Origin of the sequence: Microbacterium phycohabitans (assembly GCF_032464935.1) — a bacterium.
In the GTDB taxonomy this organism is placed as follows: Bacteria; Actinomycetota; Actinomycetes; order Actinomycetales; family Microbacteriaceae; genus Microbacterium; species Microbacterium phycohabitans.
Window position 1 is genome coordinate 285675 of the sequence record NZ_JAWDIT010000003.1, and the last position, 57671, is coordinate 343345.

Sequence of the window (57671 nt, forward strand, 5' to 3'; positions counted from 1 at the left end):
AGCTCCCCCAGGGTCGTCGTCCGTACGACGGGGACGGTGAAGACGCCCACCCACCAGGCGCCGCCGGCGAGCGCTTGCAGTGCGAAGTACGCACGCGCGACGGTCGCGGCCGGGAACCCGCGTGGCAGGGAGACGCGGCCGTCGGCGATCACGTGCGTGCTCGTCAGTGCACGCGGGGCTGGGCGTTCTTGCCGTCGGCCGTGATCTGAGGGTGGTGCTTGGTGAGCTGGATGACGCCCCAGGTGGCGATCGCGCCGGCGATGACGAAGCCAATCAGCGCCCAGGCGGGCGCCGTCGACGCCTCTCCGAGCACGAGCAGGCCGATAAGCACCGCGATGATCGGGTCGATCACGGTCAGGCCCGCGATGACGAGATCGGGCGGGCCCACCGAGTAGGCGGTCTGCACGAAGTACGCGCCCACGGCCACCGCGGCCAGCAGCGCGACCAGGCACAGCAGCGTCAACCACTCGAAGTTGCCGGCCTGCGCGCGGCTGATGACGACCTTCGCCAGCGTCGCGACGAAGCCGTAGATGACGCCCGCGGCCATGATGTAGAACAGCGCCTGCGCGCGACGGCGCACGAGCACCCAGAAGACGCCGAACACGATCACGACCACGAGCAGGATGCCGAGGATGATCAACAGCTCGCGCTCGGTGATGACGTGCTCGGTCGCGAAGAAGGCCGCGATCGTGACGAAGATGAAGATGCCGCCGACGCACAGCGCGATCGCGAGGAGCGACTGCCTCGTCGGCTTGTGGCGCGACACGCGGGCGTTGAGGACCGTGGTGATCACGAGCGCGATCGCGCCGAGGGGCTGCACGAGGATCAGCGGCGCCACCGAGAGCGCGGAGAGCTGGCAGACGATCGCCAGGCCCAGCATCAGCGTCCCCGCCACCCACGACGGCCGCGTCAGGAGCGAGGTGAGCTGACGACGCGAGAGACCGCCGGTGGTCTTGCCCGACAGGCGCTCGACCTTCTGCACGCCGCGGTGCTGGTACTGCGCCCCGAACGACATGAAGACCGCGCCCAGCAGGGCCAGCGGGATACCGAGGAGGATCCGCGGGTCGCGGAAGACACCGACGAGTTGGTCGATTCCGTCGCTGAGAGTGGCATCGAGCGGGATCACCCCTCGACGATAGCCGCCCGCCCCCTGGATAGGCTGGTGACGTGGCCGTACTCCCGATCCGCATCATGGGTGATCCCGTGCTGCACGCACCCGCCGCCCGCGTCGACGAGATCACCGATGAGGTGCGCCAGCTCGTCGCCGACATGTTCGAGACGATGGATGCCGCCCCCGGCGTCGGGCTCGCCGCGCCCCAGGTGGGCGTGGGCCTGCGCATCTTCACCTACACGTACGAGGACGACGAGGGTCAACCGTGGCGCGGCGTCGTCATCAACCCGGAGCTGTGGATCCACCCGCTCGAGCCCGGCTACCCCGACCCCGACGACGAGAGCGAGGGGTGCCTGTCGTTCCCCGGCGAACGCTTCCCACTGCGTCGGTCCGAGGCCGCGCTGCTCACGGGCACCGATCTCGACGGTCATGCCGTGCGGATCGAGGTGACGGGCTGGCGCGCGCGCATCCTGCAGCACGAGTTCGACCACCTCGACGGCATCCTGTACGTCGACCGTCTCGACGACGAAGACGCGCGCGTGGTCGCCAAGATCGCGAAGAAGCGCAAGTGGGGCAAGCCGGGCGCCTCGTGGATGCCGGGCGTCGACGACATCGACGCGTGACGGCCCCGACCGCGGGGCGCGGTGCGCGGGGTCGGCGGTGACCGGACTCCTCCGGGCCGCCGGACGGCCGCGCCGCGGGCGGGGGTGCTCCCGCGCCGATGCCGAGCCGGGCGTGCGTGCGGCCCCCGAGACGGTCAGTACAGACCGCGAGCCGCCAGTTCGCCGCGCAGGATCGGGGTGAGGCGCTCGGCGAAGGCCGGCGTCACGTGGATGTCGTCGTAACGCAGTGGGGTATCACCGGCGAAGGCCGGACAGACGTCCTGCCAACAGGTGAAGGGCAGGGCGCTGACCGCCGCGTCACCGGTCAGCGCGGCCTGCGCCTCGCTCGCGGCCTCCATGGCGTTCCAGACGTCGTCGACGGCGGAGAGGCACGCTCCGGGGCCGGTGACCGGCGAGTAGCAGCGGCCCAGGTCGGCGCCGTGCGGTGGCGGTGAGAGGTACACGGTCCTGCCCGGCGGCGCCCATCCCGCGACTTCCCGGGCGGTGGCGGATGCCAGCTCCGCGGCGTCGAGATCGCGCCCGTCGACCGTCCGCGCGAGCGTGAACGCGTTCGACACTACGAGCAGGTCGGCGGGGTCGGACGCCACCATCGCCGCCACGTCGCTCTTGCGCGCCGTGCAACCGGCCGTGACCGACGGGTCGCGGCTCTCGATCAGGACGTCGGTGAAGCGGCATCCGTACATCCCGACCGTGGTGACGCGCCAGGCGCCGCCGCTCTCGTCGGCGAGACGCGCGAACGCGGGCGCATACGCCATCGCGCTGGAGTCGCCCACCAGATAGAGATGGTGCGCGGCGCCGGCGTCGCCCCACGTGCAACCGCCCGAATCGGGGACGCGGTCGGGGGTGAAGCAGTCGTGCGCCCTGTTCGCGGACGACGAGTCGCGCAGGGATTCGTCCAGCGACGGGTGCAGCGTGGGCCAGGTGCTCGCCGTCGTCGCCGCGGCGAGGTCGCTCTGCAGGGCGGCGAGGGCGTCACCGGCCGCGGCGTCGACCTCGGCCGCGGCGGGAGCGGCGACGGGCACGTCCGGGAGCGTGGGAGCGCCGTACGCCGCGAACACCGCGAGCACGGTCGCCCCGGCCCCGATGACGAGAGTGGCGAGGGCCGCTCCCGCGCGGGGGGCGAAGCGTGCGCGCCATGACGACCAGGGTTCGGCCTCAGGCGGGGCGTCGACCGGGGCCGTAGCTGACGGACGCGCGGTCGACGGGTGCGGCGCTGTCGGTGCCGGGGACGCGAGCTGTGTCGCAACACCGTGCCGCGGCGCGGCCGGGACTTCCGCCGACGCGGGAGGGGCTGCGGGGGCGACCGCCGCGTGGGCGGCCGGTCGCGCGCCCGGGTAGTACCTCTGACCGGGGACCCATCCGGCGGGGCGCGAGGAGAGAGCGCCGGCACGGGCGGCCAGCCCGGCGGGGGCGGACGGCGAGGAGGGAGCGGACGGACGGCTCACGGGAACGCTCGGCGCGGCCGTGATCGACGGGCGGCGCGCGGGAGCGGCCGCGGGGGCCGTTGGTTCGGCGACCCGTCGCTCCCGCGGCCACGGCAGACGGTGGAGCGGCTGCTCGACGCCGAGGAAGGTCGCGACGGCGAGCACGACCATCACGAGCGCGGTGATGCCCAGGGCCGCCGGCCCCGGCGTCAGGACGACGCTCGCGAAGACGATGACCGGCAGGTGCCAGAGATACAGCGAGTAGGACATGTCGCCGACGGCGACCGACGCGGGGTTCGTCAGCACGAAGAGGTGGCGGTGCCGTGGATCTCCCGCCACCCCGCCGGCGATCACCAACGCCGCCCCGACCACGGGCAGCACCGCCCAGGGAGCGGGAAAGGGACCCGCAGGATCCACCACGAAGAACGCCGTGACGATGATGCCCACGCCGACCCAGGCGGCCGCACCGCCGATCACCGTCGGGATCCGCGACAGCAGCCCTGCGCCCGTCGCGAGCACCGCCCCCACGGCGAGCTCTCCCCCGCGTGTGAGGGTGGAGAAGTACGCCAGAGACGGGTCGACGGGGGTCAGCATCACCGCAGCGGCCCCGGATGCCACGACCACCGCGAGTGCGAGGAGAGCGACCGTCACACGCGCACCCCGTCCGCGCCGTGCCGCTGCGGGGAGGAGGGCCACCGCCAGCAGCAAGAGGAGCGGCCAGGCGAGGGAGTACTGTTCTTCGACCGACAGCGACCAGAAGTGCTGCAACGGCGAGACGTCGCCGGTGGCGAAGTAGTCACGACCCTCGAGACCGAAGCGCCAGTTCGACACCAGTCCCGCGGCCGCCAGCGCGTCGCCGACGGTGCGATCGGCGCGGGGGGCGGAGAACAGCGCGAAGGCGATCGCCACGACCGTGCCCAGGACGAGCGCGGACGCGGGAACCAGGCGCTTGATCCGCCGGCCGAAGAACGCCGCGAGCCGCACCGTCCCCTCGGCGCGCAGATCGTCGAGGAGGATGCCCGTGAGGAGGAACCCCGAGAGGACGAAGAACACATCGACGCCGACGAATCCTCCTCGGGGCCAGCCCGTGAGATGGGTGGCGATGACGGCGAGCACGGCCATCGCCCGCAGCCCCTGCAGGTCGCGGCGCACGCGCGAGACACCAACGGTCACGGGGATCCCTTCCGACCGATGCAGACGGCCGGAGCGAGCTTAGTGGAAGCGCTCCCATATCCGTGGCGTCGCGCAACGGATGCGCAGCACCTCAGCCGCTCGCGCGCAAGCCCCGAGAACGGCGACATCGCAGTGCTTCGATGAGCGCATGTGGCAGATCGCGGGGCTCCCCGCCCACCCGTTGCTCGTTCACGCCGTCGTCGTGCTCATCCCCCTCGCGGCCCTCATGGTGGTCGTCGGAAGCGTGTGGCCGGCGGCCCGCCGGCGGCTCGGCATCCTGACTCCGCTCGTCGCGCTCGTCGCACTCGTCTTCGTACCGCTGGCGAAGGAGGCGGGAGAGGCGCTGGAGCGCCAGGTGCCGGCCTCGGCCGTGCTCGAGCGACACACCGAGCTGGGCGATCAGCTGCTTCCGTGGGCGATCGGGCTCTTCGTCGTCGCCGTCGGTCAGTGGCTAAGGTTCCGGTTGCGGGCACGGCGCGCCGGCGAGCCCACGCGCTCGGCGCGTCCCGGCGCGAGGGTGGCGACGATCGCCATCGCCGTGGTGGCCGTCGTCGTGTCCGGCGCGACCACGTACTCCGTCGTGCAGGTCGGCGACAGCGGCGCGCGAGCGGTGTGGTCGAGCGACGGCGGCGACGCAAACTGAACGAGCCGCCATTATGGGCGTCCCCCTCGTCGCCCGCTACCCCCGACGCGGCAGCGGCGAAGGGCCGTAGCGTTCGAACCGGTGGATGTCGCCCGACGCCGCCCGCTGCATGCCCTCGCGGCACCCCGTGTGAAGGAACCGATGAGCCACGCTCCCGACCTGACGATGCCCCACGCCGGTGACATCCTCGGCGGACGTTACGTGCTCGCCGAGCGCATCGGCGCGGGGGGCATGGGGCGGGTCTTCCGGGCGCGCGACGAGGTTCTGCGTCGTGACGTCGCCGTGAAGATCTTCTTCGCCGACCGCACCGACGAGGCCGAGTCGCTGCGGCGGATGGCGGAAGCACGGGCCCTGGCCGCCCTCGACCATCCGTCGCTCGTGACGCTCTACGACGCCCGCCTCGACACCGGCGATCACGTGTACCTGGTGATGGAGCTCATCGACGGGCCCTCCCTCCAGCGGCGCATCGAGCGGGGAGCTCTCGCACCCGCGGACGTCGCCGGAATCGTGGCCGACCTCGCCGCAGCCCTCGCCGTCGTGCACGAAGCCGGGATCGTGCATCGTGACATCAAGCCCTCGAACGTCCTCCTCCGGCCCGTGCGCGGAACGGACCGCGGTATGGAAGCCGTCTTGGCCGACTTCGGTGTCGCCCACCTCGTGGATGCCACGCGGCTGACGACCCCCGGAACGGTCATCGGCACCGCGGCCTACCTCGCGCCCGAGCAGGTGCGCGGCGAACCGCCGCAGCCGGCCTCGGACGTGTACGCGCTCGGCCTGCTGGCAATCGAGGCGCTCACGCGCCTGCATCCGTTCGGCGGCGGTTCGGTGCAGGAGACGCTTCTCGCGCGGCTCGCGCGTCAGCCGGACGTCCCGGCATCGCTCGGGTACGCGTGGAGATCACTGCTGTCGGCGATGACGGCGCACGATCCCGCCGCCCGGCCGTCGGCCACCGCCGTGGCCGAGCAGGCCGTCGAGCTGGCGGCGGGCCGTGAGACGGTCGCGGTCGACACGGGGCCGGTGACCGTGGTGGACGACGCCGCGTGGATCGATCTCGGGCTGCCGGCTGCCGCGATCGCCGCCGGTGTCTCCACGGAGCGACCGTCTGAGCCGACGGCGGCCCTGCTGTCACCGGCGACGGCTGGCGATGCGACGTCGAGCGGCTCCCGAGCGACGCCGGACGCAGCGCCCGCGTCCCCGACGCGTCGACGCCGCTGGGCATGGGCCGGTGTCGGGACGGCCGCGGCCGTGGTCCTCGGCGGGCATCTCGTGGCGTTCTCGTTCACGGGCTCGGGCAGCGTTCCCGCCAGCGGGAGCGTTCCGTCTCCGACGCCGTCGCTCGTCGCAGAGACCTCTGCCCCGGCGCCCTCGGAGACGCCCGTCGACATCCCCGTCGAGTCGGCGGTCGACACTACAACCGATGTCTCTTCCGGACAGGCTCCGGCTGCCCCGGTCTCGGTCGACCAGACGCCGGTGGACCAGACCCCCGTCGAGGTCGTCCCCCTCGAGCCCGCCCCCGTCGAGCCGTCCGCATCCGGTTCCGGACCCGCAGCGGAACCGGGGGTCGGCCCGGGAGCGGATGCCGGCAGTGGACCGGCATCGGGCCGCGGTAACGGCCCCGCGAACGGCGCGGGAAACGGAGTGGGCAACGGCGCGGGAAACGGCGGAGCGAACGGCAAGGCCAACGGAAACGGGAAGGGCGGCCCCGGCGCGCCCTGAGTCGACGTCGGCGTGATCGCGTCCGCTGGTCTCTCCACGGAACCGTTGGCGGATTCACGATCGCTGCCCCTGGCGCGGCCACGCGTCGACGCGGGACACCCGCCGCCCCGGATCACGCCTTCTCGAGGGCCGGAGCGCAACCCCTCGCGGGCGGCCGTGCAGACCGCTTGACTGCCGGGCGGGGGGAACCATGTCGCCGAGGAGAGCCGCGATCGTCGTCGCGATCGTTTCGATGCCGGTCCTGGCGGCATCCGTCGCCTTCCTCCCCACCGGCGGCGGAGTGAGTCTGTTGTCGGCCCTGGGGATCGCGGTCGGTCTCACCGGCGCCGGTCTCGCGATGCTCTGGGCGACCCGTTCGTCGTGGGAGCCGGAAGCCGCACCTTCCCCCCGCGCCCCCGACCGGAGTGCGGCGCACCGCCGAGCGCGCCGTCTCCTGCGGGTGCAGGGGTGGGTCGGGGTCGTCGGGGGCCTCGGCATCGTGATGCTCTCGCTCGGAGTGAGCGACGCCGAACGCGCCACGGTGCGCCTGGGAGCTCTGGGCGTGGGCCTGCTGATCCTCGGCATCGTGAGCATCGTCCTCGCCCGCACGACCGGTCGAGAACGGAGAGAAGAGGATGCCGCTTCCGACGACGAGCCGCTCCCGGCGGGGTGGGTGCTCGTTTCGCGTCGCGACCGCGGTGCGCTGGTGATCTTCCTGGTGCCCGGCCTCGTGGCCGGGGTGTGGGGCGCCTGGCAGGTCGTCCCTCTGATGATCCTGACCGCCCGCGACGCCCCGCCGGGGATCGTCGTCCTCCTCGGCCTCAGCGCGATCGCGGTCGTCGCGGGGCTCGCCGTGTGGGCGCTGCGTCAGATCCCCGACGTCTGGATCGACGCAGAAACGGCGCGGGTGCGAGTCGGATCGCGGGTCGTCGCGGGAAGCGCGTTGACGTCGGCCCGGGTGACCGCCACCGCGATGATCACCGGCGGGACACGATCGCTGTTCCTCATCCTCGAGGGGCCGGAGAAGCTGCGTGTCCCCCTGTTGCTGCGCCGCCGCGGCGAGCTCGCGATGAATCCCGCTCAACGACGCGCGACTCTCGCGCTGATCGACGCGGCGGCCATCGAGCTGCCCCGCGCGAAGGAGGATCCGCGGGGGAATTTCTCGCGGACGCTGTACCCGACGCACCTCGATGCCGGACAGGCGCGCGAGCTCGTCGCCCACCCGCCGCGTTCGGATGAGGACCTGCCGATCACCGTCGGGTGAAACGACGAAGGCCCGACGCGGACGTCGGGCCTTCTGCGGGCTCCCCGGCTTGGACTCGAACCAAGAACCTATCGGTTAACAGCCGATTGCTCTGCCAATTGAGCTACCGAGGATCATGCTCACCTCGCGGCGGGCAACCCCACGATACTAACAGCACACGGGGGTGGCGGAAAAATCAGCGGGCCGAAATCCGTCGCTCGGGCGTGCCGTCCGGCGTCCACTGCAGGGTCTTGTCGCCGTGCCCCAGGGCGACCGCGTGACCGGCGTGCAGCACGAGCACGTCGGCGTCCAGATCGCGCGGGGCGTCGGCGTCGTTCGTGACGATCAGCGACGCCATCCCCCGCTCGTCGCGACGGCGGATGATCGAGGCGCGCGCCGCGGCACGCACCTCGACGTCGAGGTTGGCGTACAGGTCGTCGGCGACGAACAGTCGCGGCTCCAGCACGAGAGCACGCGCGAGGGCGACCCGCTGACGCATGCCGGCGCTGAGCTCGTACGGGTACTTCGGCGCGGTGCCCAGCGGCAGTTCCATCTCGTCGAGCAGCGTCGCCACGCGCACGGCCAGAGCCCGCGTGTTGACCCGGCGGTCGCGGCTCGTGATCGGTTCGGCGATGACGTCCTGCACGGTGAGACGGGAGGGCAGTCCGGCACCGGCCCCCTGAGGCAGGTAGCCGGTGTGGAAGGTCCACTCCCGACGGGCACGGCCCGGACGCCGCGCCGAGATGCCGTGAACGCGCGCGTCTCCCCCGACGACCGCGAGGCCGTCGTCGGGGTGACCGGCCAGCAGCGACACGAGGGAGGTCTTGCCCGCCCCCGTCGCTCCGCGGACGACGAGCGTGCGCCCGGCGGGCAGGGTGAGGGTGATGCCGTCGATCACGCGCACGCCGCTGCGCGCGAGCGAGAGGTCGTCGGTGCGGAGGGCGACGTCGGTGTCGAGTGACCGGGGCATGCTCCCATCCTCGCCGAGGATCGCGTCCCCTGTCGCGGGGCTTCCTCCCGACACGCCGGTGCGGTAGCCCCGGTGGGCCTCAGCTCGCGACGAGTCGCTGCCGATCGGCATCCAGTTCTCGAAGGCGCAGACGAAGACGCCGGCCCTCCTCGGATTCGGCCGGGACGCGCTGGATCCCCCGCAGCAGTTCGTCTTTCTCGCGTTGCAGCTCGCGCACGAGCAGGCCGCGGGCGAGGTCGTTCGCCGACGCCACCGCGCCTTCCTCGGTGCGCGCGGGGAACTCGGCCGTCAACAGCTCGGCGGCGAGGGAGCGGAACGGCTCACGGACCGCCTCGACGGCCGTCACGGCCCAGCCGGGCTGCGACAGGTCCGTGGATGCCAGGGAACTGCGCACCGCTTCGAGAGCCGGGTGACCGAACGGGGTCTGCAGCGCCCGCAGGAACAGGTCGGGCTCGATCCGGTGCCCGTACTGCAGGAAGGCCATCATGGCCCCGCGCTCGAGGGCGACGTCGCGGGTGTGCGGCAGCGAGGCCATCGTGACCGACACGGCGACGGGGGCCGGGTCCGCGGTGCGCTGCGCGTCGCGCTTCTCGGCGCGATCGGCTCCGCGGGCGGCGCGTTCGACGGCGGCCTGTACCTCGGGGATGTCGAGTCCGAGACGCCGGGCCAGCACGCGCACGTAGCCCGGCCGGAGCGCGGGGTCGCGGATGTCGGCGACGATCGGGGCCGCCGCGTGGAGAGCGCCGGCGCGACCCTCGACGCTGGAGAGGTTGAAGTCCTTGAGTCGCTGATCGATGACGAACTCGAACATGGGGGCCTTGGTCTCCATGAGCGAGCGCACGGCGCCGTCGCCGCGCTGGAGACGCAGGTCGCACGGGTCGAGGCCCTCGGGGGCGACGGCGACGTACGTCTGCGCCGCGAAACGCTTCTCATCGGCGAAGGCGCGCAGCGCCGCCTTCTGGCCCGCGGCATCCGGGTCGAAGGTGAACACGACCTCTCCGGAGCTGCTGTCGTCGCCCATGACGCGGCGGAGCACCGTGATGTGATCACTGCCGAACGCCGTGCCGCACGAGGCGATCGCCGTGGTCACTCCCGCGAGATGGCAGGCCATGACGTCGGTGTACCCCTCGACGACCACGACGCGGTGCGAGCGCGAGATGTCGCGCTTGGCCAGATCGAGGCCGTAGAGCACCTGCGTCTTCTTGTAGAGCGGGGTCTCGGGGGTGTTGAGGTACTTCGGGCCCTGGTCGTCGTCGTAGAGCTTGCGCGCGCCGAAGCCGATCACCTGACCGGTGATGTCGCGGATGGGCCACACCAGGCGCCCGCGGAAGCGGTCGTAGACGCCGCGCTGACCCTGCGACACGAGTCCCGCCTGCAGGAGCTCGTCGCGCGTGAACTTCTGCGCCGTCAGGTGGTCGAGCAGGTGCGACCAGCCCTTGGGCGCGTACCCGACGCCGAAGTGCGCGGCCGCCCCGGCATCGAAGCCGCGGTCGCCGAGGAAGCGGCGACCGGTCTCGGCCTCGGGGGTCATCAGCTGCGTGCGGAAGTACTCCGCCGCCGCGGCGTTGGCGGCGTACAGCCGCGAGCGTCCCGACGTCTCGGGAGCTGCTCCCCCGTCTTCGTAGTGCAGCGTGTACCCGACGCGCGCCGCCATGCGCTCGACCGCCTCGGTGAACGACACGTGATCCATCGCACGCAGGAACGAGTAGACGTCACCCGATTCACCGCAGCCGAAGCAGTGGTAGTAGCCCACCTGGGGCCGCACGTTGAAGCTCGGACTGCGCTCGTCGTGGAAGGGACACAGCCCCTTCATCGACCCGACGCCGGCGGGCTTGAGCGCGACGCGCTCGCCGATCACGTCGGCGATGTTCACCCGCGCTTTGACCTCGTCGACGTCGGCCTGACGGATGCGACCCGCCATCAGGCATCCGCTCCGCGCGAAGCTCGGGCGCCGGGAGCCCAGACGCCGAGCTCGGCGGCATCCACCTCGCCGACCAGGCGGCCGTGCCACGAGATCGCGAGCTGATCGGTGAGGCTCGCGACCTGGTCCACCACCACGCGACGGCGCGCGGCGTCGTCGGCCGCCGCGGCGAAATCGGGAGCGTGCAGGGCGTCGAGAGCGCCGGGGTTCTCCCACAGGGCGGATGCCAGGCGCTTGAGCACCTGACGCTGCTCGCGGTAGAGCACCTTGCGGCCGTCGATCGACACGACGGTCGCGCCGATGATGCCCTTGAGCACCGCCATCTCGACCTCGACCTCGCCGGGCACGATGACGTTCGCGCGGTACCGCGTCAGCGCGTCGGCCGGGTAGGCCTCGCGGGTGGCGGCGGTGGCCGCGCGCGCGAAGCGACCGATGAGATCGGACGTGAGGTTCTTCAGCCGCGCGAGCGCCGGGCGCGTGCCGTCGAAGGAATGGATCCACTCCGGCATCGCCATGAGCCGTTCGAGACCCGCCGCCAGATCGTCGCGGACGAAGTCGTAGCCCACCCAGCGCTGGATGGCGTCGAGCAGTCCTTCACGGCCGACGCGGGATGCCAGGCGCGCGGGGTCGACGTAGCGGTTGACGACCGCGTCCTCGAAGTCGTGCACCGAGTAGGCGATGTCGTCGGAGAGGTCCATGACCTCGGCCTCGATGCAGCGCTGCCGTGCGGGTGCACCCCCGCGCATCCAGTGGAACACCGGTTCGTCGTCGGGGTAGACACCGAACTTCAAGCGTCCGCCGGGATCGGGTACGGGCTCGTCGGCCGTCCAGGGGTACTTGCAGGTGGCGTCGAGGCTCGCGCGCGTGAGGTTCAGACCGAACGGTTCTCCCTCGACGCCGAACACCTTGGGCTCGAGGCGCGTGAGGATGCGCAGGGTCTGCGCGTTGCCCTCGAAACCGCCGATGTCGCCGGCCCACTCGTTGAGCGCCCGCTCGCCGTTGTGCCCGAAGGGCGGGTGCCCGAGATCGTGGCTCAGGCAGGCGGTGTCGACGACGTCGGGAGACAGCTGCAGGGCGGTCGCGAGCTCGCGGCCCACCTGCGCGACCTCGAGGGAGTGCGTGAGGCGGTTGCGGGCGAAGTCGGCCGGGCTCGCCGGGCTCAGCACCTGCGTCTTGGCCGCGAGGCGTCGCAGCGCGGCGGAGTGCAGCACGCGGGCACGGTCACGGGCGAAGTCGTCGCGCTGGGAACGATGCCGTTCGACGTGGAACCGGGCGGCGTCCGCATCCTCGTACCCGAGGGGACGGGCCGTCGTCACCGCCACCTCAGCCGCCACTGTGGTGCAGCTCCGCATCGGCGAGGGCGCGACCGGCGGCATCGCCGATCTCGCGGGAGTCCAGCCAGCCATCGGGGAGAGCCGGGCGCTTCGGGGTGCCGGCGCGTCCGCGCTGACCCTCGGCCGCGGCGCCCGGGTAGGGGGCGTCGAGCTCCATCGTAGACAGCAGCGCGTCGATCTCGTCGAGGGTCGAGGCCGTCGCGAGGCTCGCGCGCAGCTCGCCGCCGACGGGGTAGCCCTTGAAGTACCACGCGACGTGCTTGCGGATGTCGCGGCATCCGCGGCCCTCGTCGTCGAAGAACTCCACGAGCAGCTCGGCGTGGCGCCGGAACGCCTTCGCGACGAAGCCGAGCGTCGCGTCGACCGGCTCGCCGTGCGCGGCGCCCGGGCCGCCGAGGGCACGTGCGAGGTCGCCGAAGAGCCACGGGCGTCCGAGGCAGCCGCGACCGACGACGACACCGTCGCAGCCGGTCTCGTCCATCATCCGCACGGCGTCGTCAGCGGACCAGATGTCGCCGTTGCCGAGCACCGGCACACTCGTCACGGTCTCTTTCAACTTCGTGATCGCGGCCCAGTCGGCGTGACCGGAGTAGAACTCGCTCGCCGTGCGCGCGTGCAGGGCGATGGATGCCACACCCGCCCCCTCGGCGATGCGGCCGGCCTCGAGGTAGGTGAGGTGGTCGGCGTCGATGCCCTTGCGCATCTTGACCGTGAGCGGCTTGTCGCCCGCAGCAGTGACGGCACGCTCGACGATTTCGCGGAACAGCGACGTCTTCCACGCCAGCGCGGCACCCCCGCCGCGGCGGGTGACCTTCGGCACGGGGCAGCCGAAGTTGAGGTCGATGTGATCGGCGTGGTCTTCGTCGACGATCATGCGCACCGCCGCCTCGACCGTCGCCGGGTCGACCCCGTAGAGCTGGATCGAGCGTGGTGTCTCGGACTCGTGATGGCGGATGAGGCGCATCGTGGTGTCGTTGCGCTCCACCAGAGCGCGCGTCGTGATCATCTCGCTCACGTAGAGCCCGGCACCGTATTCGCGACACAGACGACGGAACGCCGTGTTCGTGATGCCGGCCATGGGAGCGAGCACGACGGGGGCGTCGAGTTCGATGTTGCCGATGCGCAGCGTTCGCGTCGGAGCCATTGCCGTATTCACTGTCTCATTCTCCCAGACGGTCGCACGACACGGTGCCCGCCCCCGAACGGATCGGGAACGGGCACCGGATGGGGAGGAAGGGTCACGCGTCGGCGGTCTCGACGACCTCGCGACGCTCGCCCCAGACCTGACGGGCGATCTGCGTGAACGCCTCCACCGGCTGCGCGCCGCTGACGCCGTACTTGCCGTCGATCACGAAGAAGGGCACGCCGGTGATGCCGAACTGGCGGGCCTGCTCCTGGTCGGCGCGGACGGCGGCGCGGTAACGCTGCGACGAGAGCGCCTCGCGCGCGGCATCCGCATCGAGACCGACCTCGGCCGCGAGCTGCACGAGATCGTCGTCGCGACCGACGTGCTTGCCCTCGAGGAAGTACGCCGACATGAGCAGCTCGGCGAGCTCCAGCTGCTTGCCGTTCTCCTTGGCGAAGTGCAGCAGCTCGTGCGCCTTCACGGTGTTGGTGTGCTTGAGGATGTCGAAGCGGTACGCGAGTCCCGCGTCGGCGGCGACGCCGGTGACGCGGTCGAGCATCTCGCGCGCGGACTCGGGCGAGATGCCCTTGTGCTGCGAGAGGTAGTCGACCTCTCCCCCGTCGAAGTCTTCGGGGGTGTCGGGCGAGAGCTCGAACGAGTGGTACTCGATCTCGACGACGGGAGCGTCGTCATCGGCGGCCGTGGCGGCCAGGCCGTTCTCGAGGTTGCGCTTGCCGATGTAGCACCAGGGGCAGGCGATGTCACTCCACACGTCGATCTTGATGGCATCCGTCATATCGCGTGCAACCACGTTGCCGGGCGATCTATTCCGCGAGCGGCATCCTTCCCCCGGGGGCCTCGCCGCTCATCCCCCGCTGGTCATCGCTCGGGCACGTCCGGCCCGGTGTAGTCGGCGAGCAGCGGCGGAGGCAGCGGACCCTTGATGCGGCGACCTGAGCTGCTCTCCTCCCACGCGTGGGCCAAGATGCCGACGGATCGAGCGAGCACGAAGAGCCCGCGCGCGAGCTCCGGCTCGACGCCGAGCTCGCCGTACACGGTCGCCGAGATGCCGTCGATGTTCATCGGCACGCCGCGCGAGGCGAGCGCGCGCTCGATCGCGAGTCCGGCTCGGAGGTGGTCGCCCTCGACGTCGCCCGACGCCGCGGCCTGCTCGACCAGCGAGAGCAGCGGGTTGCGGCGCGGATCAACGGGATGGAAGCGGTGCCCGAAGCCCGGGACGAAAGCGCCGCGGGCGCGGTACCGCCCGATCTCGTCGGCGGCGAGATCGTCCCAGTCGCGGCCGTGCTCGCGATGCTCTCGCACCATGCGGCCGAGCAGTGCGACGCACTGCTGGCCGGCGCCGCCGTGGGTGTCGCCGAGCACGTTGATGCCGTTCGCCATCGCCGAGTTGATGCCGACGCCGCACGTGGCGGCCATGCGCGCGCTCGCGATGGAGGGCGCCTGAGGACCGTGGTCGACGCTGGCCACCAGGGTCGCCTCGAGCAGGCGTCGGCGCGCGGGCTCGAGGTCGCCGCCGGTCACGAGCAGCCAGATGGTGTCGACGAAACCCGTCGTGCCGATCAGGTCCTGCACCGGACGACCGCGGAAGGCGATCTCCCCCGGCTGGATGCGGGTGATGGCGGTCGCCCACCACGCGGTGACGGCTGCGAGCGCGTCGTCGGTCATACGGCGCCTTCCTCGTACAGGGCGGCGATGTCGTCGGCGGAGTAGCCGAGCGTCGCCAGGATCTCGTCGGTGTGCTCACCGAGCGTGGGGGGTGGGGTGCGCGGTGCGGAAATCCGGCCGTCGATGCGGATGCCGTTGCCGAGCACCCGCAGCGGATCGCCACCACCCCCCGGGAAGGGCAGTTCGTGAACGAGTCCACGATCGCGGATCTGCGGGCTCGCGAGCATCTGATCCACACGAAGGACCGCCGCCGCGGGGACCCCGGCCGAGCTCAAGAGGTCCTCCCACTCCGTGGCGGCACGCGCCGCGAGCGCGTGCTCGAGTTCGATCGTCAGGGCCGCCCGATGGGCCTTGCGATTCTCGCGTTCCGCGAACCGCGGGTCGACGATGAGGTCCGCCCTGTCCACGAGCGCGCAGAGAGTCTCGAACTGCTCCTGCTTGTTCGCGGCGATGTTGAGCAGCCCGTCGCCGGTGGCGAACGCTCCCGAGGGTGCCGCGGTGCCGTTGTCGTTGCCGAGAGGCAGTGGCTCGTGGCCGTCGACGAGGAGGTTCGACACCACCCAGCCCATCGCGGTCACTGCCGTCTCGAGCATCGACACGTCGATCACGCTGCCGACCCCGGTGGTGGCCCGACCAGCCAGTGCGCTCGAGACGGCGAAAGCCGCGGCGAGCCCGCCGATCGTGTCGGCGAGGGGGAACCCCGCACGCAGCGGACCGGTCGCCTGTGTTCCCGTGACGCTCATCATGCCCGAATAGCCCTGGATGATCTGGTCGTACGCCGGCTTCGTCCGCATCGGACCGGTCTGCCCGAAGCCGGAGATCTGACACAGGATCAGCCGGGTGTTGAGGGTGTGCAGCTGCTCCCACCCGAAGCCGAGTCGCTCCAGGACCCCGGGACGGAAGTTCTCCACGAGCACGTCCGCGGTGGCGACGAGCCGACGCAGCGCCTGCGCGCCCCCCTCGGTCTTCAGATCCAAAGTGATCGAACGCTTCTGGGCGTTCTGGGCGAGGAAGGAGATACCGAGGTGCCGCGCGTTCAGCTCGGCCGAGGTGCCGAGCCGTCTCGCGAGGTCGCCGCCGTGCGGTGTCTCGACCTTGATGACGTCAGCGCCCATCAGCGCGAGCTGGTATGCCGCGTAGGGCCCCGCGAGCACGTTCGTCAGATCGAGCACCGTCACACCCGTCAGCGGCCCCGGCGCCACGGCATCCGTATCCGTATCCGTCATGCCGCCACCTTCGAGCGGCGGGCCGAGCGGACGCGGGTGAAGACGACGCCCACGATCGCCAGCGCGAGCACCGCGTACAGCGTGATCGAGATGGGGCTCGACACCAGGATGCCGGGATCCCCCTCGCTCACGGCCATCGCGCGACGGTACTCGGTCTCGGCCAAGGGGCCGAGGATGATCGCGATGAGCATCGGCGCGACCGGCAGCCCGTATCGGCGCATGAGGAAGCCGAGCAGGCCCACCACCAGGACGAGGACGAGGTCCAGGATCTTGCTGCTGGTGGCGTAGACGCCCAGCATCGCGAAGACCGTGATGCCGGCGTACAGGTAGTGGCGCGGGACTTTCAGCAGCTTCGCCCAGAGCGGAGCGAACGGCAGGTTCAGGATGAGCAGGACGACCATGCCGACGAAGAAGCTCGCCAGCAGCGCCCACACGAGGTCGGGGGCGCGATCGAACAGCAGCGGTCCCGGCTGCAGACCGTACTGGCGGAAGGCCGCGAGCAGGATCGCCGCGGTCGCCGAGGTCGGCAGACCCAGCGCGAGCAGCGCGCCCATCGCCGTTCCGGCCGTGGCGTTGCCGGCTGCCTCGGGGCCGGCAACGCCCTGGATCGCCCCGCGTCCGAACATCGGCTTCCGGCGACGGCCGTCGAGCTTTCGCTCCGCGCCGTATGACAGGAAGGTGGGCACCTCGGATCCGCCGACGGGGATGATGCCGAAGGGGATGCCGATCGCCGTTCCGCGCAGCCACGCGGGCAGGGCCTGTCGGAGCTCACGGAACGACAACCAGAGCCGCCCGGTCGAGGGCAGGAGCTTCGTTTCGTCGGGGGTGCCGCGGCGCGCGGCGACGCTGAAGACCTCGCCCAGCGCGAGCAGACCGACCGTGATCACCACGATGTCGATGCCGTCGAACAGCTCCGGCAGGCCGAAGGTGAAGCGCGAGGTGCCTGAGGCGCCGTCGATGCCCACGACCGAGATCGCCAGACCGATCACCAGGGCTGCGAGACCGCGGACGACCGACTCGGTCACCACGGCGGAGATCGCGACGAAGGCGAAGACGGCGAGCGCGAGGTATTCGGCGGGCCCGAAGAGGGTCGCGAGCTCCGCCAGCCGAGGTGCGAAGAACACCACGAGGATGGATGCCACGATCCCGCCGATGAACGCGCCGATCGCCGAGGTCGCGAGCGCTTGAGCGGCTCGGCCGCTCTTTGCCATCCGGTGCCCCTCGATCGACCCCGCGATCGCGGTGCTGTTACCCGGGGTGTTCATGAGGATGCCGGCGATGGAGTCACCGAACAGCCCACCGAAGAGCACGCCGGCGAACATGATGAACGCACCGATCGGGTCGAGCGAGAAGGTGACCGGCAGCAGCAGCGCGACGGCCATCGCCGAACCGAGGCCCGGCAGAACGCCGACGGCGGTGCCGAGCACGGCGCCGATCAGCACCCACAGCATGTTGATGGGCGTGAGGACGACCGCGAAGCCCTCCCCCAGGTTGACCAGAGCATCCATCAGAAGAGTCCCTCCAGGATTCCGGGCGGCAGGTTGAGTCCGAGACCTCCCGAGAAGGCGATCTGCACGAGGGCGGAGATCGCCAGCGACAGGAAGATGTCGAAGACGGGCCGGCGGCTGCCGAGCGAGCGCGCGATGCCCCAGAACAGGAACGCGCCGGACAGCAGCCATCCCAGCGGGGTGAGCGCCGCGATGAACACGACGACCGTGCCGACCGCGCCGAACATGGCCCAGATGTTGCTGCGTGGGCGGACGGGGGGCGCCTCCGGTTCCCTGCCCTCGAGGGTCGCGAGGATCGCCTCGTCGTCGGCCTCGGGGTCGGTGCCGGGGGTCTCGGCATCCGCATCGGCCACGTCGATGGGCTCGGGCCGGCGCAGGATGTCGATGGCGAGGAGGGCGGCGAGCACGATCACCGCGGCGGCGATGATGGCGGGGAAGAGCTGCGGGCCGGGAGGGGCGGCGGTGGCCGGCACGGTCATCGTGATCGTGCCGACGATGAGCGCGACGCCCATCGCGAGCATCACCGCCGGGACGACGAGTCCGGAGCGGCGGCGCCAGAAGCCGTCGGATGTGCGGACGCGGTGCGTCCGCGGGATGGTGGGGATGACGCCGCTCACAGGCCCAACTCCTCGATGATGGCGTTCACACGCGCTTGGTCCTGCGCGATGAAGTCCGCGAAGTCGGATCCGGTCAGCAGCGCGTCGCGCCACCTGTTGCGCTCCATCACCTCGGCCCATTCGGGGGTCGCGGCCATCTCCTCGACGATGGAGACGAGCTCGTCGCGCTGTGCGTCGGTGATGCCGGGAGGCGCCACGAGGCCGCGCCAGTTCGGCAGGTTCACGTCGACGCCCTGCTCGATGAAGGTGGGGATGTCGATGCCGGGCACCGGCTCCTGCGCCGAGACAGCGAGGGCCGGAGGCGTCCGGCCTCGATCTGGTCGCTGAAGTCGTTGTAGCCGCTGACGCCGATCGCCACCGTGTTGGAGAGCAGCGCGGTGAGCACCTCGCCGCCGCCGGCGTACGAGACGTAGTTGACCTCACCGGGATCGATCCCTGCGGCCTGCGCAGTGAGTCCGGTCAGCAGATGGTCGGTGCCGCCGATACCGCCTCCTCCGACCGCCTGGCCGTGCGGATCCGCGCGCCACGCCTGGATGAAGTCGTCGAGGTTCCGGAACGGCGAGTTCGCAGGCACGATGAAGACGATGTAGTCCTCGGCCAACCGGGCGATCGGGGTCGTGTCGCCGAGGGTCGCCTCCGACCCGTTGACCGTGATGGCGCCCTCCATGACCGTGCCGGTCATCATGAGGTTCGTCGGATCGTCGCCGAGCTGCGTGAACTGGCCGAGTCCGATCGTGCCGCCCGCCCCGGGGACGTTCACCACCTGCGCGTTGTTCACGACCGCGGTCGAGCGCAGCACCTGCTGGGATTCCCGGGACGCGAGGTCCCAGCCGCCGCCGGGAGCCGCCGGGGCCATGATCGTCAGTTTGGCGCGGGGGTCGACGCCGGCGGTCGAGCCGCTGGCGTTCACTGCGGCCACGCCGACGAGCGCCGCCGTGGCGGCGACGCCGAGGGCGTTCCACAGAACGCGTCTGGTTCTCACGTCGTCACTCCTTCGTGATGAGGTCGAGGTGGTGTCCATCTAGTGGACTCCAATGTCCACCAGACGGTACACTCGTGGACGAATCGGTGCAACCGGCGCACCACGGAAGGCAGCCACCTTGTCCACCATCACCGAGGCATCCGAGCGCTCCGCCCCCGAGAGCGGAGGCGTCCGCGCCGTCACACGCGCGTTCGAAGTCCTGCAGTGCTTCACCGCGGCACGGCCCGTGCTCTCGCTCGCCGAGATCGTCCGTGAGAGCGGTTTGCCGCGCACCACGGTGCTGCGCCTGATCGAGACCCTCGTCGGTGAACGGATGCTGCGGCACGCCGCCGACGGACGCGTCACCGTGGGGGCCCGCCTCATCCGTCTCGCGGCGTTCGCCGAAGCGGCGTGGGCCGTGCCCGAGGAGACCGCCGACCGCATGACGCGGTTGGCGCAGGAGACCGGCGAGACCGCGAGCCTCTACGCCCGCAGCGGCCTGCGGCGCGTGGCCGTCGGACAATCGCCGAGCCCGTACTCGCTCCGTCACGTCGTGCAGGTGGGCGACGAGATGCCTCTGCTGCTCGGAGCCGCCTCGACCCTCCTGGTGGCCGCGAGCGGTCCGGATGCCGTCGAGCACCTCCTCGATGCGCTCCCCGCCGACGAAAGATCCGCTGTCGACGTCGACGGATTCCGCGCCGCGGTGGCCGACGCCCGCCGCGACGGGTACGCCGTCTCGCATGGCGCGCGCGAGCCGGGCAACAGCGGCGTCGCCGTCATCGTGCGGGAGGGCGACGAGCGTCGACCGGCGGTCGTGCTCGGCCTCGGCGGACCCACGGCGCGTTTCACCGAGGAGCGCCTGCCGGTGTTCCTCGCCGCGTTGACGGCGGCCGTCGCCGACATCCGCCGCAGCGGTCTGCCGGCCGCCCTGGACTGACCCCCTTCCCCCGACCGAGAGGACCGCCCGATGACGAGCTCGATCCCCGAGAGCAGCGACTACCCGCCGCCCGGCGCCTATGCCGCCGCCACGATCGGCGACGCGATGGAGCGCTTCGGCGTGGCCCGCGGCGTCTCCCCGCTGTGGGCCGGCGCGATGGTGTCCGGACCCGCCGCCACGGTCCTCACCCGTCCCGGTGACAACCGGGGCGTGCACGCGGCGTTCGACGTGGTCCGCCCGGGCGAGATCCTCGTCGTCGACGGCGGGGCGGATGAGACGCGCGCGCTCATCGGCGAACTCGTCGCCGAGAAGGCGAAGGCCCTGGGCGTCGCCGGGATCGTGCTCGATGGAGCCGCCCGCGACGCGGTGGAGCTGCGGGAGGTGGGCGTACCGGTGTTCGCCCGCGCCGTGACGCCCGCGGGGCCGTGGAAGACCGGCCCTTACCGTCTCGGAGGCACCGTCACCCTCGGAGGGGTCCCGGTGTCCCCGGGCGATTGGATCGTCGGCGACGCCGACGGCGTCGCGGTCGTGCCGCGCGAGCGCATCGCCGAGGTCACGGCCGCCGCGGATGCCCTCGTGCGCGGCGAGGCCGATCGTCGCGCCGCCAACCGCGCCCTGGTGCCCCGTGTCTGAGGCCTCGCCCGTGCGTCCCCTGATCTGGATTCCGCGCGAGGTGCACCCCGACGCGGTGGCCGAGCTCGAGACGTGGGCGGATGTCCATCGCGGCTGGGGTGAGGCCGCCTCGGCCGAGGTCGAGATCGCGCCTCTCGCTCAGGGCGTCCTCCTGCGCACCGCGCGGATGGACGCCGCGCAGCTCGCCCGGATGCCGCGGCTGCGCATCGTCGCGCGACACGGCGTCGGTACCGACACCGTCGACACCGCGTTCGCCCGGGAGCGTGGCATCCGGGTCACGACGACTCCGCACGCGAACGTGCTCTCGGTCGCCGAGCACACGATCGCTCTGCTCATGGCGGTGCGGCGCGGCATCGGTGCCGCAGCCGCCGGGAGGGCCGACCGCGACGCGTTGATCGGGGGCGAGCTCAGCGGCTCGACGCTCGGACTTATCGGATACGGCCGCATCGCGCGCCACGTCGCCCGGATCGCCCGGGGAGGGTTCGGCATGCACGTGCTCGCGTTCGACCCGGCCGTGCCCGACGACGACATCCGAGCCGACGGCTCCGAACCGCACGCGCTCGACGACCTGCTCGCGGGGGCCGATGCGGTCAGCGTGCACGTCCCCCTGCTCCCCACGACGCGCGGACTCCTCGGTGCCGCGCAGTTCCGCCTCATGCGCCCTCACGCGGTCGTGGTGAACACCTCGCGAGGCGGGGTCGTCGACGAGGAGGCGCTGGTCGCGGCCCTCGACGCCGGCCAGGTGGGCGGGGCGGGACTCGACGTCTCCGACGTGGAGCCGATGCCCGTCGACCACCCGCTGCGCAACAGGCCCGACGTCGTCGTCACTCCGCACATCGGCGGACAGACGCGCGAAGCGATGCGTCGCGTGGCCATGGAGGCCGCCGCATCCCTGCGCGCCGAGCTGGCGCGCTAGGCGATCACGCCGTCGGTGCGTCGACCGCGCCGCCGAAGCGGCGGTCGCGCGAGAGGTACAGCCCGATCGCGTCCCACAGGTGCGTGCGCCGGAAGTCGGGCCAGAGCGTGTCGAGGAACACCATCTCGGCGTACGCCGACTCCCACAGCAGGAAGTTCGAGGTGCGCTGCTCGCCGCTGGAGCGCACGAACAGGTCCACGTCGGGCATGTCGGGCTGGTAGAGGTTCTTGCGGATGAGCTTCTCGGTCACCGCCGAGGGCTTGAGCTTGCCGGCGGCGATGTCGTCGCCGATGCGGCGCACGGCATCCACGATCTCCACCCGCCCGCCGTAGTTGACGCACATCGTCAGCGTCAGGGTGGAGTTGCCCTCGGTGAGGCGCTCGGCGTGCTGCAGCTCCTTGATGACCGAGCCCCACAGGCGCGGCTTGCGACCCGACCAGCGGATGCGGACGCCCCACTCGTTCAGCTGGTCACGGCGGCGGTGCAGCACCTCGCGGTTGAAGCCCATGAGGAAGCGCACCTCGTCGGGCGAGCGCGACCAGTTCTCGGTCGAGAACGCGTAGACCGAGAGGTGCTTCACCCCGGCCTGGATCGCCCCGGCGACGACGTCGAGCAGCGCCGCTTCCCCCGCACGGTGGCCCTCGACGCGCGTGAGCCCCTGCCGGTTGGCCCACCGCCCGTTGCCGTCCATCACGATCGCGACGTGCTCGGGCACGGCTCCCTTGGGGTAAGCGGGCGGGTACTCTCCCGTCCAGTCCAACGGGCGGTACGGCACGGCGTCGCGGTGCGTGAACGGCTTCGGTGTCATCGATGCGCCTCCAGGTGCGAGAGGGAGCGGATGCCGCGCTCCAGATGGAACTGCGCGTACGCCGCGACGAGGCCCGAGGCCGCGGCGGTCGTGCGGCCGGGGGCGGCGTCGATGGTCTCCCACTCCCCCGCCATGAGCGCACGGAGCATGTCGACGGTGTCGCGCGACACGCGCGGGGATCCCGCGGGGGCGCAGGTCGAGCAGACCACGCCACCGAGCTGCGGGAGGAAGTAGTCGTGGTCGCCGATGGTGCCGCAGCGGGCGCACTCGGTCAGCCCCGGCGCCCAGCCCGAGAGGGCCATGGCGCGCAGCAGATACGAATCCAGCACGCTGCGCTCGGAGTGCTCCCCGCGGGCCAGCGCGCGGAGCCCGCCGACCAGCAGCAGGTACTGCTGGGGCGTGGCCTCGGCCTCGTTCAGCCGGTCGGCCGTCTCGACCATCGCGCTGGCGGTCGTGTAGACGTCGTAGTCCGCCACGATCTCGGCCCCATAGGAGCCCAGCGACTCGGCCTGCTGCACGATGTCGAGGTTGCGGCCCTTGAACAGCTGCACGTCGGCCACCATGAAGGGTTCCAGCCGCGAGCCGAACTTCGACGACGTCCGCCGCACCCCCTTCGCGACCGCGCGGATCTTGCCGTTGCGGCGGCTGAGGAGGGTGAGGATGCGGTCCGCCTCCCCCAGTTTGTGGGTACGCAGGACCACGACTTCGTCGCGGTAGGTGGGCACAGTCCATTATCGGTCCGCGCACCCGTGAGCGGCCTGCGCGGCGCGCGCGCCGGAGCGCACGAGGCGGGAGAATGGATGCCGTGGACTCCCCCTCCTTCGTCATCCCGCTGTGGGCGGATCTCACCGCCGTCGCCCTCGGCGGCGTGCAGGGGGCGCTGTTCGCCTCGGGGTTCCAGGGCCAGCGCCGCCTCGATCTGCTCGGGGTCGCGATCATCGGCATCCTGTTGGGGATGGGCGGGGGTCTCATCCGCGACCTCCTGTTGGGGCTCACCCCGGCGACGCTGCAGAGCAACTGGTACCTCATCACCGCGACCCTGGCCTCGATCGTGGGGATGCTGCTGTCGGGGATCTTCCAGAGGCTGAACCGCGCCATCGTCATGCTCGATGCGGTCGTGATCGGCCTGTTCGGCGCGTTCGGCACGTCGAAGGCCCTCGCCCTCGGCCTGCCCGCCGTCCCCGCGATCTTCGTGGGCGTGGTCGCCGCGGCGGGCGGCAGCGTGCTGCGGGACGTGCTGATGGGGCTGCCGGTCGCGATCATGCACGTGGGCTCGCTCTACGCCGTCGCCGCCGGTGCGGGGTGCGTGGTCCTCGCCGTCACGGCCGGGTTCGGCGTCCCGCTGCCGCTCGCCGCGGTCATCGGCGTGGTGGTGACGACGGTGCTCCGCGTGCTGGCCGTGCTCTTCGACCTGTCCCTGCCCGAGCAGCGCAAGCTCTACCGCCGCAAGGTCGCGGTCGAGACCACCGGCATCCCGATCATCCGCACCGACAACGCCGAGTAGGCCCGCCTCTCCCGCGCGTGAGTTGCCGATCATCGTCGCTCACGTGCTCACTGAAGCGACGACCGTCGGCGGCTCGCGCGGGGTCTTGCGGGCTCAGCCGAGCGGTACGACCTCGTCGCCCACGCGGATGGTGGCGCCGGAGCCGGCGGGGAGGAGCAGGATGCCGAGGGTCGGGGCGTCCTGGCCGTAGTCCGTCGTCAGCACCCGCAGCAGGCGCGCGTCGCGGACGCCCGTGTCGGGGTTCGCCGTGATCGCGGCGCAGCGCTCGATCGGCTTCTGCACCTCGAACTCCACCTCCCCGATCCGCACGCGCCCCCGCCATTCCAACTCCGCCCACGGTGCGGTCCCGCTCACGACGATGTTGGAGCGGAAACGGCGATCGTCGACGGGAGCGGCGACCGTGGCATCCAGGTCAGTGACCGAGGCCGCGCCGTGCAGCGAGACGAACCCCTGCGGGCGGTCCTGGAAGCGCGCGGTGCGGCCGTCTCCGAGCAGACCCAGGGGCAGGATGCCGTCGGCCTCGAGCAGTGTCGCATCGCTCGTCGTGCGGAGGTAGGCGGTGACCGCTTCGCTCAGCCGCGCGCGGCCCTCCTCGCTGAGATCGGCGGTGACGTCGATGTCGTCGACGCTCAGACGCAGCGTCCGCGCGTCGTCGTCGAACGTCAGGCGCACGCGCGCGAGCGTCGGGAACGTCATCAGCGCGAGCCCACGGCTCTTCGGATACGTGGCATCCGCCGGCTCCACCGCATCGGCGAAACGGAACACGAGCGAGCGGTCCCCCTGCACGCGTCCGTCGCCCTGGATGACGAGGCTGTCGCGCTTCTCGGGCGTGAAGCCCTTCACGGGGTAGCGGTAGAGGGCGTCGACGCGGATCACGGATTCATCCTCGCATCCTGTCGGTGTGGCGAGATGAGGACCCCCTGGTGCGGCGAGACCGTTCGGCGGGAGGGGTGCGAAGCCCCTCGCCCCCACGCCGAAGCGCCGCCATCCGAACGGGGATGACGGCGCTTCGAGGTCGGATCAGACGCCGGCCAGGGCGCCCGCGGCCTGACGCGTGCGGATCGCGCGGTTGACGCCCGAGACGATCGCCTTGAGCGACGCCGTCGAGATGTCACCGTCGATGCCCACGCCCCATAGACGCTGGTCGTCGACCTGCAGCTCGACGTACGCCGCGGCCTGAGCGTCACCGCCCGAGCTGAGAGCGTGCTCGACGTAGTCGTACAGCGTCACGTCGAAGCCCTGGGAGCGCACGATCTCGAGGAACGCCGCGACCGGACCGTTGCCCACGGCCGAGGCCGGGTGCGTGGAATCGCCGTCGCGCAGCGAGACGTCGAGGTGCACATCGCCCGACATGTCGCTCGAGGAGCGGGTCGACAGCAGCTCGAAGCGGCCCCAGCGCTGGTCGTCGTTCGTGGAGGGTAGATACTCGTCGGTGAAGATGTCCCAGATCTGGGCGCTCGAGACCTCGCCGCCCTCGGCGTCGGTGCGCGCCTGCACCACGCCAGAGAACTCGATCTGCAGCTTCCGCGGCAGGTCGATCGCGTGGTCGGCCTTCAGCAGATAGGCGACGCCACCCTTGCCGGACTGCGAGTTGACGCGGATGACGGCCTCGTACGACCGGCCGAGGTCCTTCGGGTCGATGGGCAGGTACGGCACCGCCCACTCGATCTCGTCGATGGTCTTGCCCTCGGCGCTCGCGCGGGCCTCCATCGCCTCGAAGCCCTTCTTGATGGCATCCTGGTGCGAACCGCTGAAGGCGGTGAAGACCAGGTCGCCGGCCCAGGGGCTGCGCTCGGGCACGGGCAGCTGATTGCAGTACTCGACCGTGCGCTTGACCTGGTCGATGTCGCTGAAGTCGATCTGCGGGTCGATGCCCTGGGTCAGCAGGTTGACGCCCAGGGCGACGAGGTCGACGTTGCCCGTGCGCTCCCCGTTGCCGAACAGGCATCCCTCGATGCGGTCGGCGCCCGCCATGTAGCCGAGCTCCGCGGCGGCCACGGCCGTGCCGCGGTCGTTGTGCGGGTGCAGCGACAGGATGACGTTCTCGCGGTGGTTCAGGTGGCGCGACATCCACTCGATCGAGTCGGCGTAGACGTTCGGCGTGGCCATCTCGACGGTGGCCGGCAGGTTCAGGATGACCTTGCGCTCGGGCGTCGGCTCCAAGACCTCGAGCACCTCGTTGCAGATGCGGAGAGCGAACTCGAGCTCGGTGCCGGTGTAGCTCTCAGGTGAGTACTCGTAGAAGACCTGGGTCTCGGGGATCGTCGCCTCGTACTTCTTGCACAGGCGGGCGCCCTCGAGCGCGATGTCGACGATGCCCTGCTCGTCGGTGCGGAACACGACCTCGCGCTGCAGCACGCTCGTCGAGTTGTACAGGTGCACGATGGCCTGCTTGGCGCCGGCGATCGCCTCGTACGTGCGGGCGATGAGGTGCTCGCGCGCCTGCGTCAGCACCTGGATGGTGACGTCGTCGGGGATCAGGTCGTCGTCGATCAGCTGACGGACGAAGTCGAAGTCGGTCTGGCTGGCGCTGGGGAACCCGACCTCGATCTCCTTGTAGCCCATCTTCACCAGCAGGTCGAACATGACCCGCTTGCGCTCGGGGCTCATCGGATCGATGAGGGCCTGGTTGCCGTCGCGCAGGTCGACGGCGCACCAGCGGGGTGCGGCCTCGATCCGCTTGCTCGGCCACGTGCGGTCGGGCAGGTCGACCCGGATCTGCTCGTGGAAGGGACGGTACTTGTGCACCGGAGCGGACGTGGGCTTCTGGGTGTTCTTCATGATGTGTCGCTTCTTTAGATTCGTTCGGTGGGGCCGACGACGATCTCCGCGACGAGGAAGGCCCTTAGAACGAGGACTCGTCGCGGCAGCTAAGAAGAAGAAGGCCACCGAAGCGCATGGAGCGATCGTAGCAGCCCCGTGCCGCGGCATCCGCCCCGCCCGCGGCGCGAGCGCCCGCCGTCATGCGACGGGTGATCCCCACTCGCGCGCCAGCACGGCGTAGACGAGCAGGTCGGCCCAGCGGTGCTTGAACCAGTCCTTCTCGACGAAGTGCGCCTCGCGGCGCATCCCGAGGCGCTCGGCCAACGCGACAGAGCGAGCGTTGTCGGGATCGATCTGGGCGACGAGGCGACGGAGCCCGTAGACCTCGAACGCCGTGTCGACGAGCGCGCGTACCGCCTCGGTGGCGAGGCCCAGGCCGGATGCCGCCGGGCTCACGACCCAGCCGATGTCCGCCGAACCCTCGTCCGCATCGAGGTGGAAGAGCACGAGGTCGCCGATCACCGCGCCGTCGTCGAGCCGTTCGATGACCAGCATGACCCCGCCGCGCTCCCCCTCCAGCGTCGTGCGGCCCATCAGGTGACCGTTGCGGCGTCGGATGTCGTCGGGCGACTGCGGATCGAAGGGGAGGAACCGGCACACCTCGGCGTCGCCGCGGTACGCCGCCATCGCGTCGAGATCGTGCTCCTCGAACGGACGCAGGCGTACCCGCTCCCCCGTGATCTCGAGGGTCTCCGGCGCGGGCGGCAACGTGAACGGCGAGGCGCTCACGGCAGCAGGGCGACCTTGCCGCCGGGGTGCCCGGTCATGACGAAGCGCACGGCGTCGATGGCCTCGTCGAGCGGTTAGGTGCGCGCGACAGGCACCTCGAGGGCACCGGATGCCGCAAGCTCGAGCACCCGGGTACGGGCGATGTCGCGGAACCGGGCGCTCTCGGGGCGCGCTCCGGCGATCCAGAGGAAGCCGTCGGCCTTCGCCCGGTCGGGCGAGACGATCGTGACGACACGGTCCCGGTCGGAGACGAGCTCGAGCGAGACGTCGATGGCCTCGTCGGTCCCCGCCGCGTCCCAGGCGGCCGCGATCGCCGCACCGTCGGCCGCCGCCTCGACGCGCTCGCGCAGCCCCTCGCCGTAGGCGACCGGGATGCCGCCGTAGCGACGCACGCGCTCGGCGGAGTCGTCGGCATCCGCCCCGACCGTGCCGATGACGCGCACCCCGAGCTCTCGCGCCTGCTGGAGAAGACTCACCCCCACCGCTCCGGATGCGGCGTGCAGCAGCACGGTCTCCCCCTCGGCGACCCGCGTGACCTGGATCATCTCCGCCGCGGTGGTCCCGGCGAGCAGGAGGTTCGCGGCCTCTTCGTGCGAGAGGTTCGCGGGTTTGGCGAACACGTCGCGGGCGGGAACCGTGATGTCGGTGGCGTAGGCGCCCTGCACCCGGAACGCCACGACCTCATCGCCGACCGCGAGCTCGCCCGAACCACCGACGGCGTCGGCACCGAGGGCGATGACCTGCCCCGAGAGTTCGTAGCCGATGGGCACCGGGAACTGCACGCCCGGACGCGCTGTCGCGACGTGCTTGGCGTCGGCGGGATTGACTCCGGCCGCGCGCACGCGGATCTTCACCTCTCCGGGCCCGGGCGCGGGAACCTCGACCTCGTCGTAGCTCCAGGTCTCGATCGGCCCCGGAGTCGGCGCCGTCCATCGCTTCGCCATTACGTGCACCTTCCGTGAGGACCGCACGCTCTCGCGCGGGGTCGGGGTTGCTCGGCCGCCGGGTGGCGGACGCCCCTCAGAAGCCGAGGCGTCCGAGCTGCTTCGGGTCGCGCTGCCATTCTTTCGCCACGCGCACGTGCAGCGATAGGTAGACGCGCCCACCCACCAGCGGTTCGATACCGGCACGGGCGCGCGCGCCGACATCGGCCAGTCGAGAGCCCTTGCGGCCGATGATGATCGCCTTCTGGCTGTCGCGCTCGACGACGATGTTCGCGTAGACGTCGGTGAGATCGCTGTCTTCACGGGCGGCGACGTCGTCGACCGTGACCGCGATCGAGTGCGGAAGCTCATCGCGCACGCCGTGCAGGGCGGCTTCGCGGATGATCTCGGCAATGCGGTCTTCGAGCGTCTCGTCGGTCACGACGTCGTCGGCGTAGAGCGCCGGGCCCACGGGCATGAGCGCCAGCAGCTCGTCGCTGAGGACGTCGAGCTGATCGTTGGTCACGGCCGAGAGGGGGATGACCGCGGCCCAGTCCTCGCGGAGCGCATCGACTTCGACGAGGCGTTCGGTGATCTGGTCGCGACTGGCGGCGTCGGTCTTGGTCACCAGGGCGACCTTCTTGGCACGCGGGTATCCGGACAGCGACTCCGCGATCCGCCGATCGCCGGGGCCGACCTTCTCGGTCGCGGGGGCGCAGAACGCGATGACGTCGACGTCGCCGAGCACCTGCTCCACCAGGTCGTTCAGGCGCTGGCCGAGCAGGGTGCGCGGTCGGTGGATGCCGGGGGTGTCGACGACCACCAGCTGCCCGCCGGGTCGGTTGACGATCCCGCGGATCGCGCGCCGCGTCGTCTGCGGCTTCTCGCTCGTGGTCGCGACCTTCTCGCCCACGAGCGCATTGGTCAGCGTGGACTTGCCGACGTTGGGCCGGCCCACGAAGGTCACGAAGCCGGATCGGGTGTCGGTCATCTGTCGTTCCTTTCACGCGCCGAGAGCTCTGCCTCGGCGTCGTCGTCGGCGGGCGTTTCGCTGCGCTCGACGATCACGGTGGCGATACCCCGGTTGCGGCCGCGCGATGCGCCGCCGGTCATCACGAGGCCGGAGTGTTCGGCGGTGGCGCCGGGTTGCGGGATGCGACCGAGCGCCTTGCCCAGCAGACCGCCGATCGAGTCGACGTCCTCGTCGTCGAGCTCGAGGCCGAAGAGGTCGCCGACCTCATCGAGGCCGAGGCGGGCGTTGACCCGGTAGCGTCCGTCGGGGAGCTCGACGATCTCGGTGTTCGGGGCGTCGTACTCGTCGGCGATCTCGCCCACGAGCTCCTCGATGAGGTCTTCGAGCGTGACCAGACCCGCGACGCCGCCGTACTCGTCGACGACGAGGCAGACGTGGACGGCATCCTTCTTCATCTGCTGCAGGAGCGTCTCGGCCTTCATCGACTCGGGGACGAACACGGCGGGTCGGGCGATGCGACGGATGGGGGCGTCGCGCCAGCCCGCCTCGTCGCGGAAGCCGAACTGCACGAGGTCTTTCAGGTAGAGAACCCCCACGACGTCGTCGGCCTCGTCGTCGGCGAGGGGGACGCGCGAGACGCCCTTCTCGAGGAACAGTGCGAGGGCCTCGCGCGAGGTGGCAGTGGCATCCACGCTCACCATGTCGGTGCGCGGCACCATCACCTCGCGCACGTACCGGTCGGTGAAGTCGAACACCGAGTGGATGAGCTCGCGGTCGTCTTCCTCGATGAGTTCGTTCTCGGCGGCCTCGTCGATGATGCTGAGCAGCTGCTCCTCCGACGCGAACGACGTCGAGTGCGAGACCCCGGGGGTAACCCGGTTGCCGACCGCGACGAGACCGTGTGCGAGGGGGCCGAGCAGGACGCGCATCCCCCGGATGACGGGAGCGATACCGCGCAGCAGACCGCGCGCGTGCTGACGACCGACCGACCGGGGGCTCGCACCGACCGCGACGAAGGAAATCCCCGTCATCAGTACGGCCGCAGCGGCGACCGCGAGCCAGATGTCGTCGAAGATCAGCATGAACGCGGCGGCGACGAGCACGGCCGCGGTGGTCTCGGAGAGCACGCGGATGAACACCACCGCGGTGTTGTGCGCGCTGGTGTCATCGGCGATGCGACGCAGCGACCGGGCGTTGCGGCCCGAGGCGCCGAGCTCCAGGAGATCCGTGCGCGAGGTCACGCCGAGCGCCGCCTCGGAGGCCGCCATCAACCCGCCGAAGGCGACGAGGAGGAAGGCGGCGACGAGGAGGAGCGCTTCGGTCATGCCCGACGCTGGCGTTCGACGGCTTGGAACCCGCTGATCAGCTCGCGCTGCAGGCCGAACATCTCGCGCTCCTCGTCGGGTTCGGCGTGGTCGAACCCGAGCAGGTGCAGGAGCCCGTGCGTGGTGAGGAGGATGAGCTCGTCCTGCGTCGAGTGCTTCGCCGCGACGGCCTGGGTCTCGGCCACGGCGGGGCACAGCACGATGTCGCCGAGCAGGCCCGCGGGCGTGGGGGCGTCTTCGGAGCCGGGACGCAGTTCGTCCATCGGGAAGCTGAGCACGTCGGTCGGGCCGGGCTCGTCCATCCACTGCACGTGCAGCGACTCCATGGCGCCTTCGTCGACGAGCACGATCGCCACGTCGGCGTCGGCGCTGACGTGCAGCTCCGCCAGGTTGTACTCCATCAGGCGCAGCAGCACCTGTTCGTCGACCTCGTGGCCGGATTCGTTGTTGATCTCGATCGTCATGAGCGGTTTCGTCTCGGGAGGTGATCGCGGGGACCGGCGGCACCGGGGCCGCGTCGCTCCGCACGGGTGGCGAACTCGGAGGCCTCGTCGCGCTCGCGACGCGCGGCCAGGCGCTTCTCGTCGTACTCGCTGTACGCGTCGACGATGCGGCCGACGAGCGAATGACGCACGACGTCGTCGCTGGTCAGTCGCGAGAAGTGGATGTCGTCGATGTCGCTGAGAACGCGGGTGACCAGGCGCAGACCCGACGCGCCCTGCGGCAGGTCGACCTGGGTGATGTCACCGGTCACGACCATGCGCGTGCCGAACCCGAGGCGCGTGAGGAACATCTTCATCTGCTCGGGCGTGGTGTTCTGCGCCTCGTCGAGCACGACGAACGAATCGTTGAGCGTGCGACCGCGCATGTACGCCAGAGGTGCGACCTCGATCGTCCCCGTCGCCATGAGCTTGGGGACGATGTCGGGGTCCATCATCTCGTTGAGCGCGTCGTAGAGCGGGCGCAGGTAGGGGTCGATCTTGTCGGTGAGGGTGCCCGGCAGGAACCCGAGCCGCTCCCCCGCCTCGACGGCGGGACGGGTCAGGATGATGCGGTTGACCTCTTTGCGCTGCAGCGCCTGCACGGCCTTCGCCATCGCGAGGTACGTCTTGCCGGTACCGGCCGGACCGATCCCGAACACGATGGTGTTCTCGTCGATCGCGTCGACGTACTCCTTCTGCCCGGCCGTCTTGGGGCGGATCACCTTGCCGCGCGACGACAGGATCGCCTCGCCCATGACCTCGGACGGGCGCGGCCCGCCGTCGCTTCTCAGCATGCGGTTCGAGCTCGACACGTCGGAGGGGTCGAGGCCCTGGCCCGAGCGGGTCATCGCGAGCAGTTCGTCGACGAGGCCGCGTGCGGCGCGCACCGCCCCGGCCGCACCGGAGAGCGTGATCTCGTTGCCGCGCACGTGGACGTCGACGTCGGGGTGCTCCTTCTCGACGACGCGCAGGAGGCGATCCTGCGGGCCGAGCAGTTGCACCATGGCCACACCGTCGACGGCGATCTGCTCGACGACGGTCTCTTCGGGGGAATCAGCCACCCAGGCTCTTTTCGTTCAGGCCGCCCGCGAGGACGTGGGCGTGCACATGGAAGACGGTCTGACCGGCACCGGCGCCGGTGTTGAAGATCAGTCGGAAGTCGCCGTCGGCGTGCTCGGCGGCGAGGCGGTCGGCGAGGCCGACGACCTCGGCGAGCAGCGCCGGGTCGCCGGCGGCGAGCTCGACGACGTCGTGGTACTGCGCCGTCTTGGGGATGACGAGCAGGTGGACCGGCGCCTGGGGCGCGATGTCGCGGATCGCGAAGACGTTCTCGGTCTCGGCCACGATCTCGGCGGGGATCTCGCCCTGCAGGATGCGCGTGAAGATCGACGGTTCGCTCATGGCATCCAGTCTAGTGAGGGCCTCCGACACGCAGGTCGAGTGGGCGGAGCCGCTGAAACGTCGGCGAGCGGGTCGGGGCGGAGATCTCGTGCCCCGAACGCCGGAGCGCACCCCGAACCGGTGACGCGGACCCGCTCACCACCGCCCGTGCGCCGCCGACAGCACCGAGACCGCCGCAGCCCCCGCGGTGGAGGTGCGCAGCACGGTGTCGCCGAGGCGCACGAGCCGCGCGCCGGCGTCCTCGAGCGCCGAGAGCTCCTCGGGGGCGATGCCGCCCTCCGGGCCGACGACGAGCACGACGTCACGTCCGTCCGAGGCCTCCGCGGCCACCTCGGTGAGCCGAGCGGATGCCGAGGGCTCCAGCACCAGGACGAGCGCCGTGCGGGCGAGAGCGACGAGGTCGGCCGTTCGCGCCAGCCTCTGCACCTCGGGGATCCATGCGCGATGCGCCTGCTTGGCGGCCTCGCGCACGATGGTGCGCCAGCGCGCGAGCCCCTTGTCCTCCTTGGCATCCCACCGCGACACGCTCCGCGCCGCCTGCCACGGGACGATCGCGTCGACACCGAGCTCGGTGGCCGCCTGCACCGCGAGCTCGTCGCGGTCGCCTTTCGCGAGCGCCTGCACGAGCACGAAGCGCGGGGACGGCTCGGAGACCTCGTCGCGCGAGGCGACGCGGACCTCGACCTGCTTGGGACCGACGGCGATCACGACGCCCGAGAGCCAGACGCCGCGACCGTCGCCGAGGGTCACCGTCTCGTCGACGCGCACACGCCGGACGCTGGCGGCGTGGTGCGCCTCCGTTCCCGTCAGGGTCACGGCATCCCCGGGACGTGCGGACGCGGCGCCGTCGGTGACGAAGTGCAGCGCCACGATCAGTGCCGGAAGCGGTCGCGGAACTTGCTGAACATGCCCTGCTGGTGCTCGGCCAGGCGGGGCTTGGGGGCCTTCGTTCGCTTGGCGAACTCCTCGATGAGGGCGCGGTCGCGATGATCGAGACGCGTGGGGGTCACCACGTGCACGCCGACCTTGAGGTCGCCGCGCTGGGAGCCCCGCAGGGGCGTGATCCCGCGACCCTTGATCGTCAGCACGTCGCCGGACTGCACGCCGGGGCGCACCTCGAGGTCGACGGATCCGTCGAGGGATTCGATCGTCGTCGTGGCGCCGAGGATGGCGTCGGGCATCGACACCTCGAGGGTCGCGACGAGGTCGTCGCCCTCGCGGCTGAAGGCGTCGTGCGCCTCCACCGTGATCTCGAGGTACAGGTCGCCGTTGGGGCCGCCGGCCGGACCGACCTCGCCCGAGCCGGGGAGCTGCAGGCGCAGGCCCGACTCGACGCCCGCGGGGATGTCGACCGACACCGTGCGGCGTGCGCGCACGCGTCCCTGACCCTGGCAGGTGCCGCAGGGGTAGGGGATGGTCGTGCCGTGACCGTGGCACACGGTGCAGGGCTGGCTGGTGACGACGTTGCCAAGCAGGCTCCGCACGGTGCGCTGCACGTGACCGGAGCCGTGGCAGATGTCGCACGTGACCTCGCTCGTTCCGGGCTGGGTGCAGGCCCCCTGACACGTCTCGCAGAGCACCGCCGTGTCGACCTCGAGGTCGCGGTGCGTGCCGAAGACCACGTCGCCGAGGTGCAGCGTGACGCGCACGAGGGCGTCCTGGCCGCGCTCCCGACGCGAGCGCGGACGCGGACCACGACCTCCGCCGCCGCCCTGCGCGCCGCCGAAGAACGTTTCGAAGATGTCGCTGAAGCCGCCGAAGCCCGCCGCTCCCCCGCCGCCGAACGGGCTCTGATCGCCGCCCATGTCGTAGCGGCGACGCTGCTCGGGGTCGCTGAGAACGTCGTAGGCGTGGGTCACCAGCTTGAAGCGCTCCGAGGCGTCCTCCCCCGGGTTGACGTCGGGGTGCAACTGGCGCGCCAGACGCCGGTAGGCCTTCTTGATGTCTTCCGGGCTGGCGTCGCGTTCGACGCCCAGGACCTCGTAGTGGTCAGCCACAATCGCCTTCCTGCCCGCTGTCGCGGGGTCGTTCTCGTGGGGAGTGCTCGCAGCGATCGACGTCAGCGCGAACTGTCGTCGTCTTCGAGCATCCGGGTCAGATAGTGCGCGACGGCGCGGACCGCCGCGAGGTTGGAGGAGTAGTCCATGCGCGTGGGCCCGAGCAGGCCCACGCGGGCGCCACCGGTCGAGCCGTCGTACCGGCTCGCGAGCACCGAGGCCTCGACGAGGCCGAACGGTTCGTTCTCGCGTCCGATACTCGCCGACAGGCCCTTCTCGTCGGCGACCATCTCGCTCATCAGCCGCAGCAGGGTCACCTGCTCCTCGATCGCCTCGAGGAGCGGGTAGATGCTGCCGCGGAAGTCCTGCTCCCGCTTGGCGAGCGTCGCCGCACCGGCCATGACGAGGCGGTCTTGGCGGAACTCCTCGAGCTCTTCGCCGACCACGCGCAGCACGGCGTCGGCGATCGCGTCGAGGGCGACGCCGGGCCGCGGGCCGTCGGAGAGGGCTTCTGCCACGCGCTGTGCGCTCTCGGCGACGCTGCGCCCCACGAGCACCGCTCCCACGCGCGCCCGCAGGAGCGCGATGTCGCTCTCACCGGGCTCGACGGGCACGAGCGCGATGCGCTGCGAGACCCGCCCGGTGTCGGTGACCAGGATGACGAGCACCCGGGGTCCGCCGAGGGCGACGAGCTCCACGTGCGTGACGTTGGCGCGGGAGAACGAGGGGTACTGCACGATCGCGACCTGGCCGGTCAGCTGCGTGAGCGCCCGCACCGTTCGAGCGAGGAGGTCGTCGAGATCCCCGGCCTCGTCGAGGAACGACGTGATGGCGGAGCGCTGCGCGGTCGACAGCGGCCTCAGCTCGGCGAGGTGGTCGACGAAGACGCGGTAGCCCTTGTCGGTGGGCACGCGCCCCGACGAGGTGTGCGGCGCGACGATGAGGTCTTCGTCTTCGAGCAGCGCCATGTCGTTGCGGATCGTGGCGGCCGAGACTCCGAAGGCGTGGCGGTCGACGATGGCTTTGCTGCCGACCGGCTCACGCGTGTCGACGTAGTCCTGGACGATCGCGCGCAGGACCTGGAGGCCGCGTTCCGACACCATGCGCTGCTCCTCCCGTCTGGCACTCGACTCGACTGAGTGCCAATTCTACGACGATCGCCCGGCCCCTGCGTCGAGCGGCTCGCGGGGCGTGCCTCGCGCGTCCCGTCCACCCCGGCGATAAACGCCGATCCTGTCGAGACACGCTGCGTCGCGCAGTGTTTCGTCCGGATCGGCGTTCATCGAGGGATGCGGCACGCGCCGGGACGCCGATGATCACCGGGATGTCGGGATGCGCGGAGCGCCGGCACGCGCGAGGGGCCGACACAGGCGTGCGCCGTCTCGCGCGAGAGCACACCGATTCGACGGGTGGATCGACTCCGCGCGGGTCAGGCCGTGAGCGCGCGCACCACGGCATCCGCCAGCAGGCGTCCGCGGCGTGTCAGCACGATGCGCCCGCGCACGGCATCCGCGCCCTCAATGAGGCCGTCGGCGATGAGGGATGCCACGGCCTTGCGGCCCTCGCCGAGGATCTCCGACACCGCGAGCCCCTCGCGGATGCGACTGCGCAGGAGCACCGACTCGAGCCGGCGCGCGGTCTCGTCGGGACGCTCGCGTGCGGCGGCGGGCGACTCCTCGGCCGCGAGGCGCTGTGCATAAGCGGCCGGGTGTTTGACGTTCCACCACCGCAGCCCGGCGACATGGCTGTGGGCGCCGGGACCGAAGCCCCACCAGTCGGTGCCGCGCCAGTAGGCGAGGTTGTGCCGGGAACGGTGGTCGACCCCGCGCGACCAGTTCGAGACCTCGTACCAGTCGTAGCCGGCGGCCGCGAGCAGATCGTCGGCGAGCTCGTACATGTCGGCCTGCAGGTCGTCATCCGGCATGGCGACCACCCCCGAGCGGATCTGACGAGCCAGCTTCGTGCCGTCTTCGACGATCAGCGCATAGGCCGAGACATGGTCGGGCTCCAGAGCCGTGGCCGCCTCGAGGGAGGCGCGCCAGTCGTCGAGCGACTCCCCCGGTGCGCCGTAGATCAGGTCGACCGAGACGTCGAGACCGGCGCGGCGCGCGGCCGAGACGGCGGTGGAGACGTTGGCCGGGTCGTGCGTGCGATCGAGGGCGGCGAGCACGTGCGGCCGGGCCGACTGCATGCCGATCGACAGGCGCGTCACGCCCGCCGCGGCAAGGGTGCCCGCGACGGCGTCGTCGACCGTGTCGGGGTTGGCCTCGACCGTGACCTCCGCGCCCTCGGCGATGCCGAACTCCTCGCGCACGGCATCCAGCATCCGCGCCAGATCGCCGGGCGGGAGCAATGTGGGCGTGCCGCCGCCGAAGAACACCGTGGATGCCGCGCGCCGACCGCCCGCGGCATCCATCACCGTGCCCGCGAGGCGGACCTCGGCGGCGAGCGTGTCGGCGAAGTCGTCTTGGCGGGCTCCGCGCAGCTCGCTCGCGGTGTACGTGTTGAAGTCGCAGTAGCCGCAGCGCACGCGGCAGAACGGCACGTGCAGGTACACGCCGAAGTCGGCGTCGGCGTCGACAACCAGGTCGCCGGGGAGCCGACCGTCGACGGGCGCGGGGTCGCCGAGCGGGAGGGGCCCGCCCATCAGGACGTGTACAGCGGCGAGATCGCGCGCAGGTACCGCGCGAACAGCGCCTTGCGCCGACGCCGGACGCGGCTCGTGAAGAGGCGGTACGACGGCGCGGTCGGCCGGTCGAAGGCCCGCACGACGAACCAGACCTCGTCGTTCTCGCGCCATTCGAGGGCGAAGAGCTCTTCGCCGCTCACGATCGAATGCCCGACCGTCCCGAGGATGAAGCCGACCCGGCGGGGCTCCTCGAAGACCGAGATGACGCGCAGTTCGGCGTCGGCGCGGTGGCCGTCGACCTTGCCGTGCAGACGCACGCCGGTGCCGGGGCTGACGAACGGGGTGCCGTCGGCGGCGAAGCGCTGTTCGGCCTCCAGCCGGCTCGGCGCCACCGGCGCTCCCTCGGCGTCGAAGCCGACGCCGGCGTACCCCCCTCGGGATGCCGGGCGCACATCGGTGATGCTCAGTTCCTCCCCGCGCAGCGGGGCCCAGGAGAGCAGCAGCTCACCGGCCGCGACGAAGCGCTCCTCGCCGCTGCCGATGCGCCACGCGTCTTCCGCGGGCACGGAGTGCTCCGGCGGGTACTGCATGAGGTCGGGCGCCTGGGTGGCGCCGACCGCCGCGTAGTCGACCGTGTCGTCGGTGAAGTTCTGCCGTCGCATGATCTCCCTCTCGATTCGGTCGTTACTTCTTCGCCTCGACGTCTCCCGACAGGGCGGCGATGAACGCCTCCTGGGGAACCTCGACGCGGCCCACCATCTTCATGCGCTTCTTGCCCTCTTTCTGCTTCTCGAGGAGCTTGCGCTTGCGGGTGATGTCACCGCCGTAGCACTTGGCCAGAACGTCCTTGCGGATCGCGCGGATCGTCTCGCGGGCGATGATGCGGGCGCCGATGGCGGCCTGGATGGGCACCTCGAACTGCTGACGAGGGATGAGCTTGCGCAGGCGCTCGGCCATGAGCGTGCCGTAGGCGTAGGCCTTCTCGCGGTGCACGATCGAGCTGAACGCGTCGACCTTGTCGCCCTGCAGCAGGATGTCGACCTTGACGAGGTCGGCCGTCTGCTGGCCGGCGGGCTCGTAATCGAGGCTCGCGTACCCCTGCGTGCGCGACTTGAGGTGATCGAAGAAGTCGAACACGATCTCGCCGAGGGGCATGTGGTAGCGCAGCTCGACGCGGTCTTCGCTGAGGTACTCCATGCCGAGGAGCGTGCCGCGGCGCGTCTGGCAGAGCTCCATGACGGTGCCGACGTAGTCCTTCGGCAGCAGGATGCCGACCTTGACGATCGGCTCCGACACGGAGGCGACGCGACCGTCGGGGTACTCGCTGGGGTTGGTGACCGAGACCGTCTCACCGGTGTCGGTCGTGACCTCGTAGGTCACCGACGGAGCCGTGGTGATGAGGTCGAGGCCGAACTCGCGCGAGAGGCGCTCGGTGATGATCTCGAGGTGCAGCAGCCCGAGGAAGCCGCAGCGGAAGCCGAACCCCAGCGCGACCGAGGTCTCGGGCTCGTACTGCAGCGAGGCGTCGGAGAGCTTCAACTTGTCGAGCGCTTCGCGCAGCTCGGCGTAGTCGCTGCCGTCGATCGGGTAGATGCCCGAGAAGACCATCGGCTTCGGGTCGGTGTAGCCGGGCAGCGCCTCGGTGGCGGGCTTGCGGTGGGTGGTGATCGTGTCGCCGACCTTCGACTGGCGCACGTCCTTCACCCCGGTGATGAGGTAGCCGACCTCGCCCACGCCGAGGCCCTGGGTGGGCACCGGCTCAGGGCTCGAGACGCCGATCTCGAGAGCCTCGTGGGTCGCGCCGGTCGACATCATCTGCAGCCGCTCGCGCGGCTGGAGGGACCCGTCGATCATGCGGACGTAGGTGACGACGCCGCGGTAGGCGTCGTAGACGGAGTCGAAGATCATCGCGCGGGCCGGGGCGTCGGCCTTGCCGACCGGGGCGGGGATCTTCTTGACGATGAGGTCGAGCAGGTCTTCGACGCCCATGCCGGTCTTGCCGCTGACGCGCAGCACGTCGGCGGGGTCGCCGCCGATCAGGCCGGCGAGCTCGGCGGCGTACTTGTCGGGGTCGGCGGCGGGCAGGTCGATCTTGTTCAGCACGGGGATGATCGTCAGATCGTTCTCGAGTGCGAGGTAGAGGTTCGCCAGGGTCTGGGCCTCGATGCCCTGCGCAGCATCGACGAGGAGGATCGCGCCCTCGCACGCGGCGAGCGAACGGCTGACCTCGTACGTGAAGTCGACGTGACCGGGCGTGTCGATCATGTTGAGGGCGAACGTGCCGTCGGCGGTGGACCACGGCATCCGCACGGCCTGCGACTTGATCGTGATGCCGCGCTCGCGCTCGATGTCCATGCGGTCGAGGTACTGCGCGCGCATGTCGCGGTCGGCGACGACGCCGGTGATCTGCAGCATGCGGTCGGCCAACGTCGACTTGCCGTGGTCGATGTGGGCGATGATGCAGAAGTTGCGGATCTGCGCCGGCGGGGTGGCGGACGGCTCGAGGGGCTTCAGGGCGCGCGGTGACATGTTCCGTCGATTCTACGGTGGCGCGCCGACATCCCCGTCCGCGGATGTCCAGGATGCCGGCATCCGGCACCCCGATCGCGTCGCGGGACGCGCGAGATCACGCGATCCGGACGAGGGCGCACGTTGTCGGCGGGGTCGGATGGTGTCGGCGTCGCGGCCCGGACCTCACGGTGCGCCTCGCTCGTAGCATGGATGCCATGGCGGTCCAGGTCGTGTTCGTGCACGGCATCCGCACGTCGGCGACCATGTGGCGCGCGCAGGTCGCGTACCTCGAGCAGCGGGGCACGCCCGCGATCGCGGTCGACCTGCCCGGGCACGGCACGCGCCGGGGCGAGGAGTTCACGCTCGACGGCGCCTTCGCCACGATCGACGCAGCCGTGCGCGAAGCCGCGACCCGGGGACCCGTGCTGCTGGTGGGCCATTCGATGGGCGGACTGCTCTCGATCGAGTACGTGGGTCGGGAGGAGCCGCCGCCGGTCGCCGCGTTCGTCGCGGCATCGTGCACCTCGATCCCCCGCGGCGTGGGGCTTGCGGCGTATCGCTTCCTCGCACGGCGGTTCGACAGCCTCCCCGATCGCGGCCTGGGGCTGACCAACCGCGTGCTGGATCGCACTCTGCCGCCCGAGACCCGGCCCGACTTCGGCGCCGGCGGCTACGCGTTCGACGCGCAGGACATCGCTCTCGCGTCGCTGTCGGTGCTCGATCTGCTCGCGGCGTTGCGGCGCATCGACGTGCCGCTCTGGTTCGTGAACGGACAGTGGGATCAGCTGCGCGTGAACGAGAAGCTGTTCACGTCGATCGCGAAGCACGCCGAGCTCATCGTGGTTCCGCGCACGACGCACCTCGTGACGGCGATGCGGCCGCGCGTGTTGAACGCGCTGCTGGAAGTGGCGCTCACCACGATCGAGGCCTCCACCTGATAGACTCGGTCCTTGGCTTGCGTGTGGGGTTTTTCCCGACCTCCACGACCGCCGGTGCAGCGCCCCTCTACCGCTTGACCGGCACTTCCAACACTCACTCAAACGAAAGACCGTCGACGTGGCGAACATCAAGTCGCAGATCAAGCGCAACAAGACCAACGAGAAGGCGCACGAGCGCAACAAGGCCGTCAAGAGCGAGCTGAAGACGCACGTGCGTCGCACCCGCGAGGCCGTCCTGGCCGGTGACAAGGAAGCCGCCCAGAAGGCGCTCGTCCTCGCCGGCAAGAAGCTCGACAAGGCCGTGAGCAAGGGTGTCATCCACCAGAACCAGGCCGCGAACCGCAAGTCGGCCATCGCGAAGCAGGTCAACGCTCTCTGAGCCGCAGCCCTTTCGACAGCCCGTCCCGCCTCGGCGGGGCGGGCTTCGTCGTTTCCGGGGGCGGTTTGGGAGGCACGGCGGGACGGGGCGGTGGTTTCGGGGCGTTCGGCCGGGGGTCGGGCCGAGCGGTTTGGGGCGCGTTCTGTGCATTGGGGCGGACTATTCGCGCTCCACAGCACGCAACGCGCCCCAGACCCGATGGCGGGTTGAGAGGTCGCTGTTTGCGGCCGGGCGCGGCGGGTTGGGGCGCGTTCAGTGCATTGGGGCGCGCAATTCACGCCCCGATGCACGCAACGCGCTCCAAACCCGATGGCGGGTTGAGAGGTCGCGGTTTGCGGCCGGGTGCGGCGGTTTGGGGCGCGTTCGGTGCATTGGGGCGCGCAATTCACGCCCCGATGTACGCAACGCGCCCCAAACCCCGTAGGCGGGTTCGGAGGTCCCGGTTTGCGGCCGGGTGCGGCGGTTTGGGGCGCATTCAGTGCGTTGGGGCGCGCAATTCACGCCCCGATGCACGCAACGCGCCCCAAACCCGACGGGCGGAGCATACCCGGCGGAGCTACCGCAGCCGCGAGGCCGCTTGGCGTGAAACAGCGGCGCCCCGCACGAGTCCGAGACCGCGCTCCGCGGCGCGATGTCGCGTCTGGGGTGCGCGCACCGCCTGAGGTGCAACGTCCCGGCTGCGGCTCGATGTCCCTTCTGGGGCGAGTGACGTCACCGCACACCGCGGGTAGCGCTCGAACTCGCGCCCGGCGCAGCCGCGCGCCGCGTCAGTCACCGTACGGCGCGCGCGTGGCGATGATCGTGATCATGCGCTCGAGCGCGAAGACCGGGTCGCGCGAGGCGCCCTTGACCTCGGCGTCGGCGCGGGCGGTGGCGTGGATCGCCATGCCGAGGGTGTTGCCGGTCCAACCGACGAGGTCGCGGCGGGCGCGGTCGACCTGCCAGTCCTTCATGCCGAGACGCTGAGCGGTGGCCGACGACGACTCGCGGGTGCCCGCGACCTGCGCCATCGTGCGCAGCTTCATCGCGACCGCGGCGACCAGCGGCACGGGGTCGGCTCCGGATGCCAGGGCGTGGCGCAGCGCGAGAAGCGCCGGCCCGTACTGACCGGCGATGGCGGTGTCGGCGACGGTGAACGCCGAGGTCTCGACGCGCCCGCCGTAGTACCTCTCGACGATGCGCTCGTCGATGTCGCCGGGGACGTCGGCGATGAGCTGCTGGCAGGCGGCGGCGAGCTCGGTGAGGTCATCGGCGAACGCGGACACGAGGGAGCGCAGGGCGACCGGGGCGATGCGCTTCTGGGCGGCTTTGAATTCTCCGACGGCGAAGTCGAACCGGTCGGAGTCGCGCTTGACGGCGGGACACGCGATCTCGATGCCGCTCCCCTGGCCCGCGCGGATGCCGTCGAGGAGCTTCTTGCCGCGGACGCTCGCGCCGGTGTGGCGCAAGACGACCGTGGCGCCCTCCTGCGTCTGCGAGAGGTACGAGACGGCCTCGCTGAGGAACGTGTCGCTGCACTTCTCGACCCCGCTGACGCGCACGAGCCGCGGCTCGCCGAACAACGATGGCGAGGTGACGGACAACAGGGTGCCCGCGGCGTAGTCGTCGGCACGGATGTCGGTGACCTCGAGGCTCGGGTCTTCGCTCTTCAGCAGGGAGCGGATACCGGCGATCGCGCGTTCGGCGCAGACCTCTTCGGGGCCCGAGACCAGCACGATGGGAGCCGGCTGCGGGGCGCGCCATGACACCTGCGGGATGGCCGATTTGGCCTTGGCAGGGGCTGCGCGTCGAGGGGCCGGGGTCACCCTCACAGCCTACCGACAGGGTCGGACACGCGTACCGGGCCGAAGAGGGAACGGGGCCGGGAACGGGGCCGGCGCCGCGGCGACGTCGGCCGCGCGACATGGCCGCCGTCGCCCGGCGCTCGGTGGCAGCCGCAGACGAGCGCGTGCGGGGCGGGCGCTACCGCGCACTGGCCCGCCGCGAGCCGCTCGTCCGCTCGCGCCCACCTTCGTCACCCTCCACGCTGGCGCCACAGGCTGAGCCGCCCCTCCTCGTCGTGCCAGACGGCGAGCAATCCCCCGGTGTCCGTGCGCGCCGCGACGGTCGCCTCCTCCTTAAGGATGCCGAGCAAGCGTGCCGTCGGATGACCGTAGGTGTTGTGCGCACCGACGCCGATCAACCCGATCGAGGCGTGCAGGCGGTGGTACAGCTCGGGATCCTGGTCGGCGCTGCCGTGGTGCGAGACCTTCACCACCTCCACGCGCGGTACGTCGACCCGTCGCAGCAGCGCCGCTTGCGGGTCGGCGCCGAGGTCTCCGAGCAGGACGGTGCGCGGGAAGCCCTCCCCCGCGACGTCGATCGCGACGCTCGCGGCGTTTCCGGACTCCATACCGGGCAGGGGCCCGAGCGCCTGCCACCGCGTGCCGCCCACCGTTCCCGTCATGCCCATCGTCGCCGGGACCAGTCGCGCGCCACCGGCGGCGAAGCGATCGAGCAATCGCCGATCACCCGCTTCGCCGAGAGGACCATGGATGACGAGGTCGGTCCGACCCACGACGGCCGCCGATCCCCCGACATGGTCTTCATCGAAGTGTGTGAGGACGACGAGGTCGAGACGGGCGATGCCCAGGGTCTGCAGGCACTCGGCGAGGGGCTGAGGGTCGGGGCCGGTGTCGACGAGGGCGACCGCCGATCCGGAACGCCACAGGGTGGCATCCCCTTGTCCGACGTCGCACATGGCCACCTGCCACAGCGCGGGAACGGTGAGCGGCCCGGCCACGGATCGAACGGCACCCGTCGCCCCGGTCACCCCCACGAGCACCGCGACCATCGCCGTCGCGGTCGCTGTCAGCCGCGGCACCCTGCGCGGACGCGCCACGGCCACCGCGATCGCCGCCCCCACGACGGCCAGCAAGGCCGCACCGAGGGCGCCCTCCGGCCAGGGCAGGTTCTGAGCCGGAACTGCCGCCGCGGTCCGCGCGACGGCGGCGATCCAGGCGGCGGGGATCCAGGCGAGGGCGGTCAGCCCGTCGCGAAGCCACGGGACGGGAGCGATGCAGGCGAGCGCACCCGCGATCGTGGCCGGCGCCGCGGCCGGATCGGCGAGCATGTTGGCCACCACCCCGAGCAGGGGAACGTGCGGGTCGATCAGCACGATGAGCGGACCGCACACGATCTGAGCCGACGTGGGCACTGCCAGCGCCAGTGCGAGGGGTTGCGGCATCCATCGCCCGAACCCGGTGGCCAGCGGTCGGGCGAGGACGAGGAGGGCGGCGGTCGCCGCGGCGGACAGGGCGAAGCCGAGTGATCGGCACAACCAGGGGTCGGCGATCAACAGCACGGTCACCGCCCCCGCCAGAACGGCGATTCCGATGGTCGGTCTCCCCAGGGCGACCGCCAGCAGCGCGATCGCGCTCATCGCGGCGGCGCGGACGACGCTGGGCTCGGGCGTGACCAGGATGACGAACGCTGCCAGCACGATGAGTGCGCCCACCACCCGGACGCCACGACGGACCCCGCACAGCCCGAGCACACCGAAGGCTGACCCCACGACCAAGGCGCAGTTGGCGCCCGAGACCGCGGTGAGGTGGGAGAGGGAGGCGGCGTTCATGGCGGTCTCGGTGTCGCTGTCGAGGCTGGAGGTGTCGCCGACGGCCAGACCCGGGATGAGGCCCGCCCCGGGTTGCGGCAGGCCGTGCGTCGAGGCCACGAGCCCGTCGCGAAGCTGTTCGAACACCGCCCAGACGCCCTCGGGCGCGGATGCGCGCTCGACCTCGTTCGCGCGCAGCGCCAGGATCGCGCGATCGGCGGGGTCGGTGGGGATGCCGGTCCCTGCGACGACGATCTCACTGCCGGGACCGACCGAGGCGACGTCACTCAGCACCTCGGGATCGAAGCCGATCCGAGCGGGAATCAGACCGCTCACCGCGGTGGCGCCCGCGGTCAGGAACGAGACCGACGCGTCCATCCACGCCCCGCCGCCGGAACTCCTGGCCAGATGTCCCGTCACCGTCGCCGTGACCCGCAGGTGCCGCCCGCCCTCCACATGGAGGTGGGCGACCGCCTCGCGCGTCGGGACGAGAGACGACACCGTTGCGGCGGAGGCACCCGCGCAGGCGAGCCCGACCGCGACGACGACCAGCATCGGATGCCGCACCCGGACGAGGAGCGCGACCACGATGGCCGCCGCTGCCGAGAGGCACACGGCGAGGAGTCCCGGATCGGTCAGGGCGGTCGCCGCCGCAGCCGCCGTCCATGTCGCCCCCGCCACCACGACCGGCCGCAGAGACCGCCGCCGCAGCGCCCGGCTCGTGTTCACACGCGCACCAGGTCGCGGATCGCGGCGAGCATCTTGTCGCCGATCCCGGGCACCGACAGCAGGTCGTCGACACTGGTGAAGCGTCCGTTCGCTTTGCGCCACGCGAGGATGCGGTCGGCCATCGCGGGCCCTACCCGGGGCAGGGTGTCGAGCTGCTCCGCGGTCGCCGTGTTGAGGTCGAGGAGCGCGCTCGCGGTCCCCGAAGCGTCGGGCCCATCCCCTTCGGGGGCAGCACCCACCACGGGGACGACGATCTGCTCCCCGTCGGTCACGGTACGGGCGAGATTGACGCCGTCGCGATCCGCGTCGTCGGCGAACCCGCCGGCCAGAGCCACGGCGTCGGCGACGCGGCCGCCCACATCGAGCCGGTACAGCCCCGCTCGGTGCACCGCACCGGCGACGTGGACGTAGACGCCGGTCTGGGCGGGGACCACCGCGCTCCGCGAAGGCGACGGACCGGGGGTGACGGTCTCGGCCCCGGTCGTGCCGCGGAACATCCCGATGCCGATCGTGACGGCGAAGGCCGCGAGGATCAGCACGACCACCGCGCCGACGCCCAGCTTGCGCCGCGCGCCGGTCCCCTCGGCATCCGGGGCTTCGGCGGGACGAGCGGTCATGCACTCACGGTAAGGATGAGCCTCCACGTCCCGTGGGCGGGGCGGACCGATCGGTGGACGATTGTGCCAGCTCCCCCGCTGGGGAGGAGCCGCGCCGGACGACGGTCACCGACGACGTCGAATGCGCCGATGCCCCGTCGACACCGGGCTGCTCACCCGGTCGGGCTCCAATGGCCCATGCGCCCCGCACCGGGTCGGCGTCCACCCGGGCAACGACGCTCATGCACAAGGACCGGCCCTCTCCGGGCGACGACATGACCGCCCGATGCGACACCCGCGCGCGCCCGTGAACGCCGAATGCCACGCCCTCACCGCTCCGCAGAGCTCGAGGACGTGGCATCCGGAGTCGACGATCACTTCGTCGAGAAGCTGACCACCTTCGGCGGACGCACGACCGCGCGCACGATCTCGCGCTCGCCGAGCGCGCGCACGACCTTCTCGTCGGCGCGCGCGAGCTTCTCCAGCTCGTCGGCGCCGATCTTGGCCGAGACCTGCAGCGTGCCGCGCACCTTGCCGTCGATCTGCACGACGGCGGTGACGGTGTCTTCCACGAGCAGCGTCGGGTCGGCCTGGCGCCAGGTGACGAGGCCGACGAAGCCCTCGTAGCCGAGCGTCTGCCACATCTCCTCCGCGGTGTGCGGGGCGAACAGGTCGAGAGTCATCGCGATGACCTCCGCCGCCTCACGCACGGCGGGGTCGCTCGCGCCGGCCGAGCCGTCGATCGCCTTGCGGGTGGCGTTCACCAGCTCCATCAGGCGGGCGACGACGACGTTGAACTTCGTCTGCTCGATGAGGTTCGGAGCCTCGGCCAGCAGGCGGTGGGTCACGCGGCGCAGCGACGCGTCGCCCTCGGCCCAGACGACGTCGGTCTCGCTGTCGACGTCGTGCGCGATGCGCAGGGCGCGGGCGAGGAACTTCGCCGCGCCCGTCGTCGACACGTCGTTCCAGTCCTTGTCGTCCTCCACGGGACCGGCGAAGGCGAGAGCTACGCGCAGCGCGTCGGCGCCGTGGGCGTCGAGCTCCTCCTGGAAGAGCACCAGGTTGCCCTTGCTCTTCGACATCTTCGCGCCGTCGAGGATGACCATGCCCTGGTTGATGAGGCTCGAGAACGGCTCGGTGAACTCCACCAGGCCCATGTCGAACAGCGCCTTGGTGATGAAGCGCGCGTACAGCAGGTGCAGGATCGCGTGCTCCACGCCGCCGATGTAGAAGTCGACCGGGCCCCACTTCGATGCCTCGCGGCCCGAGAACGCCTCCGTCTCGCTGTTCGGCGACAGGAAGCGCAGGTAGTACCAGGAGCTGTCGACGAAGGTGTCCATCGTGTCGGGGTCGCGCAGCAGCGTCTGCCCCGTCTCGGGATCGGTGACCTGCACCCACTCCGTGGCGGCTCCCAGCGGGGAGGTGCCCTTGGGCTTGAGGTCGAGACCCTCGACGGAGGGCAGCACGACCGGGAGCTGGTCGGCGGGCACGGGCGTGATCGACCCGTCCTCCCCGTGCAGCATCGGGATCGGGGTTCCCCAGTAGCGCTGACGCGAGATGAGCCAGTCGCGCAGGCGGTACGTCTTGGCGGCGCGGCCGACGCCCTTCGCTTCGAGCTCCTCGATCATCCGCGCGATCGCGTTGCGCTTGCTCAGCCCGTTCAGCGACCCGGAGTTGATCATGCGCCCGTCGCCCGTGAGCGCGACGCCGGTCTTGACGGGGTCGGTCTCGTCGAGGTCGCCGAGGGGATCGATCGGCACGCCGTCGGCATCCAGCTCGATCACCGGGATCGCCCCGGTGACGGGAGCGTTCGTGTCGACGACCACCTTCACGGGCAGGTCGAACGCGCGGGCGAAATCGAGGTCGCGCTGGTCGTGCGCGGGCACGGCCATGACCGCGCCGTGGCCGTAGTCGGCGAGCACGTAGTCGGCGGCCCAGATCGGCAGCTTCTCGCCGTTGATCGGGTTGATCGCGTAGTGCCCGAGGAACACGCCCGTCTTGGGACGGTCGGTCGCCTGCCGCTCGATGTCGGTCGCGCGCTGCACCTGCTCGAGGTACGCACGGAACGTCTCCTGCACGCCCTGATCGGCGGATGCCGCGAGCTCGGCCGCGAGCTCCGACTCGGGCGCCACGACGAAGAACGTCGCGCCGTGCAGGGTGTCGGGGCGCGTGGAGAAGACGGTGATCTTCTCTTCGCGGCCCTCGATCTCGAAGGTGATGTCGGCACCCACGGAGCGGCCGATCCAGTTGCGCTGCATCTGGATGACCTTGCTCGGCCAGAAGCCCTCGAGCTGGTTGAGGTCGTCGAGCAGACGGTCGGCGTAGTCGGTGATGCGCAGGAACCACTGCGTCAGCTTCTTCTTGACCACCACGGCGCCGCTGCGCTCGCTCGTGCCGTCGGGCAGCACCTGCTCGTTCGCGAGCACGGTCTGATCCACCGGATCCCAGTTGACCAGGGCGTCCTTGCGGTATGCCAGGCCCTTGTCGTAGAGCTTCTGGAACAGCCACTGGTTCCAGCGGTAGTACTCGGGGTCGCTCGTGTGCAGCACGCGGCTCCAGTCGAACGAGACGCCGTAGTCCTTCAGGCTCTCCTTCTGCTGGGCGATGTTGGCGTACGTCCACTCGACCGGATCGGCGCCGCGCTTGATGGCGGCGTTCTCGGCGGGCAGGCCGAACGAATCCCAGCCGATGGGGTTGAGCACGTTGTATCCGCGGTGACGCCAGAAACGGGCCACGATGTCGGAGTAGAGGTAGTTCTCGGCGTGCCCCATGTGCAGGTCGCCCGAGGGGTACGGGAACATCGCGAGCACGTACTTGCGGGGACGCGTGTCGTCGTCGCCCCCGGCGCGGAACGGGTCTTTCTCGGCCCACGCCTGCTGCCACTTCGCCTGGATGGCGTGGGTGTCGAAGCCCCCCTCGCGGGGGTCTGGTGCGGAGTTCTGAGACACGGGTGAAGCCAATCGTGAAGGTCGGGGAGGCCGCGAGGGCCTGCTCCCAGGCTATCGGACCGCGCGTCACCACCCGGGCGGGACGTCGGCGCCCAGAGCCGCGAGCGGTGCGCGCGCCTTCAGCCCCACCTCCGCGACCTCGGAGGCCGCGACCGACCGCCACGTGATCCCCCCTCCGGCGCCGACCCAGGCGGCATCCGGCTCGACGATGACGCTGCGGATGACCATGGCGAGGTCGGCGGAGCCGTCGTCGCCGATCCAGCCGAACGTTCCGGAATAGACGCCGCGGGGCGCCGCCTCGAGGCCGGCGAGGATCTCCATCGCCGACGCCTTCGGCGCTCCGGTCATGCTGCCCGCGGGGAACGCCGCCGAGAGCAGCTCGCCGATCGTCGTGCCGGGCAGCAGCCTCCCCGACACCTCGCTCACGAGCTGGTGCACGCTCGGATACGTCTCCACCTCGAGGAGGCGATCGACCCCGACCGTCGATGGTTCGCACACCCGCGACAGGTCGTTGCGCATGAGGTCGACGATCATGACGTTCTCGGCGCGTTCCTTGGCATCCGTCCGCAGCTCTTCGGCCAATGCGCGGTCGGCCTCGGCGTCGGCGGCGCGTCGACGCGTCCCCTTGATCGGGTGCGTGTGCACGTGGCCGTCGCGGACGGTCAGGAAGCGCTCGGGCGACACGCTCGCGAGGGCCGTGCCGCCCTGGCGCAGGAACCCGGCGTGGTGCGACCCCGACGCGCGGCGTAGGCGCCGGAACACGTCGAGCGCGTCGATCGCCCCCGGCACGGTGAATCGGGTGGTGAGGCACAGCTGGTAAGCGTCGCCCTCGCGAATGCGCTCGCGACACGCCTCGATGAGTTCGGCGTACCGATCGGGTGAGACGCGGGCGGATGCCGTGCCCCGGGCGGGCGCGTCGGGCACCGGCGCCGCGGGGGTCACGGCCGCGAGACGCTCCGGCGACACCGCGTCGCCGTACACGAGCACGCGTCGCGCGGCGTGGTCGAAGGCGAGGAACGAATCGACGCGCATCCACGCGGAATCACTCTCGTACGCGCGCCAGCCCACCCAGCCGCCCCGGAACGCCCCGGTCCGGTCGTCGCCGGCGCACGGCCCCGTCGCGTCGACGCCGGTGCTCACGGACTCGTCTGCCGGGCGCCCCGTCCCCATCCAGCTCCACCCCGTCCGGGCGTCGGCTCCGGCGTCGAGCCAGAACGCGTGGGCGGACGCGGCGAAGAGATCGACGAAGGCCGCTTCGGGGTCGACCCAGCCGTGTCGGGTGAATGGAGAGGCGGAGTCGGGCACGCTCCCAGGCTAGGCGCGACGAGCGGCTCTAGGCTGAGGGAGGTGAACGAGATCCTCACGTGGCTGCTCGACGTCGTCCAGAACGTCGACCCCGTGTTGCGCACGGTCATCGCCGGTCTCGCGGTCATGCTCGAAACGAGCGTGCTGGTCGGTCTCGTCGTCCCCGGCGACACGATGGTCATCGTCGCCGGCACCGCCGTCGCCTCCCCCGTGGAGGGTGTCGTACTCGCCGCCGCGATCGTGGTGGGGGCGCTCATCGGCGAGAGCCTCGGCTTCTGGCTCGGTCGCTACTTCGGACCGCGCATCCGGGCGTCGCGGCTCGGGCAGAAGCTGGGCGAACGCAACTGGGACCGCGCCGACCGCTACCTGCGCCGACGCGGGGGTCCGGCGATCTTCCTGTCGCGCTTCCTGCCCGTGCTGCACTCCCTCGTCCCTCTAACGGTGGGGATGAGCGGGTACAGCTACCGCCGTTTCCTCGCGTGGACGACCCCCGCGTGCGTCGTCTGGGCGAGCCTGTACGTCACGGTCGCGGCGGGAGCGGCGGGGACGTATCGCGAACTCAGCGATCAGATCCACTACGCCGGCTATGTCTTCGTCGGCATTCTCGTCGTCTTCCTCGTGCTCGTCTTCGTCGGCAAGAAGGTCATCGAACGGATGGAACGCCGTCACCTGGCAGATGACGACCAGATCCTCGAATCCGCGGACGGCGACGTGAAAGACTGAGGCGGATGCCTCGTAATCCTCGCGCCAAAGTGCTCTGGTTCGCCCGACTGGAGCGCCGCTTCCACCGCTGGCGCGAACGACGCGCCCGCGCCCGCGGCCTCCGTCCCGCCGTCACCGGCTTCCCCGGCTACGGCACGGAGGAGTGGGTGCGCGTCCTCGGCCGCGTCCTGATCGCGCCGCCCACGAAGCGCACCTCCACGGGTGAGCTCGAGAGCCTGCGCGGGTGGCGGAGCTTCGCCGCGGTCCCGGTGGGGTTCGCGCACGTCACGGTCGTGATCGATGGGGTGACCCACCAGGTCGCCGCCGACCGCGGAGGGGTCATCGATGCGAAGCTCCCGGCGACGCTGAAGCCCGGGTGGCAGAGCATCACGATGTCGGTCGAGGGCAGCGATCCCGCCGAGACCCGCGTCTTCGTCGTCGGGTCCGACGTCCGGTTCGGCGTCGTCAGCGACATCGACGACACCGTCATGGTCACCGCTCTCCCCCGCCCCCTGCTGGCCGCCTGGAACTCGTTCGTCGTCGACGAGCACGCGCGGCAGCCCGTCCCCGGAATGGCGGTCATGCTCGAGCGCCTCACCCGGGAACACCCGGGCACGCCCGTCGTCTACCTCTCCACGGGGGCGTGGAACGTCGCACCCACGCTGACGCGCTTCATGCGTCGACACCTGTTCCCGGCGGGTTCGTTCCTGCTCACCGACTGGGGTCCGACGCACGATCGCTGGTTCCGCAGCGGCCGCGACCACAAAGAACTGAACCTCCGCCGCCTCGCGGCCGAGTTCCCGCAGGTGAAGTGGCTGCTCGTCGGGGATGACGGACAGCACGACGACGCGATCTACACCGGTTTCGCGATCGAGCACCCGCGGAACGTCGAGGCCGTCGCCATCCGCCGCCTGCTGCCCGCCGAGGCCGTGCTCGCCGGAGGTCGCACCGTCGTCGACGACCACTCGGCGGCCGAGGTGCCCTGGGTCACCGGCTCGGACGGCGCGGCCCTGCTCGATCGGCTCGAAGACGTGGGCGTCATCTCGCGCAACGCCTGATCCCGGATGCCGCGCGGCCCATGCCGCACACAACTTCGGTGATTCGCGCACGCTCAGCGCCGCACAGAACCTCTGCGATTCGCGCACGCTCAGCGCGAACCCGCTCCCTCGGGGTGAGGTTGTGCACATCACGGAGGTTGCGCTCATCTCGAGGTTGCGCGAGACGTCGGAATAGCGTAAATCGCTGATGTCGCGCTGAGCGCCGAGGGTGCGCTGGGCGTCGAAATCGCGCAAATTGCCGAGGTTGCGCCGATCGCCGAGGTTGCGCAGACCACGCGGACGCGGGGCCCGCGGGAGGGTCGCACGCCACCGGGCTTCGCGAACTGTGAGGGCGCACTTCCCGCGCGGCCGACGGCGACGGACGCCCGATGTCGGAGGGGCCGCGTACGGTGGAGGCATGTGCGGTCGATTCGTCGTGGCCAATGTCGCCAGTGAGCTCGTGGGGGTGCTGCGCGTCGACGTCGAGGCCGATGAACTGCCTCGGCCGTCGTACAACATCGCGCCCACTTCTCCGGTGGCGATCGTCCTCGATTCGCTCAAGAGCGAGCCGCCGGTGCGCCGCCTCGAAGTGGCGCGCTGGGGTCTCATTCCCGGCTGGGCGAAAGACGTGAAGGTCGGCGCGCGCGCCTTCAACGCCCGCAGCGAAGAGGTCGAAGACAAGCCGATGTTCCGCAACGCCCTCATCAAGCGCCGCGCCATCATCCCGGCATCCGGCTACTACGAGTGGAAGACCACCGACGCCGGCAAGACGCCGCACTACATCCACCCCGCTGACGGATCGCCGCTCTTCTTCGCGGGCCTCTACGAGTGGTGGAAAGACCCCGCCCGCGCCGACGACGACCCGGCGCGCTGGGTGCTGAGCTGCACGATCCTCACGCGCGATGCCATCGGCCGCCTCGGCTCGATCCACGACCGCATGCCGCTGTTCATGGACCCCGACGTCGCCGACGCGTGGCTCGACCCCACGACCGAGAACGTCGGCGACATCCTCGACGCGGCGATCGACGCCGCCCCCGACGTGGCCGAGACGCTCGACGACCACGTCGTCTCGGCAGCGATGGGCAACGTGCGCAACGACTCTCCCGACCTCATCGAGCCGGTCGGATGACCCTGACGCTCGACGCCCCCTCCGTCCTCTCCCGCGACGAGTGGATGCCAGTGGCCGACGCCCACGTCGCGCGCGCCGACGAGCTGACCGCGGCGCACCGAGCGCGGGCGAGCCGGGGCGAGAAGCACCCTGTGGAGGACTTCCTCTTCACGTACTACTCGTACAAGCCCGCGATCCTCCGGCGGTGGCATCCCGGTCCCGGTGTCACGCTGCGCGGTGCGACCGAACGCGTCGACTGGCGCTGGTACCGCGCCGACGGCGACGATGTGCGGGTGGATGCCGCCGCCTTCCGTTCGGAGAAGGGCTCGATGTACCGCGGCATCGTGAACCTGCTGCGCGCGACGCGCGATCGTCCCGCGCAGTTCGGGTGCTTCGGTCTGCACGAATGGGCGATGGCCTACCGCGTCGACGAGGTACGCCACGCCGTGCCGCTTCGCTTGGGCCGAGCGGGGACCGATGCCGTGGTCGACGCGCACGAGCTCAAGTGCACCCACTTCGATGCGTTCCGCTTCTTCACCCCCGATGCCGTGCCCCTCAACCGCACGTCGCTGCGGCGCGACGACCAGGCGGCGTGGGAGCAACCGGGCTGCCTGCACGCCGGGATGGACGTCTACAAGTGGGCCGTCAAGCTCGGGCCCCTCGTTCCCGGCACCGTTCTTCTCGACGCGTTCGAGCTCGCCCGCGACATCCGCACGCTCGACATGGAAGCGTCGCCGTACGACCTGACCGACTGGGGCTACGGGTCGGTAGCCATCGAAACCCCGGAGGGCAAAGCCGAATACGTCGCCCGCCAGCGAGCGCTCAGCGCCCGTGGGCAGGAGTTGCGAAACCGTCTGCTGGCTGCCGTGGCCTCGCCCGACGACACGCCCGGCGGCGTCGATTTTCCTCGTCTGCGATCCGTGTTGTAAGCTCATGGAGTTGCCTCAAACGGGGCGGAAAACAAAAAACACGGGCCTGTGGCGCAGCTGGTAGCGCACCTGCATGGCATGCAGGGGGTCAGGGGTTCGAGTCCCCTCAGGTCCACCCGGTTGAGAAAGCCCCCGCTTCGGCGGGGGCTTTCGTCGTTCCGGCGGCGTCGTCGTGTCGCCCTCCCGGCCGTGCCTTCGGGTGACTCCACCGGGACCCGCGCGGTCAGTCCGCTGCCCCTGATGCAGGATCCCTCTTGCGAGCAGGGATGCCATCCGCAGCGCCTCCGCGGCCGACCCGGCGCCTCACGGTCGACCCGGCGCTGCTTTACGGTCGATTCGGCGCCTCGCGTTCTGTGCCCCGCGTTCTATGCCCCGCAGATGCGGATCGCCGCCGCAGAACCGGAGAACCGCCCCAGAACCGGGTCGATGCGCTCTCTGCATCCGAATCCCGCGCCACCCTCCGAATCCGGTGAACGGATGCCGACCGAGGCCGCTCGGGACGCACGCGAGGGCGCCCGCCCCGGACATACGAGAACGCCCCCTGCTGGTCGGCAGAGGGCGTTCTCGAGGGCGTGGTTACTCGGGCGCGTTCGCGGGCGTGGGCAGCTCGATCGGGATGACCGGGCAGTCCTTCCACAGGCGCTCGAGACCGTAGTAGACGCGCTCCTCTTCGTGGAACACGTGCACGACCAGATCGCCGAAGTCGAGCAGGACCCAGCGCGATTCCTGGCGACCCTCGCGGCGCAGGCGCTTGTGACCGGCCTCGAGCAGCTTCTCCTCGACCTCGTCGGCGATCGCCGCCACGTTGCGCTCGTTGCGACCGGTGACGAGCAGGAACACGTCGACGAGGGGAAGGGGCTCGGACACGTCGAGGGCGACGATGTCGTCGCCGCTCTTGGAGTCGGCGGCGAGAGCGGCGATCCGCGCCATCTCCCGCCCGTTATCGGTGGCTGTCATCGGAAGACTCCTGTCGTGAAGGCGAGCACGAGAGTGACGGCCACCGCCAGCGCGAGCGCGCCGGTCGTGATGATGAGGCCGACGAGGAGCTTGCTCCCCTTCTCGGGCGCCGGTGGGCGAATGATCTCGCCCGGTTGCTTGACGGTGCTGATCGCGGCGCTGGCGGCGATCGGCGTGGGGGACGAGGCGGGCGGGAGCTCGCCGTCGAGGAGCACCGCGTCGGCGTCACGGCCGTCGGTGGTGCCGGGTGCGTGTCCGACCGATCCGAGCCCCTCGGGGAGCGGGAAGGTGCCGGTGATCATGATCTCGCCCGTGCCGTTGATCGGGCCCACCAGCGGAACGCCGGTGGGGGTCTGCGACAGGATCAACGCGTTCGGGGTCGAGACGGTGCCGGTGGCACCGGTGTTGCGCGAGATGAGCTGATCGAACGACGCCGGCAGGCTGATGTCGGGCGTCTGTCCGTCGAGCAGGTCGGAGCCCAGGGCCGGGTTGACCACCGACGGCGCGGGCGCCTCTTCGGCCGCGGTGACGGGGCTCTCGCCGGTGTCGGCAGCGGCGGGACGGAAGATCGCGGGGAGCACGGGCTCCGCCGCGGAGGGGGCCGGAGACGCGGCCTGGCGGGGCTGCGCAGGCTCCAGGTCGGGGCTGATGATCGGAACGGCCGCCGTGCGGATCTTCTCCTGCGCGCGAGCCTGACGACGGGTCAGACCCGACACCCCGAACTCGGCACCCGCGTCGGTGAAGGGAGAGTCGAAGACGGCGGGGCGCAGCGCGGACGCGGCGGGTTCGTCGGCCACAGCGGGTTCGGTCGCGGCGGCGTCCGAGGCGCCGGACTCGTCTGCGGCCTCTTCTGCGGCGGCGTGATCCTCTTCGTTGGTGTGCTCCTCGCCGGGCGCGTCCGCGGCCTCGTCGTCCGCGGATCCGTCTGCGGCGTCGGCGGCGGTCGGGGCGGAGGGAACCGCGTCGATGACCTCGGCGGGGGTGGAGGTCTCGGCATCCGGGGTCTGCTCGCCCTCGGGCTGCGGCGGGATGATCGGGGTCGCGCCGGTCTGACGCAGCTCGCGCAGCTGACGACGGGTCAGGGCGGGCGTCTCTGGGGTCTCGGAAGTGCTCATGCCTTACTCCGGTAGAGGTGATGCTTCGCGATGTACTGCACGACGCCGTCGGGCACGAGGTACCACACGGGGTGTCCTCGGCGCACACGTGCGCGGCAGTCTGTGGACGAGATCGACAGCGCCGGGATCTCCAGCTGGCTCACGTTCTCGGAGGGCAGGCCCTCCGTGGTCAGCACGTGACCCGGACGCGAGACGGCGACGAAGTGCGCCAGGTCCCACAGCTCCTGATGGTTGCGCCAGCTGAGGATCTGCGCGACGGCGTCGGCTCCGGTGATGAAGAAGAGCTCGGCGCCCGGGCGCTGCTCCTGCAGATCGCGCAGGGTGTCGATCGTGTAGGTGGGTCCCGCGCGGTCGATGTCGACGCGGCTCACGGTGAACTGCGGATTGGATGCCGTCGCGATCACCGTCATGAGATAGCGATGCTCGCTCTCGGTGACGTCGTCTTTCTGCCAGGGGCGGCCCGTAGGCACGAAGACGACCTCGTCGAGGTCGAACGATTGCGCGACCTCACTGGCCGCGACGAGGTGACCGTGATGGATGGGATCGAACGTCCCACCCATGACCCCGATACGAGGGGCGCGCGTCACCGACATACGGTGGCCCTCAGTGGCCGTGGGCCTCGGGAGTGGGCGTGCCGTGCTTCTGCGTGTAGGCCTCGGCCTTGTGCGCGTGACGGTTGGAGACGTTGCGGTACGACAGCGTCACCAGGCTCAGCGCGACGAACACGACGAAGGCCACCACGCCGTACCAGAAGGTCGAGGCCTGGACGTTGCCCCCGTGGTGGGCGCCCTCTTCAGCGGCCTGGGCGAGAAGTGACACGAAAGTCATCAGTGCTCCGTTCGAAGTTTCCGCGCGTCGGGACGCGCGTTGCCATTTTAGGCGGTCAGGCGCGCACCTGGCCGTCGCCGCGCCCGAGCCACTTGGTGCTCGTCAGCTCGGCGAGGCCCATGGGTCCGCGGGCGTGCAGTTTCTGGGTGGAGATGCCGACCTCGGCACCGAAGCCGAACTCGCCTCCGTCGGTGAAGCGCGTGGACGCGTTCACGAGCACCACGGCGGAATCGACCTCGGCCAGGAATCGGTCGGCGGCGGCCTGATCGGCCGTGACGATCGACTCCGTGTGCTGGGTCGAGTAGCGACGGATGTGCGCGAGAGCCCCGTCGAGATCGTCGACCACGCGCACCGCGAGGTCAAGCGTGCCGTACTCGCGGGCCCAGTCGTCGTCGGTCGCGGGCACGACGCGGTCGTCGTGAGCGCGGGTCGCGTCGTCACCGTGCACGGTGACACCGGCATCGGCGAGGGATGCCAGCAGCTCGGGCAGCAGGCGGTCGGCGGCGTCGCGGTGCACGAGCACCGTCTCGACGGCGTTGCACACGCTCGGGCGCTGCACCTTGGCGTTCAGGACGATGTCGCGCGCCCAGTCGTCGCGGGCCGTGGCGTCGAGGAAGACGTGAACCACGCCCGCGCCGGTTTCGATGACGGGGACG

The 57671-nt window shown here is 71.0% G+C and carries 55 protein-coding genes and 2 tRNA genes (2 of these 57 cut by a window edge); 15 read left to right on the forward strand and 42 right to left on the reverse strand.

Annotated features, from left to right (window positions below):
- Both RWH44_RS09930 and RWH44_RS09935 read right to left on the reverse strand, forming a co-directional pair.
- Positions 1-128, reverse strand: the start of a protein-coding gene (locus tag RWH44_RS09930; RefSeq protein ID WP_437127289.1) for a methyltransferase family protein. It extends 814 nt beyond the left edge of the window; only the first 128 of its 942 coding nucleotides appear in the window; the start codon lies at positions 126-128; the stop codon falls past the left edge of the window.
- Positions 129-163: 35 nt separating this feature from the next.
- Positions 164-1126, reverse strand: a complete 963-nt coding sequence (locus RWH44_RS09935) for a DMT family transporter (protein ID WP_298872663.1) — start codon at positions 1124-1126, stop codon at positions 164-166.
- 41 nt (positions 1127-1167) lie between these two features.
- Here RWH44_RS09935 and def point away from each other — a divergent pair, with 41 nt between their 5' ends.
- Positions 1168-1734 carry a peptide deformylase gene (def, locus tag RWH44_RS09940; protein ID WP_076675679.1) on the forward strand — a complete coding sequence of 189 codons (567 nt, stop codon included), beginning with the start codon at positions 1168-1170 and terminating at the stop codon, positions 1732-1734.
- 134 nt (positions 1735-1868) lie between these two features.
- Here the strand turns inward: def and RWH44_RS09945 are convergent, their stop codons facing one another.
- Complete coding sequence (locus RWH44_RS09945) at positions 1869-4331, reverse strand: acyltransferase family protein (RefSeq protein ID WP_316004449.1); 2463 nt, start codon at positions 4329-4331, stop codon at positions 1869-1871.
- A gap of 148 nt (positions 4332-4479) precedes the next feature.
- On the opposite strand from RWH44_RS09945, the gene RWH44_RS09950 reads away from it, so the two are divergent.
- The 3 genes from RWH44_RS09950 to RWH44_RS09960 all read left to right on the forward strand — a co-directional run bounded on the left by RWH44_RS09950 (position 4480) and on the right by RWH44_RS09960 (position 7933).
- Entirely contained in the window at positions 4480-4974 is a 495-nt protein-coding gene (locus RWH44_RS09950) for a DUF2231 domain-containing protein (RefSeq protein ID WP_316004450.1), read from the forward strand.
- A 141-nt stretch (positions 4975-5115) separates the two neighbouring features.
- Positions 5116-6690: a serine/threonine-protein kinase gene (locus tag RWH44_RS09955; protein ID WP_316004451.1), complete on the forward strand. Its 1575-nt coding sequence runs from the start codon at positions 5116-5118 to the stop codon at positions 6688-6690.
- Between the two features lie 190 nt (positions 6691-6880).
- A complete protein-coding gene (locus tag RWH44_RS09960; protein WP_316004452.1) occupies positions 6881-7933 on the forward strand; it encodes a hypothetical protein in 1053 nt (350 codons plus the stop codon).
- A gap of 40 nt (positions 7934-7973) precedes the next feature.
- Here RWH44_RS09960 and RWH44_RS09965 read toward each other — a convergent pair.
- From RWH44_RS09965 to RWH44_RS10020, 12 genes are all read right to left on the reverse strand, one after another.
- Positions 7974-8046: transfer RNA gene (locus RWH44_RS09965), tRNA-Asn, on the reverse strand.
- Positions 8047-8108: 62 nt separating this feature from the next.
- A complete protein-coding gene (locus tag RWH44_RS09970; RefSeq protein WP_316004453.1) occupies positions 8109-8882 on the reverse strand; it encodes an ATP-binding cassette domain-containing protein in 774 nt (257 codons plus the stop codon).
- Positions 8883-8961: 79 nt separating this feature from the next.
- Complete coding sequence (gene dnaG / locus RWH44_RS09975; RefSeq protein WP_298872642.1) at positions 8962-10803, reverse strand: DNA primase; 1842 nt, start codon at positions 10801-10803, stop codon at positions 8962-8964.
- Entirely contained in the window at positions 10803-12155 is a 1353-nt protein-coding gene (locus RWH44_RS09980) for a deoxyguanosinetriphosphate triphosphohydrolase (RefSeq protein WP_316004454.1), read from the reverse strand. Before RWH44_RS09980 ends, dnaG begins: the two co-directional genes overlap by 1 nt.
- Entirely contained in the window at positions 12127-13281 is a 1155-nt protein-coding gene (gene dusB / locus RWH44_RS09985; RefSeq protein WP_316004455.1) for a tRNA dihydrouridine synthase DusB, read from the reverse strand. The genes RWH44_RS09980 and dusB overlap by 29 nt, the downstream gene beginning before the upstream one ends.
- Positions 13282-13375: 94 nt before the next feature.
- Positions 13376-14059 carry a DsbA family oxidoreductase gene (locus RWH44_RS09990; protein ID WP_298872636.1) on the reverse strand — a complete coding sequence of 228 codons (684 nt, stop codon included), beginning with the start codon at positions 14057-14059 and terminating at the stop codon, positions 13376-13378.
- 83 nt (positions 14060-14142) lie between these two features.
- Positions 14143-14949 (reverse strand): citryl-CoA lyase, encoded by an 807-nt coding sequence (locus tag RWH44_RS09995; RefSeq protein WP_316004456.1) that lies wholly within the window; start codon positions 14947-14949, stop codon positions 14143-14145.
- Entirely contained in the window at positions 14946-16175 is a 1230-nt protein-coding gene (locus RWH44_RS10000; protein ID WP_316004457.1) for a CaiB/BaiF CoA transferase family protein, read from the reverse strand. The genes RWH44_RS09995 and RWH44_RS10000 overlap by 4 nt, the downstream gene beginning before the upstream one ends.
- A complete protein-coding gene (locus RWH44_RS10005; RefSeq protein ID WP_316004458.1) occupies positions 16172-17683 on the reverse strand; it encodes a tripartite tricarboxylate transporter permease in 1512 nt (503 codons plus the stop codon). The genes RWH44_RS10000 and RWH44_RS10005 overlap by 4 nt, the downstream gene beginning before the upstream one ends.
- Positions 17683-18300: a tripartite tricarboxylate transporter TctB family protein gene (locus tag RWH44_RS10010; RefSeq protein ID WP_316004459.1), complete on the reverse strand. Its 618-nt coding sequence runs from the start codon at positions 18298-18300 to the stop codon at positions 17683-17685. The genes RWH44_RS10005 and RWH44_RS10010 overlap by 1 nt, the downstream gene beginning before the upstream one ends.
- Positions 18297-18569, reverse strand: coding sequence for a tripartite tricarboxylate transporter substrate-binding protein (locus RWH44_RS10015; protein ID WP_316004460.1), 273 nt, complete (start codon positions 18567-18569; stop codon positions 18297-18299). The genes RWH44_RS10010 and RWH44_RS10015 overlap by 4 nt, the downstream gene beginning before the upstream one ends.
- Entirely contained in the window at positions 18521-19282 is a 762-nt protein-coding gene (locus RWH44_RS10020; protein ID WP_316004461.1) for a Bug family tripartite tricarboxylate transporter substrate binding protein, read from the reverse strand. The genes RWH44_RS10015 and RWH44_RS10020 overlap by 49 nt, the downstream gene beginning before the upstream one ends.
- Positions 19283-19400: 118 nt before the next feature.
- On the opposite strand from RWH44_RS10020, the gene RWH44_RS10025 reads away from it, so the two are divergent.
- Genes RWH44_RS10025 through RWH44_RS10035 form a run of 3 tightly spaced genes read left to right on the forward strand, consistent with a single transcriptional unit; the run spans position 19401 to position 21747 of the window.
- Positions 19401-20198: an IclR family transcriptional regulator gene (locus tag RWH44_RS10025; protein ID WP_316004462.1), complete on the forward strand. Its 798-nt coding sequence runs from the start codon at positions 19401-19403 to the stop codon at positions 20196-20198.
- 30 nt (positions 20199-20228) lie between these two features.
- Complete coding sequence (locus RWH44_RS10030; RefSeq protein ID WP_316004463.1) at positions 20229-20831, forward strand: RraA family protein; 603 nt, start codon at positions 20229-20231, stop codon at positions 20829-20831.
- 10 nt (positions 20832-20841) lie between these two features.
- Positions 20842-21747 carry an NAD(P)-dependent oxidoreductase gene (locus tag RWH44_RS10035; protein ID WP_316004464.1) on the forward strand — a complete coding sequence of 302 codons (906 nt, stop codon included), beginning with the start codon at positions 20842-20844 and terminating at the stop codon, positions 21745-21747.
- Positions 21748-21751: 4 nt separating this feature from the next.
- Here the strand turns inward: RWH44_RS10035 and RWH44_RS10040 are convergent, their stop codons facing one another.
- Positions 21752-22555 (reverse strand): isoprenyl transferase, encoded by an 804-nt coding sequence (locus tag RWH44_RS10040; protein WP_316004465.1) that lies wholly within the window; start codon positions 22553-22555, stop codon positions 21752-21754.
- Positions 22552-23280: a DNA repair protein RecO gene (gene recO, locus RWH44_RS10045; RefSeq protein ID WP_298872630.1), complete on the reverse strand. Its 729-nt coding sequence runs from the start codon at positions 23278-23280 to the stop codon at positions 22552-22554. The genes RWH44_RS10040 and recO overlap by 4 nt, the downstream gene beginning before the upstream one ends.
- Before the next feature lie 80 nt (positions 23281-23360).
- Here recO and RWH44_RS10050 point away from each other — a divergent pair, with 80 nt between their 5' ends.
- A complete protein-coding gene (locus RWH44_RS10050) occupies positions 23361-24059 on the forward strand; it encodes a trimeric intracellular cation channel family protein (protein ID WP_316004466.1) in 699 nt (232 codons plus the stop codon).
- Positions 24060-24152: 93 nt separating this feature from the next.
- Here the strand turns inward: RWH44_RS10050 and RWH44_RS10055 are convergent, their stop codons facing one another.
- From RWH44_RS10055 to lepA, 15 genes are all read right to left on the reverse strand, one after another.
- Positions 24153-24935, reverse strand: a complete 783-nt coding sequence (locus RWH44_RS10055) for an MOSC domain-containing protein (RefSeq protein ID WP_316004467.1) — start codon at positions 24933-24935, stop codon at positions 24153-24155.
- 144 nt (positions 24936-25079) lie between these two features.
- Positions 25080-26840, reverse strand: a complete 1761-nt coding sequence (gene leuA / locus RWH44_RS10060) for a 2-isopropylmalate synthase (protein ID WP_316004468.1) — start codon at positions 26838-26840, stop codon at positions 25080-25082.
- A gap of 180 nt (positions 26841-27020) precedes the next feature.
- Complete coding sequence (locus RWH44_RS10065) at positions 27021-27611, reverse strand: GNAT family N-acetyltransferase (RefSeq protein ID WP_316004469.1); 591 nt, start codon at positions 27609-27611, stop codon at positions 27021-27023.
- Positions 27612-27685: 74 nt separating this feature from the next.
- Positions 27686-28555 (reverse strand): quinone oxidoreductase family protein, encoded by an 870-nt coding sequence (locus tag RWH44_RS10070; protein ID WP_316004470.1) that lies wholly within the window; start codon positions 28553-28555, stop codon positions 27686-27688.
- Positions 28556-28631: 76 nt separating this feature from the next.
- Positions 28632-29525, reverse strand: coding sequence for a GTPase Era (gene era, locus RWH44_RS10075; RefSeq protein ID WP_316004471.1), 894 nt, complete (start codon positions 29523-29525; stop codon positions 28632-28634).
- Positions 29522-30832, reverse strand: a complete 1311-nt coding sequence (locus RWH44_RS10080; RefSeq protein WP_298872611.1) for a hemolysin family protein — start codon at positions 30830-30832, stop codon at positions 29522-29524. The genes era and RWH44_RS10080 overlap by 4 nt, the downstream gene beginning before the upstream one ends.
- Positions 30829-31296, reverse strand: a complete 468-nt coding sequence (ybeY, locus tag RWH44_RS10085) for an rRNA maturation RNase YbeY (RefSeq protein WP_298872609.1) — start codon at positions 31294-31296, stop codon at positions 30829-30831. The genes RWH44_RS10080 and ybeY overlap by 4 nt, the downstream gene beginning before the upstream one ends.
- Complete coding sequence (locus RWH44_RS10090; protein ID WP_298873144.1) at positions 31293-32318, reverse strand: PhoH family protein; 1026 nt, start codon at positions 32316-32318, stop codon at positions 31293-31295. The genes ybeY and RWH44_RS10090 overlap by 4 nt, the downstream gene beginning before the upstream one ends.
- 49 nt (positions 32319-32367) lie before the next feature.
- A complete protein-coding gene (locus RWH44_RS10095) occupies positions 32368-32715 on the reverse strand; it encodes an HIT domain-containing protein (protein WP_316004472.1) in 348 nt (115 codons plus the stop codon).
- Positions 32716-32850: 135 nt separating this feature from the next.
- Positions 32851-33585, reverse strand: a complete 735-nt coding sequence (locus tag RWH44_RS10100) for a 16S rRNA (uracil(1498)-N(3))-methyltransferase (protein WP_316004473.1) — start codon at positions 33583-33585, stop codon at positions 32851-32853.
- Between the two features lie 2 nt (positions 33586-33587).
- Positions 33588-34712, reverse strand: coding sequence for a molecular chaperone DnaJ (dnaJ, locus tag RWH44_RS10105; RefSeq protein WP_316004474.1), 1125 nt, complete (start codon positions 34710-34712; stop codon positions 33588-33590).
- 62 nt (positions 34713-34774) lie between these two features.
- Positions 34775-35815 (reverse strand): heat-inducible transcriptional repressor HrcA, encoded by a 1041-nt coding sequence (hrcA, locus tag RWH44_RS10110; protein ID WP_316004475.1) that lies wholly within the window; start codon positions 35813-35815, stop codon positions 34775-34777.
- A gap of 326 nt (positions 35816-36141) precedes the next feature.
- A complete protein-coding gene (hemW, locus tag RWH44_RS10115) occupies positions 36142-37359 on the reverse strand; it encodes a radical SAM family heme chaperone HemW (RefSeq protein WP_298872592.1) in 1218 nt (405 codons plus the stop codon).
- Positions 37359-38003 (reverse strand): DUF1990 domain-containing protein, encoded by a 645-nt coding sequence (locus RWH44_RS10120; RefSeq protein WP_316004476.1) that lies wholly within the window; start codon positions 38001-38003, stop codon positions 37359-37361. Before RWH44_RS10120 ends, hemW begins: the two co-directional genes overlap by 1 nt.
- Before the next feature lie 22 nt (positions 38004-38025).
- On the reverse strand, positions 38026-39870 hold the full coding sequence (gene lepA, locus RWH44_RS10125) for a translation elongation factor 4 (RefSeq protein ID WP_316004477.1): 1845 nt from the start codon (positions 39868-39870) through the stop codon (positions 38026-38028).
- Positions 39871-40067: 197 nt separating this feature from the next.
- Between lepA and RWH44_RS10130 the strand changes: the two genes are divergently transcribed.
- Complete coding sequence (locus tag RWH44_RS10130; RefSeq protein WP_316004478.1) at positions 40068-40790, forward strand: alpha/beta fold hydrolase; 723 nt, start codon at positions 40068-40070, stop codon at positions 40788-40790.
- Positions 40791-40908: 118 nt separating this feature from the next.
- Positions 40909-41169 carry a 30S ribosomal protein S20 gene (rpsT, locus tag RWH44_RS10135; RefSeq protein WP_316004479.1) on the forward strand — a complete coding sequence of 87 codons (261 nt, stop codon included), beginning with the start codon at positions 40909-40911 and terminating at the stop codon, positions 41167-41169.
- 767 nt (positions 41170-41936) lie between these two features.
- On the opposite strand, the gene holA is transcribed toward rpsT, so the two are convergent.
- The 5 genes from holA to RWH44_RS10160 all read right to left on the reverse strand — a co-directional run bounded on the left by holA (position 41937) and on the right by RWH44_RS10160 (position 50339).
- Positions 41937-42974 (reverse strand): DNA polymerase III subunit delta, encoded by a 1038-nt coding sequence (holA, locus tag RWH44_RS10140; RefSeq protein WP_316004480.1) that lies wholly within the window; start codon positions 42972-42974, stop codon positions 41937-41939.
- A 209-nt stretch (positions 42975-43183) separates the two neighbouring features.
- On the reverse strand, positions 43184-45490 hold the full coding sequence (locus tag RWH44_RS10145) for a ComEC/Rec2 family competence protein (protein WP_316004481.1): 2307 nt from the start codon (positions 45488-45490) through the stop codon (positions 43184-43186).
- Complete coding sequence (locus RWH44_RS10150) at positions 45487-46107, reverse strand: ComEA family DNA-binding protein (protein WP_316004482.1); 621 nt, start codon at positions 46105-46107, stop codon at positions 45487-45489. The genes RWH44_RS10145 and RWH44_RS10150 overlap by 4 nt, the downstream gene beginning before the upstream one ends.
- A gap of 353 nt (positions 46108-46460) precedes the next feature.
- Positions 46461-49034: a leucine--tRNA ligase gene (gene leuS, locus RWH44_RS10155; RefSeq protein ID WP_316004483.1), complete on the reverse strand. Its 2574-nt coding sequence runs from the start codon at positions 49032-49034 to the stop codon at positions 46461-46463.
- Positions 49035-49100: 66 nt separating this feature from the next.
- Positions 49101-50339, reverse strand: a complete 1239-nt coding sequence (locus tag RWH44_RS10160) for an anthranilate synthase component I family protein (protein WP_316004484.1) — start codon at positions 50337-50339, stop codon at positions 49101-49103.
- 42 nt (positions 50340-50381) lie between these two features.
- On the opposite strand from RWH44_RS10160, the gene RWH44_RS10165 reads away from it, so the two are divergent.
- From RWH44_RS10165 to RWH44_RS10185, 5 genes are all read left to right on the forward strand, one after another.
- A complete protein-coding gene (locus RWH44_RS10165) occupies positions 50382-51062 on the forward strand; it encodes a DedA family protein (RefSeq protein ID WP_298872571.1) in 681 nt (226 codons plus the stop codon).
- Positions 51063-51067: 5 nt separating this feature from the next.
- On the forward strand, positions 51068-52099 hold the full coding sequence (locus RWH44_RS10170; protein WP_298872568.1) for an App1 family protein phosphatidate phosphatase: 1032 nt from the start codon (positions 51068-51070) through the stop codon (positions 52097-52099).
- Positions 52100-52496: 397 nt separating this feature from the next.
- Positions 52497-53207, forward strand: a complete 711-nt coding sequence (locus RWH44_RS10175) for an SOS response-associated peptidase (protein ID WP_316004485.1) — start codon at positions 52497-52499, stop codon at positions 53205-53207.
- Positions 53204-54115 (forward strand): 3-methyladenine DNA glycosylase, encoded by a 912-nt coding sequence (locus RWH44_RS10180; protein WP_316004486.1) that lies wholly within the window; start codon positions 53204-53206, stop codon positions 54113-54115. Before RWH44_RS10175 ends, RWH44_RS10180 begins: the two co-directional genes overlap by 4 nt.
- Positions 54116-54157: 42 nt before the next feature.
- A tRNA-Ala gene (locus tag RWH44_RS10185) sits at positions 54158-54230 on the forward strand.
- 461 nt (positions 54231-54691) lie between these two features.
- Here the strand turns inward: RWH44_RS10185 and rsfS are convergent.
- The 5 genes in view from rsfS to RWH44_RS10210 are tightly spaced (at most 55 nt apart) and all read right to left on the reverse strand, a layout consistent with a single transcriptional unit that may run on beyond the window.
- Positions 54692-55072, reverse strand: a complete 381-nt coding sequence (gene rsfS / locus RWH44_RS10190) for a ribosome silencing factor (RefSeq protein WP_316004487.1) — start codon at positions 55070-55072, stop codon at positions 54692-54694.
- A complete protein-coding gene (locus tag RWH44_RS10195) occupies positions 55069-56187 on the reverse strand; it encodes a hypothetical protein (protein ID WP_316004488.1) in 1119 nt (372 codons plus the stop codon). The genes rsfS and RWH44_RS10195 overlap by 4 nt, the downstream gene beginning before the upstream one ends.
- On the reverse strand, positions 56184-56780 hold the full coding sequence (gene nadD / locus RWH44_RS10200) for a nicotinate-nucleotide adenylyltransferase (protein ID WP_136585537.1): 597 nt from the start codon (positions 56778-56780) through the stop codon (positions 56184-56186). The genes RWH44_RS10195 and nadD overlap by 4 nt, the downstream gene beginning before the upstream one ends.
- 10 nt (positions 56781-56790) lie before the next feature.
- On the reverse strand, positions 56791-57015 hold the full coding sequence (locus tag RWH44_RS10205) for a hypothetical protein (protein WP_076675817.1): 225 nt from the start codon (positions 57013-57015) through the stop codon (positions 56791-56793).
- 55 nt (positions 57016-57070) lie between these two features.
- Positions 57071-57671: the 3' end of a glutamate-5-semialdehyde dehydrogenase gene (locus RWH44_RS10210; protein WP_316004489.1), read on the reverse strand. 659 nt of this gene lie beyond the right edge of the window; 601 of the gene's 1260 nt are visible here — the last part of the coding sequence; the start codon falls outside the window, past its right edge; the stop codon is at positions 57071-57073.

Coding starts and splice junctions, on each gene's coding strand:
- dnaG (WP_298872642.1), bottom strand. CDS start 10,803: ATGGCGGGTCGCATCCGTCAGGCCGACGTCGACGAGGTCAAAGCGCGG.
- RWH44_RS10130 (WP_316004478.1), top strand. CDS start 40,068: ATGGCGGTCCAGGTCGTGTTCGTGCACGGCATCCGCACGTCGGCGACC.
- nadD (WP_136585537.1), bottom strand. CDS start 56,780: ATGTCGGTGACGCGCGCCCCTCGTATCGGGGTCATGGGTGGGACGTTC.
- RWH44_RS09955 (WP_316004451.1), top strand. CDS start 5,116: ATGAGCCACGCTCCCGACCTGACGATGCCCCACGCCGGTGACATCCTC.
- RWH44_RS10180 (WP_316004486.1), top strand. CDS start 53,204: ATGACCCTGACGCTCGACGCCCCCTCCGTCCTCTCCCGCGACGAGTGG.
- RWH44_RS09970 (WP_316004453.1), bottom strand. CDS start 8,882: ATGCCCCGGTCACTCGACACCGACGTCGCCCTCCGCACCGACGACCTC.
- RWH44_RS10040 (WP_316004465.1), bottom strand. CDS start 22,555: ATGACACCGAAGCCGTTCACGCACCGCGACGCCGTGCCGTACCGCCCG.
- RWH44_RS09995 (WP_316004456.1), bottom strand. CDS start 14,949: ATGACCGACGACGCGCTCGCAGCCGTCACCGCGTGGTGGGCGACCGCC.
- RWH44_RS10170 (WP_298872568.1), top strand. CDS start 51,068: ATGCCTCGTAATCCTCGCGCCAAAGTGCTCTGGTTCGCCCGACTGGAG.
- RWH44_RS10195 (WP_316004488.1), bottom strand. CDS start 56,187: ATGAGCACTTCCGAGACCCCAGAGACGCCCGCCCTGACCCGTCGTCAG.
- RWH44_RS10205 (WP_076675817.1), bottom strand. CDS start 57,015: ATGACTTTCGTGTCACTTCTCGCCCAGGCCGCTGAAGAGGGCGCCCAC.
- RWH44_RS09980 (WP_316004454.1), bottom strand. CDS start 12,155: ATGCGGAGCTGCACCACAGTGGCGGCTGAGGTGGCGGTGACGACGGCC.
- dusB (WP_316004455.1), bottom strand. CDS start 13,281: ATGGCTCCGACGCGAACGCTGCGCATCGGCAACATCGAACTCGACGCC.
- lepA (WP_316004477.1), bottom strand. CDS start 39,870: ATGTCACCGCGCGCCCTGAAGCCCCTCGAGCCGTCCGCCACCCCGCCG.
- RWH44_RS10120 (WP_316004476.1), bottom strand. CDS start 38,003: ATGCGACGGCAGAACTTCACCGACGACACGGTCGACTACGCGGCGGTC.
- RWH44_RS10070 (WP_316004470.1), bottom strand. CDS start 28,555: ATGGCGAAGCGATGGACGGCGCCGACTCCGGGGCCGATCGAGACCTGG.
- RWH44_RS09950 (WP_316004450.1), top strand. CDS start 4,480: ATGTGGCAGATCGCGGGGCTCCCCGCCCACCCGTTGCTCGTTCACGCC.
- RWH44_RS10150 (WP_316004482.1), bottom strand. CDS start 46,107: ATGACCGCTCGTCCCGCCGAAGCCCCGGATGCCGAGGGGACCGGCGCG.
- ybeY (WP_298872609.1), bottom strand. CDS start 31,296: ATGACGATCGAGATCAACAACGAATCCGGCCACGAGGTCGACGAACAG.
- RWH44_RS09990 (WP_298872636.1), bottom strand. CDS start 14,059: ATGACGGATGCCATCAAGATCGACGTGTGGAGTGACATCGCCTGCCCC.
- era (WP_316004471.1), bottom strand. CDS start 29,525: ATGACCGACACCCGATCCGGCTTCGTGACCTTCGTGGGCCGGCCCAAC.
- RWH44_RS09960 (WP_316004452.1), top strand. CDS start 6,881: ATGTCGCCGAGGAGAGCCGCGATCGTCGTCGCGATCGTTTCGATGCCG.
- leuA (WP_316004468.1), bottom strand. CDS start 26,840: ATGAAGAACACCCAGAAGCCCACGTCCGCTCCGGTGCACAAGTACCGT.
- RWH44_RS10030 (WP_316004463.1), top strand. CDS start 20,229: ATGACGAGCTCGATCCCCGAGAGCAGCGACTACCCGCCGCCCGGCGCC.
- RWH44_RS10095 (WP_316004472.1), bottom strand. CDS start 32,715: ATGAGCGAACCGTCGATCTTCACGCGCATCCTGCAGGGCGAGATCCCC.
- hrcA (WP_316004475.1), bottom strand. CDS start 35,815: ATGGTGTCGGAACGCGGCCTCCAGGTCCTGCGCGCGATCGTCCAGGAC.
- RWH44_RS10080 (WP_298872611.1), bottom strand. CDS start 30,832: ATGACCGAAGCGCTCCTCCTCGTCGCCGCCTTCCTCCTCGTCGCCTTC.
- rsfS (WP_316004487.1), bottom strand. CDS start 55,072: ATGACAGCCACCGATAACGGGCGGGAGATGGCGCGGATCGCCGCTCTC.
- RWH44_RS10005 (WP_316004458.1), bottom strand. CDS start 17,683: ATGGATGCTCTGGTCAACCTGGGGGAGGGCTTCGCGGTCGTCCTCACG.
- hemW (WP_298872592.1), bottom strand. CDS start 37,359: ATGGGCGGGCCCCTCCCGCTCGGCGACCCCGCGCCCGTCGACGGTCGG.
- RWH44_RS10090 (WP_298873144.1), bottom strand. CDS start 32,318: ATGGTGCAACTGCTCGGCCCGCAGGATCGCCTCCTGCGCGTCGTCGAG.
- RWH44_RS10000 (WP_316004457.1), bottom strand. CDS start 16,175: ATGACGGATACGGATACGGATGCCGTGGCGCCGGGGCCGCTGACGGGT.
- RWH44_RS10175 (WP_316004485.1), top strand. CDS start 52,497: ATGTGCGGTCGATTCGTCGTGGCCAATGTCGCCAGTGAGCTCGTGGGG.